This window comes from Pseudorhodoferax aquiterrae, assembly GCF_014652235.1.
Classification (GTDB): domain Bacteria; phylum Pseudomonadota; class Gammaproteobacteria; order Burkholderiales; family Burkholderiaceae_C; genus Pseudorhodoferax; species Pseudorhodoferax aquiterrae.
In genome coordinates this window covers 112,820-159,381 of the sequence record NZ_BMYK01000013.1, presented here as the reverse complement: position 1 = coordinate 159,381, position 46,562 = coordinate 112,820, and the positions used below count along the sequence as shown (strand labels likewise).

The 46,562-nt window shown below is 70.9% G+C and carries 46 protein-coding genes (1 of these 46 cut by a window edge); 27 read left to right on the top strand and 19 right to left on the bottom strand.

The genetic code is table 11. The features are described from left to right. Positions 1–60: 60 nt before the first annotated feature. Complete coding sequence (locus IE209_RS19785) at positions 61–414, bottom strand: hydroxyisourate hydrolase (protein ID WP_189688629.1); 354 nt, start codon at positions 412–414, stop codon at positions 61–63. Positions 415–444: 30 nt separating this feature from the next. Next, on the bottom strand, positions 445–1,347 hold the full coding sequence (locus IE209_RS19780) for a LysR substrate-binding domain-containing protein (RefSeq protein ID WP_189688628.1): 903 nt from the start codon (positions 1,345–1,347) through the stop codon (positions 445–447). A 115-nt stretch (positions 1,348–1,462) separates the two neighbouring features. Between IE209_RS19780 and IE209_RS19775 the strand changes: the two genes are divergently transcribed. Further along, positions 1,463–2,083 (top strand): glutathione S-transferase family protein, encoded by a 621-nt coding sequence (locus tag IE209_RS19775; RefSeq protein ID WP_189688635.1) that lies wholly within the window; start codon positions 1,463–1,465, stop codon positions 2,081–2,083. Between the two features lie 7 nt (positions 2,084–2,090). Here the strand turns inward: IE209_RS19775 and IE209_RS19770 are convergent, their stop codons facing one another. The 5 genes from IE209_RS19770 to IE209_RS19750 all read right to left on the bottom strand — a co-directional run bounded on the left by IE209_RS19770 (position 2,091) and on the right by IE209_RS19750 (position 6,173). Beyond that, on the bottom strand, positions 2,091–2,573 hold the full coding sequence (locus IE209_RS19770) for a RidA family protein (protein WP_189688627.1): 483 nt from the start codon (positions 2,571–2,573) through the stop codon (positions 2,091–2,093). Continuing rightward, positions 2,570–3,463 (bottom strand): PhzF family phenazine biosynthesis protein, encoded by an 894-nt coding sequence (locus tag IE209_RS19765; protein ID WP_229882947.1) that lies wholly within the window; start codon positions 3,461–3,463, stop codon positions 2,570–2,572. Before IE209_RS19765 ends, IE209_RS19770 begins: the two co-directional genes overlap by 4 nt. Next, positions 3,460–4,437 carry a Bug family tripartite tricarboxylate transporter substrate binding protein gene (locus IE209_RS19760; protein WP_189688626.1) on the bottom strand — a complete coding sequence of 326 codons (978 nt, stop codon included), beginning with the start codon at positions 4,435–4,437 and terminating at the stop codon, positions 3,460–3,462. Before IE209_RS19760 ends, IE209_RS19765 begins: the two co-directional genes overlap by 4 nt. 98 nt (positions 4,438–4,535) lie before the next feature. Then, on the bottom strand, positions 4,536–5,300 hold the full coding sequence (locus tag IE209_RS19755) for a helix-turn-helix domain-containing protein (protein ID WP_189688625.1): 765 nt from the start codon (positions 5,298–5,300) through the stop codon (positions 4,536–4,538). Positions 5,301–5,384: 84 nt separating this feature from the next. After that, the gene (locus IE209_RS19750; protein WP_189688624.1) at positions 5,385–6,173 is read right to left on the bottom strand and encodes an IclR family transcriptional regulator; all 789 of its coding nucleotides are present in this window, start codon (positions 6,171–6,173) and stop codon (positions 5,385–5,387) included. Between the two features lie 114 nt (positions 6,174–6,287). Here IE209_RS19750 and IE209_RS19745 point away from each other — a divergent pair, with 114 nt between their 5' ends. The 12 genes from IE209_RS19745 to rbsD all read left to right on the top strand — a co-directional run bounded on the left by IE209_RS19745 (position 6,288) and on the right by rbsD (position 18,657). Further along, the gene (locus IE209_RS19745) at positions 6,288–7,247 is read left to right on the top strand and encodes an MBL fold metallo-hydrolase (RefSeq protein ID WP_189688623.1); all 960 of its coding nucleotides are present in this window, start codon (positions 6,288–6,290) and stop codon (positions 7,245–7,247) included. Between the two features lie 23 nt (positions 7,248–7,270). Beyond that, positions 7,271–8,923: an FAD-dependent oxidoreductase gene (locus tag IE209_RS19740; protein ID WP_189688622.1), complete on the top strand. Its 1,653-nt coding sequence runs from the start codon at positions 7,271–7,273 to the stop codon at positions 8,921–8,923. An 11-nt stretch (positions 8,924–8,934) separates the two neighbouring features. Continuing rightward, positions 8,935–9,132 carry a DUF2783 domain-containing protein gene (locus IE209_RS19735; protein ID WP_189688621.1) on the top strand — a complete coding sequence of 66 codons (198 nt, stop codon included), beginning with the start codon at positions 8,935–8,937 and terminating at the stop codon, positions 9,130–9,132. 27 nt (positions 9,133–9,159) lie between these two features. Continuing rightward, on the top strand, positions 9,160–10,116 hold the full coding sequence (locus IE209_RS19730; protein WP_189688620.1) for a Bug family tripartite tricarboxylate transporter substrate binding protein: 957 nt from the start codon (positions 9,160–9,162) through the stop codon (positions 10,114–10,116). A gap of 10 nt (positions 10,117–10,126) precedes the next feature. Continuing rightward, positions 10,127–11,422: a homogentisate 1,2-dioxygenase gene (hmgA, locus tag IE209_RS19725; protein WP_189688619.1), complete on the top strand. Its 1,296-nt coding sequence runs from the start codon at positions 10,127–10,129 to the stop codon at positions 11,420–11,422. After that, the gene (gene fahA, locus IE209_RS19720) at positions 11,419–12,687 is read left to right on the top strand and encodes a fumarylacetoacetase (RefSeq protein ID WP_189688618.1); all 1,269 of its coding nucleotides are present in this window, start codon (positions 11,419–11,421) and stop codon (positions 12,685–12,687) included. The genes hmgA and fahA overlap by 4 nt, the downstream gene beginning before the upstream one ends. Before the next feature lie 162 nt (positions 12,688–12,849). Beyond that, positions 12,850–13,797: a sugar ABC transporter substrate-binding protein gene (locus IE209_RS19715; RefSeq protein WP_189688617.1), complete on the top strand. Its 948-nt coding sequence runs from the start codon at positions 12,850–12,852 to the stop codon at positions 13,795–13,797. A gap of 2 nt (positions 13,798–13,799) precedes the next feature. Then, the gene (locus IE209_RS19710; RefSeq protein ID WP_189688616.1) at positions 13,800–15,332 is read left to right on the top strand and encodes a sugar ABC transporter ATP-binding protein; all 1,533 of its coding nucleotides are present in this window, start codon (positions 13,800–13,802) and stop codon (positions 15,330–15,332) included. Further along, on the top strand, positions 15,329–16,315 hold the full coding sequence (locus tag IE209_RS19705; protein WP_189688615.1) for an ABC transporter permease: 987 nt from the start codon (positions 15,329–15,331) through the stop codon (positions 16,313–16,315). The genes IE209_RS19710 and IE209_RS19705 overlap by 4 nt, the downstream gene beginning before the upstream one ends. A 4-nt stretch (positions 16,316–16,319) precedes the next feature. Further along, complete coding sequence (locus tag IE209_RS19700) at positions 16,320–17,330, top strand: LacI family DNA-binding transcriptional regulator (protein ID WP_189688614.1); 1,011 nt, start codon at positions 16,320–16,322, stop codon at positions 17,328–17,330. Next, positions 17,327–18,268, top strand: a complete 942-nt coding sequence (gene rbsK / locus IE209_RS19695; protein WP_189688613.1) for a ribokinase — start codon at positions 17,327–17,329, stop codon at positions 18,266–18,268. The genes IE209_RS19700 and rbsK overlap by 4 nt, the downstream gene beginning before the upstream one ends. Continuing rightward, entirely contained in the window at positions 18,265–18,657 is a 393-nt protein-coding gene (gene rbsD / locus IE209_RS19690) for a D-ribose pyranase (RefSeq protein WP_189688612.1), read from the top strand. The genes rbsK and rbsD overlap by 4 nt, the downstream gene beginning before the upstream one ends. A 33-nt stretch (positions 18,658–18,690) precedes the next feature. Here rbsD and IE209_RS19685 read toward each other — a convergent pair whose 3' ends face one another. From IE209_RS19685 to pdxH, 3 genes are all read right to left on the bottom strand, one after another. Further along, positions 18,691–19,812: a nucleoside hydrolase gene (locus IE209_RS19685; RefSeq protein WP_189688611.1), complete on the bottom strand. Its 1,122-nt coding sequence runs from the start codon at positions 19,810–19,812 to the stop codon at positions 18,691–18,693. An 11-nt stretch (positions 19,813–19,823) separates the two neighbouring features. After that, on the bottom strand, positions 19,824–20,771 hold the full coding sequence (locus tag IE209_RS19680; RefSeq protein WP_189688610.1) for a sugar ABC transporter substrate-binding protein: 948 nt from the start codon (positions 20,769–20,771) through the stop codon (positions 19,824–19,826). Positions 20,772–20,893: 122 nt separating this feature from the next. Beyond that, entirely contained in the window at positions 20,894–21,541 is a 648-nt protein-coding gene (gene pdxH, locus IE209_RS19675) for a pyridoxamine 5'-phosphate oxidase (protein WP_189688609.1), read from the bottom strand. A 64-nt stretch (positions 21,542–21,605) separates the two neighbouring features. Between pdxH and IE209_RS19670 the strand changes: the two genes are divergently transcribed. The 5 genes from IE209_RS19670 (at position 21,606) to IE209_RS19650 (ending at position 26,496) form a co-directional block, all read left to right on the top strand. Next, positions 21,606–22,517: a bestrophin family protein gene (locus tag IE209_RS19670; RefSeq protein WP_189688608.1), complete on the top strand. Its 912-nt coding sequence runs from the start codon at positions 21,606–21,608 to the stop codon at positions 22,515–22,517. 37 nt (positions 22,518–22,554) lie between these two features. Further along, positions 22,555–23,127: a TetR/AcrR family transcriptional regulator gene (locus IE209_RS19665; protein WP_189688607.1), complete on the top strand. Its 573-nt coding sequence runs from the start codon at positions 22,555–22,557 to the stop codon at positions 23,125–23,127. Between the two features lie 84 nt (positions 23,128–23,211). Further along, on the top strand, positions 23,212–23,670 hold the full coding sequence (locus IE209_RS19660) for a (2Fe-2S)-binding protein (protein WP_189688606.1): 459 nt from the start codon (positions 23,212–23,214) through the stop codon (positions 23,668–23,670). A gap of 52 nt (positions 23,671–23,722) precedes the next feature. Beyond that, the gene (locus IE209_RS19655) at positions 23,723–25,939 is read left to right on the top strand and encodes a xanthine dehydrogenase family protein molybdopterin-binding subunit (protein WP_229882950.1); all 2,217 of its coding nucleotides are present in this window, start codon (positions 23,723–23,725) and stop codon (positions 25,937–25,939) included. Then, positions 25,936–26,496 carry a nucleotidyltransferase family protein gene (locus tag IE209_RS19650; protein ID WP_189688633.1) on the top strand — a complete coding sequence of 187 codons (561 nt, stop codon included), beginning with the start codon at positions 25,936–25,938 and terminating at the stop codon, positions 26,494–26,496. The genes IE209_RS19655 and IE209_RS19650 overlap by 4 nt, the downstream gene beginning before the upstream one ends. On the opposite strand, the gene IE209_RS19645 is transcribed toward IE209_RS19650, so the two are convergent. Beyond that, positions 26,480–27,025 (bottom strand): gamma-glutamylcyclotransferase, encoded by a 546-nt coding sequence (locus IE209_RS19645; protein ID WP_189688604.1) that lies wholly within the window; start codon positions 27,023–27,025, stop codon positions 26,480–26,482. The genes IE209_RS19650 and IE209_RS19645 overlap by 17 nt on opposite strands. A gap of 197 nt (positions 27,026–27,222) precedes the next feature. Here IE209_RS19645 and edd point away from each other — a divergent pair, with 197 nt between their 5' ends. Both edd and IE209_RS19635 read left to right on the top strand, forming a co-directional pair. Then, positions 27,223–29,067 (top strand): phosphogluconate dehydratase, encoded by a 1,845-nt coding sequence (gene edd / locus IE209_RS19640; RefSeq protein WP_189688603.1) that lies wholly within the window; start codon positions 27,223–27,225, stop codon positions 29,065–29,067. Beyond that, positions 29,058–29,699: a bifunctional 4-hydroxy-2-oxoglutarate aldolase/2-dehydro-3-deoxy-phosphogluconate aldolase gene (locus IE209_RS19635; protein WP_189688602.1), complete on the top strand. Its 642-nt coding sequence runs from the start codon at positions 29,058–29,060 to the stop codon at positions 29,697–29,699. Before edd ends, IE209_RS19635 begins: the two co-directional genes overlap by 10 nt. A gap of 3 nt (positions 29,700–29,702) precedes the next feature. Here IE209_RS19635 and IE209_RS19630 read toward each other — a convergent pair whose 3' ends face one another. Beyond that, positions 29,703–30,608 (bottom strand): LysR family transcriptional regulator, encoded by a 906-nt coding sequence (locus tag IE209_RS19630; RefSeq protein WP_189688601.1) that lies wholly within the window; start codon positions 30,606–30,608, stop codon positions 29,703–29,705. Positions 30,609–30,749: 141 nt separating this feature from the next. Here IE209_RS19630 and IE209_RS19625 point away from each other — a divergent pair, with 141 nt between their 5' ends. Genes IE209_RS19625 through IE209_RS19615 form a run of 3 tightly spaced genes read left to right on the top strand, consistent with a single transcriptional unit; the run spans position 30,750 to position 33,979 of the window. Continuing rightward, on the top strand, positions 30,750–31,727 hold the full coding sequence (locus IE209_RS19625) for a tripartite tricarboxylate transporter substrate binding protein (protein ID WP_189688600.1): 978 nt from the start codon (positions 30,750–30,752) through the stop codon (positions 31,725–31,727). A 22-nt stretch (positions 31,728–31,749) separates the two neighbouring features. Next, positions 31,750–32,931 carry a CaiB/BaiF CoA transferase family protein gene (locus IE209_RS19620; RefSeq protein ID WP_189688599.1) on the top strand — a complete coding sequence of 394 codons (1,182 nt, stop codon included), beginning with the start codon at positions 31,750–31,752 and terminating at the stop codon, positions 32,929–32,931. 52 nt (positions 32,932–32,983) lie between these two features. Beyond that, positions 32,984–33,979, top strand: coding sequence for a tripartite tricarboxylate transporter substrate-binding protein (locus IE209_RS19615; protein WP_189688598.1), 996 nt, complete (start codon positions 32,984–32,986; stop codon positions 33,977–33,979). 27 nt (positions 33,980–34,006) lie between these two features. Here IE209_RS19615 and gloA read toward each other — a convergent pair whose 3' ends face one another. Together gloA and IE209_RS19605 are read right to left on the bottom strand one after the other, a co-directional pair. Beyond that, on the bottom strand, positions 34,007–34,417 hold the full coding sequence (gene gloA, locus IE209_RS19610; protein ID WP_189688597.1) for a lactoylglutathione lyase: 411 nt from the start codon (positions 34,415–34,417) through the stop codon (positions 34,007–34,009). Between the two features lie 27 nt (positions 34,418–34,444). Beyond that, entirely contained in the window at positions 34,445–34,987 is a 543-nt protein-coding gene (locus IE209_RS19605) for a PaaI family thioesterase (RefSeq protein ID WP_189688596.1), read from the bottom strand. Between the two features lie 48 nt (positions 34,988–35,035). On the opposite strand from IE209_RS19605, the gene IE209_RS19600 reads away from it, so the two are divergent. Both IE209_RS19600 and IE209_RS19595 read left to right on the top strand, forming a co-directional pair. Next, positions 35,036–35,509: a MarR family winged helix-turn-helix transcriptional regulator gene (locus IE209_RS19600; protein ID WP_189688595.1), complete on the top strand. Its 474-nt coding sequence runs from the start codon at positions 35,036–35,038 to the stop codon at positions 35,507–35,509. A 164-nt stretch (positions 35,510–35,673) separates the two neighbouring features. Continuing rightward, positions 35,674–39,390 (top strand): EAL domain-containing protein, encoded by a 3,717-nt coding sequence (locus tag IE209_RS19595; RefSeq protein ID WP_189688594.1) that lies wholly within the window; start codon positions 35,674–35,676, stop codon positions 39,388–39,390. Positions 39,391–39,396: 6 nt separating this feature from the next. Here IE209_RS19595 and IE209_RS19590 read toward each other — a convergent pair whose 3' ends face one another. Continuing rightward, the gene (locus IE209_RS19590) at positions 39,397–40,035 is read right to left on the bottom strand and encodes a 2-dehydro-3-deoxy-6-phosphogalactonate aldolase (protein WP_189688593.1); all 639 of its coding nucleotides are present in this window, start codon (positions 40,033–40,035) and stop codon (positions 39,397–39,399) included. A gap of 2 nt (positions 40,036–40,037) precedes the next feature. Next, complete coding sequence (locus tag IE209_RS19585; protein ID WP_189688592.1) at positions 40,038–40,934, bottom strand: 2-dehydro-3-deoxygalactonokinase; 897 nt, start codon at positions 40,932–40,934, stop codon at positions 40,038–40,040. A 51-nt stretch (positions 40,935–40,985) separates the two neighbouring features. Between IE209_RS19585 and IE209_RS19580 the strand changes: the two genes are divergently transcribed. Further along, positions 40,986–41,369: a cupin domain-containing protein gene (locus IE209_RS19580; RefSeq protein WP_189688591.1), complete on the top strand. Its 384-nt coding sequence runs from the start codon at positions 40,986–40,988 to the stop codon at positions 41,367–41,369. Between the two features lie 5 nt (positions 41,370–41,374). Here IE209_RS19580 and IE209_RS19575 read toward each other — a convergent pair whose 3' ends face one another. Further along, a complete protein-coding gene (locus IE209_RS19575) occupies positions 41,375–43,066 on the bottom strand; it encodes a DEAD/DEAH box helicase (RefSeq protein WP_189688590.1) in 1,692 nt (563 codons plus the stop codon). Between the two features lie 260 nt (positions 43,067–43,326). Between IE209_RS19575 and ettA the strand changes: the two genes are divergently transcribed. Beyond that, a complete protein-coding gene (gene ettA / locus IE209_RS19570; protein ID WP_189688589.1) occupies positions 43,327–44,988 on the top strand; it encodes an energy-dependent translational throttle protein EttA in 1,662 nt (553 codons plus the stop codon). A gap of 1 nt (position 44,989) precedes the next feature. Here ettA and IE209_RS19565 read toward each other — a convergent pair whose 3' ends face one another. Next, positions 44,990–46,342, bottom strand: a complete 1,353-nt coding sequence (locus IE209_RS19565; protein WP_189688588.1) for a TAXI family TRAP transporter solute-binding subunit — start codon at positions 46,340–46,342, stop codon at positions 44,990–44,992. Further along, positions 46,339–46,562, bottom strand: partial view of a P1 family peptidase gene (locus IE209_RS19560; RefSeq protein WP_189688587.1) — the 3' portion only. It continues 787 nt past the right edge of the window; 224 of the gene's 1,011 nt are visible here — the last part of the coding sequence; its start codon lies beyond the right edge, outside the window — the gene reads right to left on this strand; its stop codon occupies positions 46,339–46,341. Before IE209_RS19560 ends, IE209_RS19565 begins: the two co-directional genes overlap by 4 nt.

Sequence of the window (46,562 nt, the reverse complement as noted above, 5' to 3'; positions counted from 1 at the left end):
GCGGCAGGCTCCAGTTCGCCCGCTTGCTGGACGGCTTTCACGGTAACGGGGCGGTCCACCTCATGCGCCCCGGAAGCAGGACATGCCCCAGGGCGTCAGCTTGACGGGCAGGTGGTAGTGCCGCGTGGTGTCGGCGACCGCGAAGCGGAACACCTGCACGTCCATGAAGGCCGGCTCGGGGAGCTGGGTGCCGCGCGCGCGGTAGTAGTCGGCCACGTGCAGGCGCAGCTCGTACTGGCCGGCCCCCATGGGCTCGGCCACGCCTTCGATGGCGGAGACCAGGCCATTGCCGCCCACGGTGCCCGACACCACCTCGCGCCACTGTCCTCCTGTGTGGAACAGCACGTCCACGCGCATGTTGCGCGCGACCAGGCCATTGGCGACATCGACGACGTGGACGGAAATGGTTTGCATGGCAGGCGCGGAAAGTGAAGGCGCCGCATCCTACCGTGCCGATGGCAGCGCCTGACCTTGCCCGGCCGCGTAGCACCGTGCCTCCGCCCGCAGCCAGTCGATGAAGTCCAGCGGCGGCGCGGCGGCCTGCGGCCAGACCAGCCAATACGGATAGGCATAGGGCGCGCGCAGCGCGGTCAGCGCCACCAGTTCGCCGCTGCGCAGCAGGCCGTCGACCAGGCTCAGCCGTTCCAGCGCCACGCCCAGCCCCAGGCGCACGGCCTGCAGCGACAGGTTGGAGTCGTTGATCCACAGCCCACCCTCGGGCGAGGGCTCGGGCAGGCCGGCCAGCTGGCACCATGGCGCCCAGGATTCGGCCGATCGGACCAGCGGGCATTGCAACACCTCGGCCGGCGTGCGCGGCAGCGCGCCGCCGTTCAGGCCGGGCGCGGCGACCATGACCAGCGCGTCCGTGAACAGCTGCTCCTGCACCATGCCGTCCCAGGGCCCCTGGCCCATGCGGATGGCCAGCTGCGCGCCGGCCTGGCGCAGGTCCTGCAGGTCCAGGCTGGCCTGCAGGCGCACGCGCCGGCCCGGGTGCGCTGCCAGGTAGCGCGGCAAGCGCGGCAGCAGCCAGTGCTGGCCGAAGGAGGGAATCAGCGCCACCACGAGTTCGCCCGCGCGTGGGCGGATGCGCAGCGCGCGCGTGGCATCGCCGATGCCCTGCAGCGCCTCGCGCACCTGCAGCGCGTAGAGCCGGCCGTTTTCTGCCAGGCGCACGCCGCGGCCCTCGCGTTCGAACAGCGCCAGGCCCAGCAGGCCCTCCAGCTGGCGCAGCTGCTGGCTCACGGCGGAGTGCGTGACATGCAGCTCCTCGGCCGCGCGGCCCACGCTGCCGAGCCGCGCGACGGCCTCGAAGCAGCGCAGGGCGTTCATGGGAGGCAGATCGTTCATGTCAGTTTTTCTAACGGATTCGACAACAAGATGTCGATGGTAGAAGAGCTTCTTCTTCGATAAATTCCTGGTTCGCCCGCACAAGGTCGCGGGGCGATGAAGGAGAACTGAAATGATGCAGCTGGTCGGCATGCTCGACTCGCCTTATGTGCGCCGCGTGGCCGTGAGCCTGGAACTGCTGGGCCTGCCGTTCGAATCGCGGCCGATCTCGGTGTTCCGGCAGATGGACGCCTTTCGCGCGATCAATCCCGTCATCAAGGCGCCCACGCTGGTGACGGCCGAGGGCACGGTGTTGATGGACTCCAGCCTGATCCTGGACTGGGCCGAACACCTGGCCGGCCCGGCGCGCAGTCTGTGGCCGGCCGCACCGGCCGAGCGCCTGCGCGCGCTGCGCCTCACGGGCCTGGCGCTGGCCGCCTGCGAGAAGGCCGTGCAGATCGTCTACGAGCAGCAGGTGCGCCCGCCCGAGAAGCAGCACCAGCCCTGGCTGGACCGCGTCCATGCCCAGATGCTGGCCGGTTTCGGCGCGCTGGAGGATGAACTGCGGCGCGGTCCGCCGCCGGCGCCGGCGGGTGGCCAGCCGGTCGGGCAGGCCGAACTCACGCTGGCCGTGGTCTGGCATTTCGCGCGGCAGCTTGTGCCGGAGCACCTGCCGCAGGCGCCGTTCCCGCTGCAGCGCACGGCCTCCGAGCGGGCCGAAGCGCTGGCCGCCTTCGCGGCCTGGCCGCACGGCTGAGGTCGCTTCACACCGCGGCCAGGGCCTCCAGCTCGATCTCGATCCAGGCCGCGTCGGGCAGGCTGGCCACGCCGACCGCCGTGCGCGCGGGCGGCGGCTGGTCCGGGAAGGCCAGGGCCAGCACGCGCGAGGCGCCGTCGAGCACGGCCGCATGGCGACCGAAATCCGGCACCGCGCGCACATAGCCGCGCAGCCGCACGATTTGCCGCACCTGCGCGAGTCCGCCCGCGGCCGCGTGCAGGGCCGCCAGCGCGTTCAGCACGGCGATTTCGGCGGCCCGCGCGGCCGGCGCCAGATCGGCGTCGCCGCGGCACAGGCCGGCCAGCGCCACGCCCTCGACCCGGCAGGTCTGGCCCGCCACATGCACCCAGGCATGGCCTGCACCCAGGGGCATGCGGCAGGCGGGGGCGTACAGCCCGCGCGGCTGCGGCGGCGCCGGCAGTGGGTGGCCCGCAGCCTGCAGCCGTGCCAGCACGCTGTCGGCGCTCACAGCGCGCTCCAGACCACGCGGCCGCCCAGCCAGCAGCCCACCGGTCGGCCGTCCGCGCCGAAGCGGGCCCGCAATGCGATGGCCGAGGGGCAGCCCATGGCCACACCCTGCAGCACCGTGGTGGTGGCGGCTTGGTCCGGCGTGCCCAGCGGCACGGCTCCGGTGCTGGCCAGATGGCCCCAGAGCGCGGCCGCCGCGATGCCGGTGGCCGCATCCTCCGGGTAGCCGGAGGCGCGTGGGAACTGGCGCGCGGCCACCGCCGGGGCACCATCCTGCGGGGCGGCCAGGGCATAGGGGTACAGGCCGGTCGAGTCGGCCGCGGCGCAGCAGGACTCGATCTGCTCCAGGCTGGGCACCAGCGCGTCGAGTTCGGCCACCGAGCCGACACGCGCAAGCGTCTTGGTGCGGCTGGTGCGCGCGTTGACGACGGCGCCGTGCCAGTGCGCGCGCTGGTGCGGGTCCAGCACGTCGCGCACGCGCGCGGCCAGGGCCGGGGCCAGCACCGACTGTTCCACCAGCGGCTGCGACACCCAGACCTGCTGGCGCGCGGCATCCCAGAGCGCGTCGACCAGGCCGCTGCGCGTCTGCACGCGCGCGGTCGGCGCCGTCCACTCGCCCCAGGCGCGCAGCGCCCACAGGGCGCCGACCGTGGCATGTCCGCACATCTCCATCTCGTGCCGCGGCACGAAGAAGCGCAGCGCCCAGTCGGCCTCGGGCGTGTCGCTCGCGAACACGAAGGCCGATTCGTGGCCGTACCGGCTGGCCACGGCCTGCATGTCCTGTGCCGACATGCCGGCCGCATGGCGCACCAGCGGCACCGGGTTGCCGCCGTTCGGGCCGTCCACGAACACGCGCAGGCCGACCACTTCGCCCATGGCGGGCGCCTTCATTGCGGCGCCACTCCGGCCGCGCGGGCGATGGCGCCCCAAAACGGGGTGTCGCGCGCCACGGCCTGCTGCATGGCCTGCGGCGTGCCCGGCGCGGCGTTGATGCCCCTGGCCGCCAGGTCCGCGGCCAGCGCGCGGTCTGTCAGCACCCGGTTCAGGGCCTGGTTGAAGCGCGCGACGATGGGCTCCGGCGTGCCCTTGGGAAAGGCAAAGCCATACCACAGCGACTGGTCGAAGCCCGCCATGCCAGCCTCGGCGAAGGTCGGCACGCCAGCCAGCAGCGCATTGGGCGCGGTGCTGGCGATGGCGCTGAGCTTGCCGCTGCGGATGTAGGCCGCCAGGCCCACGGGGTTGTCGAACAGGAACTGCACCTGCCCGCCGATCAGGTCGGTGTAGGCCGGCGCGGCGCCGCGGTAAGGCACATGCACAGGCGCCACGCGCAGCGCGGTCTTGAACTTCTCGCCCAGCAGGTGCGAGACCGTGCCCGCGCCGACCGAGGCGAAGCTGGTGCCCTCGGGCCGGGCGTTGGCTGCCGCCAGGAAGCTCTTGAGGTCGCTGGCGCGCAGGCTCGGGTGGGCCACCAGCACGTAGGGCGAGGTCCCGATGAAACCGGCATAGGCGAAGTCCTTGAGCGGGTCGTAGGGCAGGCGTTGGTAGACCGAGGGGCTCACCGCATGCGTGCTGGTCGTGGCCACGCCCACGGTGTAGCCGTCCGGCGCGGCCTTGGCCACCGCGCCCGTGCCGATGGTGCCGCCGGCGCCGCTGCGGTTGTCGATGACCAGCGGCTGGCCGAGCGCGGCCTGCAGCGCGGGCTGCAAAGCGCGCACGGCCACGTCGGTCCCGCCGCCGGCCGGAAAGGGCACGACCACGGTGATGGGCCGGCTCGGCCAGTCCTGCGCCATGGCGGGCAGCAGCGGTGCGAGCAGGGCGGCCAGCAGCACGCGGCGGCGCTGGCGTGGGGAGGGGGATCCGGGCATGGTGCAACTCCGATGGGGGGATGCCTGCATGCTAGGAACGGCCGCCCGGGGGCGCGAACCGGCAGGCGACGCCGGCCGATCCGCAATGCGACAGACGTTCAGGGCGCGATGGCGCGCAGCAAGCGGCCGAGGTGGCCGCTGGAAGCGAAGCCCAGCGCCTGGCTGGCCTGGGCCAGCGTGCAGCCCTGCGCCATCAACGCGCGGGCGCGTGCCGCGAGCGCGCGCCGGCGCAGCGCCACGGGCGAGGCGCCGTAGGTCTGCTCGCAGGCGCGCTGCAACTGGCGCACCGACACGCCCAGGCTCTGGGCCACGGCGTCGATCTGCGGCAGGCTCTGCTCGTGGTCCAGTGCCTGGGCGAAGCGCTGCAGCATGCGCTCGGCCAGACCGGCCGGGGCCGGGGCCGCGGCCAGCGCGCGGCTGCGGCCGAAGCGGATCTGCCGCACGATGGCCTCGACCAGCGGTGCTGCACTGCGCGCATCCAGCGCCGGGGCCAGCAGCGCGTCCAGCAGTGCCTGCACCGCGCCATCGAGCTGCAGCGCGCCGAAGCGCGCCTGACGGCCCAACAACTCCGGGGCCAGATACAGCTCGCCATGCTGCAGGCGCGGCGTGCTGGCCCGTGTGTGGTGCGCCGTGGCGGCCGGCAGCAACAGGGCGCTGGCCCGCGCCAGCCGCGCGGCGCCCGGCGCAGCGCCGGCCGCGGCCTGCCAGGTTGCCTGCAGGCCGCCGGCCACGGGCCACAGCAGCATGGCGCAGTCGTGTGCATGCCAGTCGCGCGTGTAGTGCGGCTGGCCGCTGTGGTGCAGCGCGAAGCCGCTGGGCGCGGTCAGCGCCAGCTTGGGCGACAGGTGGACGGGGATGGTCACGGCGTGGTGGTCGGCGGATGCGCCGCCGGCACGCAAGTATCGAGCCGACGGCCCACGCGCGCCAGGCCGCCGGGGCGCCGCCGCTCAGCGGTAGCCGAGCTGCCGCGAGATCGCGGCCGCGGCACCGCGCACCGCCTGTGCCGCGGCCGAATTCCAGGCCGCCGGGAAATGGTCCTGGTGCCCCAGCGCCGTGATGACGATGGCGGGCTGGCCCTCGTGGTCCAGTGCCGCGGCACTGAAGGCGTTGACGCCCGGCATGGGCCGGCCGTTGGCGCGTGCCACCCCGTGGGCGCGGTGTTCGGCCACGGCCGTCTCGAGCTCGGCGCGCTGCGCGGGCGAGAGCGGCCGGCCGGCCTGGTCAGGATCGCCCAGCGGGCCGGCCAGCGTGCGTTCGATGCGCTCGACCGGCAGCACGGCGGCGAAAGCCCGGCCCGTGGCCGTGTTCAGCAGCGACATCACGGTGCCCGCGCGCATCGACACATGCAGCGGCTGGCGCGCATCGATCATGCGCACGATGGTGGCGCCGAAGTTGCCCCAGACCGCCAGCGCCACGGCATAGCCCGTGCGCCGCGCCAGTTCCTCGGCCACGGGCATGGCGGCCTTGACGGGGTCGAGCTGGTGCAGGTACGTCAGTCCCAATTGCAGCGCCGCCGGCCCCAGCGCATAGTGGCCCGTGCCGGCGTCCTGCGCGATCAGATCCAGCCGGGCGAAGCTCACGAGATAGGGATGGGCCCGTGAAGGCGGCATGTCGGCCGCGGCAGCCAGGTCCTTGAGCGACATCGGGCCAGGCTGGCCTGCCAGTGCCAGCAGCAAACGGGCGCCCACCTCGGCCGACTGCACGGCGCGCTGGCCTTTGTCCTGTGTCTTGTCCATGGCCGCGAGTTTGCAGGATGCAAATGCATTTGACAAACGCAAACAAGCGGAAATAATGCGAACCAGTTTGTCAATGACAAATCTCAAGCCCCACGCATCCGCAGGAGACACCCGATGAGCCAGCAGAAGAAGTTCGCGTCCCAGGCCGACCTCGAGGAGAAGAAGGTCACCTTCAGCCAGATTTCCGAGCACGCTTGGGCCTATACGGCCGAAGGCGACCCCAACACCGGCATCGTGATCGGTGACGACGCCGTGCTCGTGGCCGACACCCAGGCCACGCCCGCGATGGCGGCCGACGTGATCCGCCGCATCCGCGAGGTGACGGACAAGCCGATCAAGTACGTGGTGCTGACCCACTACCACGCCGTGCGCGTGCTGGGCGCGAGCGCCTACCAGCCCGAGCAGATCCTGGCCAGCCAGGACACCTACGATCTCATCGTCGAGCGCGGCGAGCAGGACAAGGCCAGCGAGATCGGCCGCTTTCCGCGCCTGTTCCAGAACGTGGAGACGGTGCCGCCCGGCCTGACCTGGCCGACCATGACCTTCACGGGCAAGATGACCGTCTGGCTCGGCAAGCTCGAGGTGCAGCTGCTGCAGCTGGGGCGCGGCCACACCAAGGGCGACACCGTGGTCTGGCTGCCGGGCGAGAAGACGCTGCTGTCGGGTGACCTCGTGGAGTTCGGCGCCACGCCGTACGCGGGCGATGCCTACTTCAAGGACTGGCCGCAGACGCTGGAGAACCTGGCCGCGCTGGGCCCCAAGGCGCTGGTGCCGGGCCGCGGCGCCGCGCTGACCACGCCCGAAGACGTGGCCCGGGGCCTGCGCGAGACGCGCGAGTTCATCGCCGACGTCTACGCCAACGTGCAAAGGGGCGTGGCGGCCGGCAAGGACCTCAACGCCGTCTACAAGGACACCTTCGCCGCGCTGAAGCCCAAGTACGGCCGCTGGGTCATCTTCGACCACTGCATGCCCTTCGACGTGACGCGCTGCTTCGACGAGGCCACGCAATACGCCGATCCGCGCATCTGGACCGCCGAGCGCGACGTCCAGATGTGGAAGGCGCTCGAAGGTTGAGCGGCCCGCGGAGGAGACAAGACATGAAGCTCCAAGAGCTCGCCACCGCCCCCCGACCCATCGACTACCAGAAGCTGGTGTTCGACTACCAGCCCCATCCCGACCAGCGCGCGGCCACGCCTGCGCGCCACCCGGTCGTCGTGGTCGGCGCCGGCCCGGTCGGCCTGGCCCTGGCCATCGACCTGGCCCAGCAGCAGGTGCCCGTCGTGCTGCTGGACAACGACCACAAGCTCTCCACCGGCTCGCGCGCGATCTGTTTTTCCAAGCGCTCGCTGGAGATCTTCGACCGCCTGGGCTGCGGCGAGGCCATGGCCGCCAAGGGCGTGTCCTGGAAGGTCGGCCGCGTGTTCCTGCGCGGCGAGGAGGTCTACCGCTTCGACCTGCTGCCCGAGGACGGCCACGCCCGCCCAGCCTTCGTGAACCTGCAGCAGTACTACGTCGAGGGCTTCCTGGCCGAGCGTGCCGCGCAATTGCCGCTGATCGACCTGCGCTGGCAGAACAAGGTCACGGGCGTGGAGCAGCTTGGCGACCACGCGCTGCTGACCGTCGAGACGCCCGACGGCTCCTACCAGTTGCAGGCCGACTGGGTCGCCGCTTGCGATGGCTCGCGCTCGGCCGTGCGCCAGCTGCTGGGGCAGGAAAGCCATGGCCGCCAGTTCCGCGACCGCTTCCTGATCGCCGACGTGAAGATGAAGGTCGACTTTCCGGCCGAGCGCTGGTTCTGGTTCGACCCGGACTTCCACCGCAACCAGAGCGTGCTCTTGCACATGCAGCCCGATGGCGTCTGGCGCATCGACTTCCAGCTCGGCTGGGACGCCGACCCCGAGGTCGAGAAGCGGCCCGAGAACATCATGCCGCGCGTGCGCGCGCTGCTGGAGGCCTCGCCGTTCAAGGGCGCCGAGGTGGAGCTCGAATGGGCCAGCGTCTACACCTTCGCGTGCCAGCGCATGGACGCCTTCCGCCATGGCCGCGTGCTGTTCGCGGGCGACGCAGCGCACGGCGTCTCGCCGTTCGGCGCGCGTGGCGCCAATTCGGGCCTGCAGGACGCCGAGAACCTGGCCTGGAAGCTGGCCGCCGTGCTGCGCGCGCAGGCGCCCGATGCGCTGCTGGACAGCTACGCCCGCGAGCGCGAGATGGCGGCCGACGAGAACATCCAGAACTCCACGCGCGCCACCGACTTCATCACGCCCAAAAGCGAGATCAGCCGCTTGTTCCGCGACGCCGTGCTGCAGCTCGCGCGCCGGCACGAGTTCGCGCGGCGCATGGTCAACAGCGGGCGGCTCTCGGTCCCGGCCACCTTGCACGGCTCGGCGCTCAATACCGAAGACGCCGACGCGTTCGCGGGCCGCATGGTGCCCGGCGCCGTGGCGGCCGATGCGCCCGTGGCCGGCGGCTGGCTGCTGCAGCGCCTGGCCGGCACACGCTTCGCGGCGCTGGTGTTCGGCGAAGGCGAGGGTGCCCAGGCCAGCCTGCGTGCACTGGCCGCGACCGAATTGCCGCTGCAGATCGAGCGTGTGCCGCTGGACGCAGCCCATGCGCTGGCCGCCGAACGGTACGACGCGCAGGACGGCACCACCTACCTGCTGCGCCCGGACCAGCATGTCTGTGCGCGCTGGCGCCGGCCCACGGCCGCCGCGCTGCGCGCCGCCCACGACCGCGCCCTGGCCAGGGCCTGAAGGACACCGCGATGACACCGGAACACCTGGACACCCGCGCGCGCCTGACCGCGCCCGACGATTTCTACGAAGCCCTGATCGACGCCCACCAAGGCCTGTCGACCGACGAGAGCCATGCGCTCAATGCGCGCCTGGTGCTGCTGCTGGCCAACCAGGTCGGCAGCCTGCCCGTGCTGCGCGAAGCGCTGGCCGCGGCCCGCGAGGCCTGACGATTTCACAACCCCTGGAGACAAACCATGATGCGCTTTCTGACCACCGGCCTCGTTGCCGCCACACTGGCTTTCACGGCGTCGGCCCAGTCCGGCAAACCCATCGAATGGGTGGTCGGCTACGCGGCCGGCGGCGGCTCCGACGCCGTGGCGCGCGCCACGGCCGAGGCCATGACCAAGACGCTGGGCGCGCCCGTGATCGTCAACAACAAGCCCGGCGCGGCCACCAACATCGCGGCCGAGTACGCCGTGCGTGCCAAGGACCTGGAAAACACGGTCTTCACGGCCGACTTCGCCACGCTGGCCGTCAACCCCTTCCTGTTTCCCAAGCTGCCCTACAGCGCCGAGAAGGACTTGAAGCCCGTGGGCCTGCTGGCGCGCTTTCCGCTCGTGCTGGTGGTCGGCCCGCAGGTGCCGGCCAGCAACTGGAAGGAATTCGCGGCCTGGGCCAAGGCGCAGAACGGCGCCGTGAACTACGCCTCGGCCGGCGTCGGCAGCCCCCACCACCTGGCCACCGAGCTGCTGGCCGAGCAGGGCGGCCTGAAGCTCACGCACGTGGCCTACAAGGGCGCGGCGCCCGCGGTGGCCGACGTGCTGGGCGGTCAGGTGCCGTTCATGCTCGTGGACACCGCCAGCGGCAACCAGTTCGTGCTGTCGGGCAAGCTCAAGGCCATCGGCGTGGCCAGCGCCCAGCGCATCGCCAGCCTGCCCAACGTGCCCACGCTGGCCGAGCAGGGCCTGGCGGGCTACGAGGCCTATGCCTGGCAGGGCCTGACCGTGCCGGCCGGCGCGACCGATGCCACCGTCGCCCGCTACAGCAAGGCGTTGCAGGAAGCCCTGGCCTCGCCGACCGTGAAGGCGCGCTACGACGCCCTGGGCGTGGAAGGCCTGCCGGGCACGCCCGAGCAAATGGCCGCCTACGTGAAGCAGGAACGCGAGCGCTGGGGCCGCGTGATCCGCACCAACAACATCAAGATCGACTGAAAGGAACACCATGGCCCAGGACCCGCTGCGTTACCAGAGCGGCTTCGGCAACGAGTACGCCACCGAGGCCGTCCCCGGCAGCCTGCCGCGAGGGCGGAACAGCCCGCAGCGCGCGCCGCACGACCTGTATCCCGAGCTGATCTCGGGCACGGCGTTCACGGCGCCGCGGCACGAACAGCGGCGCAGCTGGATGTACCGGCGCCAGCCCTCGGTGGTCGCGGGCCGCTACCAGCCTTACGCGCAGCCGCTGTGGACCACGGGCGGCGACGCCGGCACGGCGCTGCCGCCCGAGCCGCTGCGCTGGCATCCGGTGCCGCTGGATGGCGCCGAGTTCGACTTCGTCGACGGCATGCGCACGCTGGCTGGCAACGGCGACGCCGACGCGCAGACCGGCGTGGGTTCGCTGGTCTACGTGGCCGGCCAATCCATGGGCCGGCGCGCCTTCGTCAACGCCGACGGCGAGCTGCTGGTCGTGCCGCAACAGGGCCGGCTCGTGATCACGACAGAACTCGGCATGCTGGAGGTGGCGCCCGGCGAGATCGCGCTGCTGCCGCGCGGCCTGGCCTTCAAGGTCGCGCTGCCCGACGGTGTGTCGCGCGGCTATGTCTGCGAGAACTACGGTGCGCAGTTCCGCCTGCCCGAGCTGGGGCCGATCGGCTCCAACGGACTGGCCAACGCACGCGATTTCCTGGCGCCCGTGGCGGCCTACGAAGACGCCGCCGGCCCCTACGAGCTCATCAAGAAATTCGGCGGCCGCTTCTGGCGCGCGCCGGCCAAGGGCACGCCGTTCAACGTCGTGGCCTGGCACGGCAATCTCGCGCCCGTGAAGTACGACACCAAGAACTTCATGACCATCGGCTCGATCAGCTTCGACCACCCGGACCCGTCGATCTTCACGGTGCTGACCTCGCCCAGCGACACGCCGGGCACGGCCAATTGCGACTTCGTGATCTTCCCGCCGCGCTGGCTGGTCATGGAGGACACCTTCCGCCCGCCCTGGTACCACCGCAACCTCATGAGCGAGTTCATGGGCCTGGTCTATGGCGAATACGACGCCAAGCCCGGCGGCTTCAAGCCCGGCGGCGCGAGCCTGCACAATGCCATGGTGCCGCACGGCCCCGACGAGGAGGCCTTCGAGAAGGCTTCTTCGGTGGACCTGAAACCGCAGAAGCTGGACAACACCTTGGCCTTCATGTTCGAGAGCCGCTACCGCTTCATCCCGACCGCCTGGGCTTTGAGCACCGCGCCGCTGGACCACGACTACGCCGACTGCTGGGCCGGCCTGAAAGACAACTTCCGACCATGATCTCTGTGAACGCCACCCACGATCCCCAGCTGCGCAGCTGGGTCGCCTCCGCCCGCGTGGCGGGCTGCGATTTCCCGATCCAGAACCTGCCGTTCGGCCGCTTTCGCCCGACCGGCAGCACCGAGCCCTTCCGCATCGGTGTGGCCATCGGCGACCAGGTGCTGGACCTGAAGGCCGCGGGCCTGGTCGACCATGCCGACATGAACGCGCTGATGGCCGCTGCGCCGGCCGCGCGCCAGGCCCTTCGCGCGCGCCTGTCCGCCGGCCTTGCCGAAGGCAGCGCCGACCAGGCCGCCTGGGCGCGGGCCCTGGTGCCGCAGGCGCAGTGCGAATACACGGTGCCCTGCGAGGTGCGCGACTACACGGACTTCTACACCAGCGTGCACCACGCCACCACCATCGGCAAGCAGTTCCGGCCCGACAACCCGCTGCTGCCCAACTACAAGTGGGTGCCGATCGGCTACCACGGCCGTGCCAGTTCCATCGTGGTCAGCGGTACGTCGTTCAAGCGCCCGCACGGCCAGACCAAGGCGGCGGACGCAGCGGTGCCCACGTTCGGCCCCTGCAAGCGCCTGGACTACGAGCTGGAGCTGGCCTACTTCGTCGGCCAGGGCAATGCGCTGGGCGAGCCGGTCGGCATCGCCACGGCAGAGGACCATCTGTTCGGCGTGGGCCTGTTCAACGACTGGTCGGCGCGCGACCTGCAGGCCTGGGAGTACCAGCCGCTGGGCCCGTTCCTGTCCAAGAACTTCGCCTCCACGGTCTCGCCCTGGATCGTGACCATGGAAGCGCTGGCGCCGTTCCGCGCCCCGTTCACGCGGCCGGCGGACGACCCGCAGCCGCTGCCCTACCTGGACAGCGCGGCCAACCGTGCCCAGGGCGCGCTCGACATCACGCTGGAAGTCTGGCTGCAGACCGCCAGGATGCGCGCGGCCGGCGAGGAGGGCGTGCGCCTCACGCGCGGCAACACCACGCAAGCGGCCTACTGGACGGCGGCGCAGCTCATCGCGCACCACACAGTGAACGGCTGCAACTTGAACCCGGGCGACCTGCTGGGCTCGGGCACGCTGTCGGGCCCGACGCCGGGCGAGGCCGGTTCGCTGCTGGAGCTGTCCCAGGGCGGCAAGCAGCCCGTGGCGTTGCCCAACGGCGAGACGCGCAGCTTCCTCGAAGACGGCGATACGCTCATCCTGCGCGGCTGGTGCGAACGCGCCGGCGCCGTGCGCATCGGACTCGGCGAGGCGCGCGGCACGGTGGTGGCCTGAGGCCCTGCGACAGGCGTGATGGAGGCTTCTGGCCGGGCCTCCACGCCGCAGGACCGGTGTGACGCGACATGCGGGTAAGTCCTCAATAGCAAACGTTTGCGCAAACGTTTTCGTCTCCTATACTTCGCACCCCTTCTCAGTGCGCATCCATAAGGAGACACCATGCGTTCGACCCGCCGCACCCTTTCCACCGCGCTGGCCCTGGCCGGCGTTCTGGCCGCTGTGCCAGCCCTGGCGCAGACCCCGCCCAAGGTGGCCCTGGTCATGAAGTCGCTGGCCAACGAGTTCTTCCTGACCATGGAAGAAGGCGCCAAGGCCCACCAGAAGGCCAACGCCAAGCAGTACCAGCTGCTGGCCAACGGCATCAAGGACGAGACCGATGCGGCCGCGCAGATCCGCATCGTCGAGCAGATGGTGGCGCAGAAGGTCGACGCCCTGGTCATCGCCCCGGCCGATTCCAAGGCCCTGGTGCCGGCCGTCAAGGCCGCGGCCGACAAGGGCGTGCTGATCGTGAACATCGACAACCGGCTCGACGCGGCCGCGCTCAAGGAAAAGGGCTTGTCCGTGCCCTTCGTGGGCCCGGACAACCGCGCCGGCGCCAAGCTGGTGGGCGATGCGCTGGCCAAGACGCTCAAGGCGGGCGACAAGGTGGGCATCATCGAAGGCGTGTCCACCACCTTCAATGCACAGCAGCGCACGCTGGGCTACCAGGACGCGATGAAGGCCGCCGGCATCACGGTGGTGGGCGTGCAGTCGGGCCAGTGGGAGATCGACAAGGGCAACCAGGTGGCCTCCAGCATGCTGCGCGAGCACCCGGACTTGAAGGCCCTGCTGGCCGGCAACGACTCCATGGCACTCGGCGCGGTGGCGGCCGTGAAGGCGGCCGGCAAGACCGGCAAGGTGGCCGTGGTGGGCTACGACAACATCAGCGCGATCAAGCCCATGCTGCAGGACGGGCGCGTGCTGGCCACGGCCGACCAGTTCGCGGCCAAGCAGGCGGTGTTCGGCATCGAGACGGCGCTCAAGGCGCTGGCGGCCAAGACGCCCCAGTCGGCCATGCCCGCGGAGATCAAGACCGACGTGGTGCTCGTCACCAAGGACAGCAAGTAAGCATGGCCGGCCAGCCGCCGCCGGTCCTCGCGCTGCAGGGCATCGGCAAGGACTATGCCGCCACCGTGCTGGACGGCGTCGGCCTGGAACTGCACGCCGGCCAGGTGCTGGCGCTGACGGGCGAGAACGGCGCTGGCAAGAGCACGCTGTCCAAGATCGTCTGCGGCCTCATCGTGCCCACGCGCGGCAGCATGCGGCTCGACGGGCAAGCGTTCGCGCCGCGCTCGCGGCGCGAGGCGGAGGCGCGCGGCGTGCGCATGGTCATGCAGGAGCTGGGCCTGGTGCCCACGCTCACCGTGGCCGAGAACCTGCTGCTGGGCCGACTGCCGCACCGTGCCGGCTGGGTGGACCGCCGCCGCCTGCGCCGCCTGGCCGAGGCACAGCTCGCGCGCATCGGCTTGGCGGACGTGGACCCCGACACACCGGTGGCGCGCCTGGGCATCGGCCACCAGCAGATGGTGGAGATCGCACGCAACCTGCAGGACGACACGCGCGTGCTGATCCTGGACGAGCCCACCGCCATGCTCACTGCGCGCGAGTCCGAGCGGCTGTTCGCGCAGATCGCCCAGCTCTCGGCGGCCGGCGTGGCGCTGGTCTATGTTTCGCACCGGCTCGAGGAACTGCGGCGCATCTGCGACCAGGTGGCCGTGCTGCGCGACGGCCGCCTCGTCGACGCCCGGCCCATGGCCGGTGTGCGCGAGGAGGACCTGGTCCAGCGCATGATCGGCCGCGCGCTCGCGTCCGACGAAGCGCGTGCGCGCCGACCGGCCGGGCCCGTCAAGCTGCGCGTGCGCGGCCTCACGCGCGGCCATGCCGTGCGCGACGTGAGCCTGGATCTGCACGCCGGGGAGGTCTTCGGCATCGCCGGGCTCGTGGGTTCCGGCCGCACCGAGCTGCTGCGCCTGATCTATGGCGCCGACCGCGCCGACCGCGGCAGCGTCGATCTGCTGGCCGAGGGCCAGCCCGTGCCGCGCTGGAACAACCCCGTGCAGGCCGTGCGCCGGCGCATCGGTCTGGTCAGCGAGGACCGCAAGTCCGAAGGCCTGCTGCTGCCGCAGTCGATCCGCGTCAACACCACGCTGAGCGACCTGCCCGCCGTTGCGCGGGCCGGCTGGCTGCAGCCCGGCCGGGAGCGCAGCACGGTGCAGGCGCTCGTGCGCAAGCTGCGCGTGCGCTGCCGCGACGAAGAGCAACCGGTGGCGGCGCTGTCCGGCGGCAACCAGCAGAAGGTGGTGTTCGCGCGCTGGCTGCACCGCGACTGCGAGGTGCTGCTGCTGGACGAGCCCACGCGCGGTGTCGACGTCGGCGCCCGTGCCGACCTCTACGCCGAGCTCGACCGCATGGCCGCCGACGGCCGTGCCCTGCTGGTGGTCTCCAGCGACCTGCGCGAACTCACCGGCCTGTGCGACCGCATCGGCGTGATGAGCGGAGGGCGGCTGGTGCAGGTCTTCGAGCGCGGCGCCTGGACCGAGCAATCCCTTCTGGCGGCCGCGTTCAGCGGTGTCGCCGAACCCCGCAATGAGGAAACGGCATGAGTGCTGCCACCAATCCCCCCTCGGCCCCGACAGCGCGCGCCGGCCTGAACGCCCAGCTCGGCACCTATCTGGGCCTGGCCGTCGTGCTGCTCGGCATGGTCGCGCTGTTCAGCAGCCTGAGCGAATACTTCTTCACGGCCGACACCTTCGTCGCCATCGTCAACGAGATCCCGGCCCTGGCCGTGATGGCCGTGGGCATGACCTTCGTGCTGATCATCGCCGGCATCGACCTGTCGGTCGGCTCGGTGCTGGCGCTGAGCGCCGCGCTCTCGGCCATGGCCGTGCTGCAATGGGGCTGGACGCCGCTGGCCGCGGCGCTGCTGGGCCTGGCGGCCGGTGCGCTGTGCGGCCTGGTGCTGGGTTCGGTTTCGGTGGCCTGGCGGCTGCCGTCCTTCATCGTCTCGCTGGGCATGCTGGAGGTGGTGCGCGGTTCGGCCTACCTGGTCACGGGCTCGCGCACACAGTACGTGGGCGAGCGCATCGCCGGCCTGGCCGCACCGCTGCTCGGCGGCGTGTCGGTGGCCTTCCTGATCGCCGTGCTGCTGGTCGTCGTCGGCCAGCTGGTGCTCACGCGCACCGTGTTCGGCCGCAGCGTGGTCGGCATCGGCACCAACGAGGAGGCCATGCGCCTGGCCGGCGTGGACCCGCGACCCGTGCGCATCGCCGTGTTCACGCTCACCGGCCTGCTGGCCGGCCTGGCCGGCCTCATGCAGGCCGCGCGCATGGAAGCGGCCGATCCCAACGCCGGGCAGGGGATGGAGCTGCGCGTGATCGCCGCCGTGGTGATCGGCGGCACCAGCCTCATGGGCGGGCGCGGCTCGGTGGTCAACACCTTCATCGGCGTGCTCATCATCGCGGTGCTGGAGGCCGGCCTGGCCCAGGTCGGGGCCAGCGAGCCGAGCAAACGCATCATCACGGGCTGCGTGATCGTGGTGGCGGTGATCGTCGACACGCTGCGCCAGCGCCGCGCCGCCAGGGGCTGAGGGCATGGCCACCATCAAGGACGTGGCCCGCGCGGCCCGGGTCTCGGTGACCACCGTCTCGCACGTGGTCAACAAGACCCGCTTCGTCAGCGAGGAGGGGCGCACCCGCGTAGAGCAGGCCATCCGCGAGCTGGGCTACGTGCCCAGTGCCGTGGCGCGCAGCCTGCAGCGCAGCGCCACCAACACGCTGGGCATGCTGATCCCCAACAGCTCGAACCCGTACTTCGCCGAGATCGTGCGCGGCATCGAGGACCGCTGCTTCGGCGCGGGCTACAACCTGGTGCTGTGCAACACCGACGACGAGCCGCGCCGCCAGGGCATGGTGCTGCAGGTGCTGGCCGAGCGGCGCGTGGACGGCCTCATCGTGGTGTCCTCCGGCGAAGACCCGGCCCTGCCCGGGCTGCTGGCCGGCCTGCGCATGCCCACCGTCATGGTCGACCGCGAGATCGACACCTTGCCCTGCGATCTGGTGGAGACGGCGCACATGCAGGGCGCGCTGCTGGCCGTGCAGCACCTGGCCACGCTGGGCCACCGCCGCATCGCCTGCATCGGCGGCCCGGCCGGCGTGGCCACGGCCGACCAGCGCGCCGAGGGATGGCGCATGGCGCTGGCCACGCTCGGCCTGCCCAGTGCGGGCCTGTTGCACGCGGGCGACTTCACGAGCGAGGGCGGCTATGCCGCCATGCACGCCATCCTGCGGCAGACGCCGCGGCCCAGCGCCGTCTTCGTCGCCAACGACCTGATGGCCATCGGCGCGTTGTGCGCCGCGCACGAGTGCGGGGTGGCCGTGCCCGACGCGCTCTCGGTGGTCGGCTTCGACGACATCGAGCTGGCCCGCTTCGCTTGCCCGCCCTTGACCACCGTGGCCCAGCCCAAGCAGCGGATCGCCGCGATGGCGGTGGACATGCTGCTCGAGCGCATCGAAGGCCGCAGGCAGGATGCGCGCAAGGTGGTGCTGCAGCCCGAGCTGCGCGTGCGTGCCTCGACCGCGCCCTACCAGGAAATGACGCCATGAACGACGCACCGCAGATCCTGGTGCTGGGCAGCCTCAACATGGACCTGCTGCTGCGCGTGCCGCGCGCACCGCAGGCCGGCGAGACGCTGATCGGCCATTCGCTGGCCTTGCTGCCCGGCGGCAAGGGGGGCAACCAGGCCGTCAGCTGCGCGCGCCAGGGCGCCAGCGTGCGCTTGCTGGCGCGCATCGGTGACGACGCCGACGGCCGCGCGCTGCGCGATGCGCTGGCCCGGGACGGCATCGTGCTCGATGCGCTGCAGGTCGATCCGCAGGAGCCGACCGGCCGCGCGCTCGTGATGCTGGAGGATTCGGCGCAGAACCGCATCGTCGTGCTGCCCGGCGCCAATGCCGCGCTGCAAGCGGACGAGGCCGCGCTCGCGCAGCAGCTGCAGGGCGCGCAGTTCTTCGTCACGCAGCTCGAATCACCGCTGCCCGTGGTGCTGGCGGCCGTGGCCGCGGCGCACCGCGCAGGCTGCCCGGTGCTGCTCAATCCCTCGCCCATGCAGCCGCTGCCCGACAGCCTGTGGCCGCAGCTGGACACGCTGGTGGTCAACGAGGTGGAGGCCGCAGCCTATGCCGGCTGCGCGGTGACGACACCCGAAGAGGCTGCTGCCGCCGGCCAGGTGCTGCGCGCGCGCGGCGTCGCGCGCGTGGTCGTGACCCTGGGGGCGCAGGGTGCCGTCACGGTGGAGCAGGGCGGCTGCCGCTGGCAGCCCGCACCGCAAGTGCATGCCGTCGACACCACGGCCGCGGGCGACACCTTTGCGGGCGCGCTGGCGGTGGCGCTGGCTGCAGGCCAGAGCCTGGCCGAGGCCACCGCGCGCGGCGTGCGTGCGGCCGCCGTGTGCGTCACGCGCGTGGGCGCGCAGGTGTCGATTCCGACGGCGGCTGAGATCGATGCGCAGGCCCAGCTGCCCGCGGTGAAGGAACTGCCATGAAGCGAACCACCTTGCTGCACGCCGAACTCTCGCGGGTGATCGCCGGCATGGGCCATGGCGACCTGCTCGTCATCGGCGATGCCGGCCTGCCGATCCCGGCCGGGCCCTTGCGCATCGACCTGGCGGTCGCCCGCGGCGTGCCGGGCTTCGGCGAGGTGCTGGCCGCGGTGCTCAGCGAACTGCAGGTCGAGCGCGCCGTCATCGCGCAGGAGGCCTGCGGCCCGGATGGCTTGCAGCGCCCGGCCTGGAGCGCGGCGCTGCCGGTGGTGCCCGAGCAGGTGTCGCACGACCAGTTCAAGCAGCTGTGCCGCGGTGCCAAGGCCATGGTGCGCACTGGCGAGTGCACGCCGTACGCGAACGTGCTGCTCTACGCCGGCGTGGCGTTCTGAGCGGCGCCGCGCCCGCGCGCGGCGCCATCGGCCTCAGGGAATCGGCACCGGCCGCGTGAGCAGGTCCACATAGAACTCGAAGAAGCGCGCGTTGTCGAACTTCTTCACCACCTTCATCTTCTGCAGCGTCGGGCCGGCCGGCTGCGTGGCGTAGCCGATGGACTGGCCGTTGTTGGCCTGGCCGGGCGCGTTGACCACGTCCACGTATTCCTCGCTGACCTCGGTCGCGTAGGCGGGGTCGATCAGGTAGGCGATGGTCAGCGTGTCCCAGACGTCCAGCTCGTAGTTCGGGTCGCCCTCGAAACCGACGCCGTTGAAGCCGGGCCCCATCACCTTCTTGAACTGCTTCGTGACGGCGGTCTCGCGCGCGCCATGCGCGATGCGGTTGTAGATCGGCGTGGTCAGCTGCACGGTGTCGGTCACGTCCAGCGGCACCACCACCTGCGGCACCGGCTGGCGCACCACGTACTGCGCGGCCTCGGGGTCGAACCACCAGTTGAACTCGGCCAGCTTGGTGGTGTTGCCCGGCACGTGCACGGCCCCGCCCATGTAGATGATCTGCTTGATCAGCGGCACGATCTCGGGCGCCTTGCGCATGGCCTTGGCGATGTTGGTCAGCGGGCCGATGGCCAGGATGGTGACCTCGCGCGGGTTGGCCTTGATGCTGTCGATCAGGAAGTCGACGGCATGCTGGGGCTGCAGCGCCGTGTTGGTCGCGAAACCGTCCGACGGCGCGACCAGTTCGGCGGCGGTCGGGGCCGTCTTCTGCACGCTCCAGGCGCCGTAGTAGCCGTCGTTGACGGCGCCGGCGGCCAGTTCCTGCTCGATCGTGGCCCAGTCGTGCGAGAGCGCGTAGTTCTCGCCCGCGTACACCGGGATGCGCTGGCCCATGCCCAGCCTTTCCATGGACTTGAGCGCCTCGACCACGCCCTGGTCCAGCCACTTGTTGCCCGAGACCACGGTGATGCCCAGCACCTGCAGCTTGCCTTCGGCTTGCAGCTGTGCGGCCATCACGCCGAGCTGGCCATCGTCGCTCATGGTGTTGTAGTCGCTGTCGATGATGATCTTGGGCGGGGCGTCGTCGTCGCCACCGCCACAAGCGCCCAGCCCCAGCGCGATGCCGGCGACAAGAACTCCGAAAGATCGTCTTTGCATGCCGTGCTCCTTCACTTGGAGTCGCGGGTGACCAGCACCACGTCGGTCTTGATCTCCGCGGGCATGGCCGACTGGGGCGTCTTGGCCGCCAGCGCCTTGAGCGCCGTCTCGATGCCGAACACCGCCTGCTTGGCCGCGAACTGGTCGGCCGTGGCCAGCACGCGCCCGTCCTGCAGCATGGGCTTGATCGCGCTGATGTTGTCGTAGCCCACCACGGCCACCTTGCCGGTCTTGCCCGCGGCCTTCACGGCTGCCACCGCGCCCAGCGCCATGGAGTCGTTGCCCGCCAGCAGGGCCTTGAGGTCCGGGTGCTCGCGCAGCATGCTGGAGGCCACCTGGTTGCCCTTGTCGATCTCCCACTGGCCCGACTGCACGCCCACCACCGTGATGCCAGCGGCCTTCATCGCGTCCTGGTAGCCCAGCGTGCGCTGCTGTGCATTGAAGGTGGTGGACACGCCTTCGATGATGCCCACCTTGTCGCCCGCCTTGAGCGTCTTGGCCAGCGCATCGCCCACCAGCTTGGCGCCGGCGCGGTTGTCCGGGCCGACGAAGGGCACGGACAGGCCCTTTTCCTTGAGCGCGGCCGCGTCGAGCCGGTTGTCGATGTTGACGATCAGCACGCCCTTGTCGGCGGCGGCCTTGATGGCCGGCACCAGAGCCTTGGAGTCGGCCGGGGCGATGACCAGGGCGTCGACCTTCTGGGCCACCATCTGCTCGACGATGCGGATCTGTGCGGCCGCATCGGTCTCGTCCTTGATGCCGTTGGCCAGCAGCTGGTACTGCTTGGCGTTGGCCTTCTGGTGGGCCTTGGCGCCTTCTTCCATGGTCAGGAAGAACTCGTTGGCCAGCGACTTCATGACCAGGGCCACCTTGGGCGGGGTCTGCGCCAGGGCTGGCACGGCGGCCAGGACGCCGGCCAGGGCCAGCGCGGTGGAAAGGGTGCGGCGGGTCGAACGCATCGGTATCTCCTGTTCTTGCTGCGTTTCGGGAAGCAGGCAATATAGGGATGCCAAAACGTTTGCGCAAACGTTTGCTCTCGGTGGTTTCCCGCGAGATGGTTACAAGAAGTGAGAGCGCTGCCTCAGGGCGCGAGGCGTTCGCGCACCCAGCCGGTGCCGTCCCGGCGGTACTGCAGCCGGTCGTGCAGCCGGCTCCTGCGGCCCTGCCAGAACTGCCATGCGGTGGGCACCAGGCGGTAGCCGCCCCAGTGCGGCGGCCGCGGCGGCTTGAGCAGGAACTGCGCGCCGTACTTCGCGGCGTTGGCCACCAGCACGCCACGGCCGGAAATCACCTGGCTCTGCGGGCTGGCCCAGGCGCCGATGCGCGAGTCCAGCGGGCGGCTGTCGTAGTAGGCGTCGCTTTCCTCGGCGCTGGTCTTCTCCACCACACCTTCGATGCGCACCACGCGCTCGAGCTCGACCCAGTGGAACTGCAGCGCCGCATACGGATTGCCGGCCAGCTCCTGGCCCTTGCGGCTCTCGTAGTTGGTGTAGAAGACCAGGCCGCGCGCGTCATAGCCCTTGATCAGCACGATGCGCGTGGACGGGCGCAGGTCGCTGCCGACGGTGGCCAGCGTCATCGCATTGGGTTCGGGCACCTGGGCCGCGATGGCCTCGTTCAGCCATTGGTCGAACTGCTGCAGCGGGTCGGCATGCGAGGCCGATTCGTCGAGTTCGGCCCGTTCGTAGCTCTTGCGCAGCGCGGCGATGGAGGTCTGGAGTTCGCTCATGGACCCGGATTGTGCAGCGCCCGGCGCGTACCATGCCGGCCCTGCGCCTTCCGTTGTCCCTGCGATGATCGTACGCCCCCGTCCCCACTGGCTGCACCTGCTGTTCGTGCGGCACGGCTCCATCCTGCACCTGATCCTGCCGCAGCTGCTGTGCGCGCTGGCCTTCGCCATCGGCGTGACCGTGCTGCACGGCCAGGTGCTGCAGTGGAAGATCCCGCTCAACTTCGTGCCGTTCTCGCTGATCGGGCTGACGCTGGCGATCTTCCTGGGCTTTCGCAACGGCACCAGCTACAGCCGCTGGTGGGAGGCGCGCGTGCTGTGGGGCACGCTGCTGGTCGAGTGCCGCGCCGCCATGCGCCACGCGCTGACCCTGGTCGATGGCCCCGAACATGCGGCCGTGCTGGCGCGCCGGCTCATCGCACTCGCCCATGCGCTGCGCCATCAGTTGCGCCGCAGCGATGCCAGCGCCGATCTGGCGCGGCTGCTGCCGCCCGAAGAGGCCGCGCGCGTGGGGGCCGCGCGCTTTCCGGCCGCGATGCTCCTGCAGATGGCCGGCGAGTGGCTGGGCGAGATGCGTGCGCAGGGCAGGGTGGCCGCGCCGCTGGTGCCGGTGCTGGAGGCGCCGCTGGCGCAACTCGGCAGTGCGCTGGGCGGCTGCGAGCGCATCGCGAGCACGCCCATCCCGTTCACCTACAGCGTGATCATCCACCGCACCATCTATTGCTACGTGCTGCTGCTGCCGTTCGGCCTGGTCGACGCGATCGGTCCGATGACGCCGGTGATCGTGGCCTTCATCGCCTACACCTTCTTCGCGCTGGAGGCGCTGGGCTCGGAACTCGAGGAGCCTTTCGGCCTGGCCGCCAACGACCTCGCGCTGGACAGCCTGTGCTGGACCATCGAGACCGCGGTGCTCGAAAGCCTGGGCCGCAGCGACGGCCCGCCGCAGCCGCAAGCGCGCAATTTCCAGCTGACCTGATTGACGACTGAATATTCATTCATCTAAGATCGGCGGCGTGAAACCCAAGGACGAAGACAAGCAGCAGGCCATCGCGGACGCGACCTTCGCGCTCGTGGCGCAGGTCGGCCTGTCGGGCCTGACCATGGCCGCGATCGCGCGCGAGGCCGGCATCGCCACGGGCACGCTCTACGTCTACTACAAGTCCAAGGAAGAACTGCTCAACGCGCTGTACGAGCAGGTCAAGGGCGCGCTGGCGCGGCTGATCACCGAGGATGCCGGCCGGGCCATGCCGTTCCGTGCGCGCTTCCAGCGCAACTGGCTGCTGCTGCTCCGGCATCGCCAGGCCCATTACGCCGAGACGGTGTTCATGGAGCAGTACTACAACTCGCCCTGGTTCAGCGAGGCCTCGCGCCAGTTCTCGGCCCGCTTCACAGGCGAGTGCCTGGGCTTCTTCGACGAGGCACGGGCGCAGCAGATCGTCAAGGACGTGCCCACCATGCTGCTGGCGGCGAGCTTTTTCGGCTCGGTCCGCGAAACCGCCAATCTGCTGCGCAGCGGCGACCTGCCCGACACCGAGGCGGCGCTGGCGCAGGCTTTCGCGATCTTCTGGGACGGCATCAAGGCCTGAATGCCAGTCCCTCGGCTTGTGAACATTGACACATAAAAGAATGAACATTCATTCGCTCAACCACCCCACCCACGAAAGGTCCCCATGGCGACGCTGAACATCAACGGCAAGGACGTCCAGGTCGATGCCGACGACTCCACCCCCATCCTCTGGGCGCTGCGCGACACGCTCGGCATGACCGGCACCAAGTTCGGCTGCGGCATGGCCATGTGCGGTGCCTGCACCGTGCACCTGAACGGCGCGGCCATCCGCTCCTGCGTCACGCCGATCTCGGCCGCGGCCGGCCAGAAGATCACCACGATCGAGGCGATTCCGACGGACCGCATCGGCAAGGCCGTGTCGGCCGCTTGGGTCAAGATCGACGTGGCGCAGTGCGGCTACTGCCAGAGCGGGCAGATCATGAGCGCCACCGCGCTGCTGCAGGCCAACCCCAAGCCCTCCGACGCCGACATCGACGCCGCCATGGCCGGCAACATCTGCCGCTGCGGCACTTATGCGCGCGTGCGCGCCGCCATCCACGAAGCCGCCGCGGCGCTGGCTTGAACCGGAGACCACCATGCTCATGCACGACATCCCGGCCGACCAGATCCGCGCCATGCTGCCGCCCCAGCTGGCCCGCCGCCTCGGCGATGGCGACCAGGCCGACGGCCTGCCGCGCCGCAGTTTCCTCAAGCTGGCCACCGCCGGCGGCTTCGCGCTGGGGCTGTTCCCCATGCTGGCCGAGGCCCAGGACGCGGCCGCGCCGGCGCTCAAGCCGGGCCAGCAGCCCGCCGCCTTCGTCAACATCGGGCGCGATGGCACGGTCACCGTGACCGTCAACCGCCTGGAGTTCGGCCAGGGCACGCACACGGGCCTGGCCATGGTGCTGGCCGAGGAGCTGGACGCCGACTGGAGCCGCGTGCGCGCGGTGCACGGAACCCAGGCCGTCGCCTACGCCGACCCGGCTTTCGGCATGCACCTGACGGGCGGCTCCACGGCCATCAAGAACTCCTATGTGCAGTACCGCGAACTCGGTGCGCGCACCCGGGCCATGCTGGTGCAGGCCGCGGCGACGCAGTGGAATGTTCCGGCAGCGTCGCTCGCGACCGAGCGCGGCGTGGTGATCGGCCCCGGTGGCAAGCGCGCGGACTACGGCCAGCTGGCCGAGGCCGCCATGCAGCTGCCCGTGCCGACCCAGGTCACGCTCAAGGACCCGAAGAACTTCAAGCTGATCGGCCAGCCCACGGGCCGGCTCGACGCGCCGGCCAAGTCCAGCGGCCAGCAGTCCTTCGGCATCGACGTGCGCGTGCCCGGCATGCTGACGGCCGTGTGCCAGCGCCCGCCCGTGTTCGGCGCCAGGCTCGCATCGGTCGACGATGCGGCGGCGCGCGCCGTGCCCGGCGTCAAGGCCGTGCTGCGCGTGCCGCTGCACGACGGCGGCGAGGGCGTGGCCGTGGTGGCCACGGGCTACTGGGCCGCCAAGCAGGGCCGCGACGCGCTCAAGCTGCAGTGGAACGACGCGGACCGTGAGAAGGTCGACAGCGCGGCCCAGCTGGCCAGCTACCGCACGCTGGCGGCCAAGCCCGGCCACGTGAAGTACCAGGCCGACTTGGCGCCGCTGGCCGGCGCGCCGCACAAGATCAGCGCCGAATTCCAGTTCCCCTACCTGGCCCACGCCGCCATGGAGCCGCTGAACTGCACGGTGCAGCTGGACGGCAGCGGGGCCGGCGCCAAGGCCACGGTCTGGACCGGCACCCAGATGCCCGGCCTGGACGCCGCGGCCGCCGCGCGCGTGCTCGGCATCCAGCCCGAGAACCTCACGCTGCACGTGCAGATGGCCGGCGGCGGCTTCGGACGGCGCGGCCTGCCGACCAGCGACTTCGTGGTCGAGGCCTGCACCATCGCCAAGGCCGCGCAGGCGGCCGGCATCGCCGCGCCGATCCGTACCCTGTGGAGCCGCGAGGACGACATGCGCGGCGGCTACTACCGCCCCATGCACGTGCACCGCGCCGAGATCGGCTTCGACGCCAAGGGCAAGGTGCTGGCCTGGGACCATGTGATCGTGGGCCAGTCCATCATCTCGGGCACCTTCTTCGAGTCGGCCATGGTCAAGGACGGCGTGGACACGACGATGGTCGAAGGCATGCCTGAGCCCTATACGCTGCCCATGCGCCTGTCGGTCCACCATCCCAAGCTGAACGTGCCGGTGCTGTGGTGGCGCAGCGTGGGTTCCACGCACACGGCCTATGTCATGGAGACGCTGATCGATGAGATCGCGCGCACGACGGGCCAGGATCCGGTCGCCTACCGCATGGGTCTCATGGGCGAGAAGAGCGCGCGCCACCGCGCGGCGCTGCAGCTGGCCGTGGACCGCTCGGGCTACGGCCGTCGCCAGCTGCCGGCCGGCCGGGCCTGGGGCGTTGCCGTGCACGAGTCCTTCGACTCGGTCGTGGCCTATGTGGTCGAGGCCTCAGTGGAGGGCGGCCAGCCCAAGCTGCACCGGGTGACGGCCGGCGTGCACTGCAACCTCGCGGTCAATCCCAGGAGCGTGGAGGCGCAGATCCAGGGCGCCGCGCTGATGGGCCTGTCCATGTGCCTGCCGGGTGCGGCCATCACGCTCAGGGACGGCGTGGTCGAGCAGAGCAACTTCGGCGATTTCGTGGTGCCGCGCATCACCGACATGCCGGTCGTCAACGTGCACATCGTGCCCAGCGCCGACGCGCCGACCGGCATGGGCGAGCCCGGCCTGCCGCCGCTGGCGCCGGCCTTCGCCAACGCCGTCGCGCGGCTGACCGGCAAGCCGCTGCGCGAATTGCCGTTCAAGCTGGCCTGAGCGTGTCCACTGCGCCGCCTGTCGTCCTGGTGCTGGCCTCCGGCCGCGGCGAGCGCTTCCGTGCCTCGGGCGGCCAGGTGCACAAGCTGCAGGCCTTGCTGGCCGGAAAGCCGGTGCTGCAGCACACGCTGGACGCCGTGCGCGCCAGCGGGCTGGCCTGGCACCTGGAAGACGCGGGCCATCCAGGCATGGGCGACTCGATCGCCGCGGCCGTGCGCGCCACCCAGGGGGCAGGGGGCTGGCTCGTGCTGCCGGGCGACCTGCCGCTGATCGAGCCGTCCGCGCTGCAGCGCGTGGCCGCGGCACTGGCCCAGGCCGCGGTGGTGCTGCCGCAGCACGGCGGTGTGCGGGGCCACCCGGTCGGCTTCTCCAACGGCTGCCGCGACGAACTGCTGGCCCTGTCCGGCGAGGCCGGCGCGGCCGCGATCGTGCAGGCGCGCAAGCGCTCTGGGCAGGTGCTGGAACTCGTGCTCGACGGCCCCGGCTGCGTGACCGACATCGACACGCTGGACGATCTCGCGCGTGCCGAGCGCTGGTTGCTCAGCCCGCCAGCCTGAGCAGCTTCTCCAGCGCCTTGTCGCGGATCTGGTGGCGCTTGAGGCTCTCGAAGGTCTCGCGCGCATAGTCCAGCGTGGTGCCGAAGCGCCCGCAGGACTGCGTGAACACGCGCCGGTAGTCCTCGTCCGTCAGCGTGCGCGTGAAGCTCGGGCTCTTGCGCGACAGCGTGAAGGCCAGTGCCTTGACCGGCCCTTCGGGCGTGGTGCAGTGCAGCCAGCGTGGGTCGTACACGCCCATCAGCATCTCGCGTGCCCACAGCCGCTCCAGCACCGCGTCGCCGTCGCGCTGGGGAATGCGGAACACCACGCCCTGGCAGCTGCCGCCGGTCAGCAGCGCGAACACCAGGCCCGGGCATTCGGGTGTGCCGCGGTTGACGCGGCTCCACATCTTGAGCGCGCGGTGCCAGCCGTGCACGCGCGCGAGCCGGTGCTCCACATGCTCGAACTCGGGCCGCCAGATCAGCGAGCCGTAGCCGAACACCCAGTAGTCCTCCTGGCCACCCCATTCGCGCCGGGTGCGCTCGAGCATGGGCAGGGGATCGCGCAACGGAGCAGGGTGGGGATGCGGTGTCACGGCCGCCACTCTAGCAAGCCGCCGTGCGCCACGTCAGCCCCGCGCTTTGGTAACCCACTGGTAACCCCCTGCAGCCGGTGCGGGGATCATCGGGGGTAGGATCACCGCGCCCCCTTTCTTCATGCGCGCCGCGCCCGCCGCGGCCCAGAACGATGAACACCCACACCACCGTCGCCGCCGTCACCGACCGCATCCGCGCGCGCAGTGCGCCCGCGCGCGCCGCCTACCTCGAACGCCTGGCCGCCATGGCGGCGCGCACGCGCGGCTCCGACCGCATGGGCTGCGCCAACGTGGCCCACGCGGTCGCGGCCATGCCGTCCAGCGACAAGTTCAAGGTCGTGGCCGAGCGCGCGCCCAACATCGGCATCGTCAACGCCTACAACGACATGCTGTCGGCGCACCAGCCGCTGCAGCACTACCCCGACCTCGTGAAGGACGAGGCGCGGCACTTCGGTGCCACGGCCCAGGTGGCCGGCGGCGTGCCGGCCATGTGCGACGGCGTTACCCAGGGCCTGCCCGGCATGGAGCTCTCGCTGTTCAGCCGCGACGTGATCGCCATGGCCACGGCCGTGGCGCTCACCCACGACATGTTCGATGCTGCCTTGATGCTGGGCGTGTGCGACAAGATCGTGCCGGGCCTGCTGATCGGCGCGCTGCACTTCGGCCACCTGCCCACGGTGTTCGTGCCGGCCGGGCCCATGCCCTCGGGCCTGTCCAACAACGCCAAGGCCAAGGTGCGCGAGCAGGCCGCGCAAGGCCTGGTCGGCCGCAGGGAGCTGCTGGAGGCCGAATCCGCCGCCTACCACGCGGCCGGCACCTGCACCTTCTACGGCACGGCCAACAGCAACCAGATGCTGCTCGAAGCCATGGGCCTGCACGTGCCCAGCACGGCCTTCGTGGCGCCGGGCGGGCCGCTGCGCGAGGCGCTCACGCGCGAGGCCGCGCGCACGGTTCTGGGATATGGCACGGCCCTGGACGGCCAGGCCGCCAAGGCGCGCGGCGTGGTGCCGCCCATCGGCCGGCTGGTCGACGAGCGTGCCATCGTCAACGCCATGGTGGCGCTGCTGGCGACGGGTGGCTCGACCAACCACCTGATCCACTGGGTGGCGGTCGCGCGGTCCGCCGGCATCACGATCGACTGGGACGACTTCGCCGCGCTCTCGCACGTGGTGCCGCTGCTGGCCCGCGTCTACCCCAACGGCAGCGCCGACGTGAACCAGTTCCAGGCCGCGGGCGGCACGGGCTACGTGCTGCGTGAACTGCTGGATGCCGGCCTCATGCACGAAGACGTGCTGACCGTGCGCGCCGGCGGCATCCGCGAGTACACGCACGAACCGCGGATGGTGGACGCCCAACTCGCCTGGCAGGCCACGGGTGCCAGCAAGGACGAGGCCATCGTGCGTCCCGCCACGGCACCGTTCAGCCCCACGGGCGGCCTGCAGCTGCTGCAGGGGCCGCTGGGCCGCAGCGTGATCAAGGTCTCCTCGGTCCCCGACGACCGCCATGTGGTCGAGGCCCCGGCCCGCATCTTCGATTCGCAGGAAGACCTGCAAAAGGCCTTCGCGGCCGGCGAGCTCGAGCGCGACCTGGTCTGCGTGGTGCGCTGGCAGGGGCCGCAGGCCAACGGCATGCCCGAGCTGCACAAGCTCACGCCGCCGCTGGCGGTGCTGCAGGGCAAGGGCTTCAAGGTGGCCCTGGTGACCGACGGCCGCATGAGCGGCGCCTCGGGCAAGGTGCCGGCCGCCATCCACCTCACGCCCGAGGCGGCGGCCGGCGGCCCGCTGGCCAAGCTGCGCGACGGCGACGTGGTGCGGCTGGACGCGCCGGCCGGCCGGCTCGACGTGCTGGTGCCCGAAGCCGAATGGGCCGCGCGTCCGCTGGCCACCATGCCCGAGGCGCTGCGCGCGGCCAACGGCCTGGGCCTGGGCCGAGATTTGTTCGCCGGCATGCGCCGCAATGCCGCCACCGCAGAAGAAGGAGCGCCGACATGGCTTTGAACACCCCGCTGACCGCCCGCGACGTGATGCGCGACGCGCCGGTCATCCCCGTCATCGTGCTGCACGACGTGGCCCATGCCGTACCGCTGGCGCGCGCGCTGTTGGCCGGCGGCATCCGCATGCTGGAGGTCACGCTGCGCACGCCGCAGGCGCTGGCCGCGATGGAGGCCATCGCCAGGGACGTGCCCGAAGCCGTGGTCGGCGCCGGCACCATCCGCACGCCGGCCGACGTGAAGGCCTCGGTGCAGGCCGGTGCGCGCTTCGGCGTGAGCCCGGGCTACACGTCCAAGGTCGGCCAGGCGTGCCGCGATGCCGGACTGCCGCTCCTGCCCGGCGTGGCCACGGGCAGCGAGATCATGATGGCGCAGGAGGACGGCTTCACCGAACTCAAGTTCTTCCCGGCGCTGCAGGCCGGCGGCATTCCCATGCTCAAGGCCTGGCAGGGTCCGTTCGGCGAAGTGAAGTTCTGCCCCACGGGCGGGGTCAGCGCGGCCAATGCGGGCGAGTTCCTGGCGCTGTCCAACGTGGCCTGCGTGGGCGGCTCCTGGATCGTGCCCAACGACGCGATCGCCGCGGGCGACTGGGGCCGCATCGAGCAGCTGGCACGCGCCGCGCGCGCGCTGCCGCGCTAGACCTCAGGCGCTGCCGGGCGGGCCTGGCGGCGCGCACAGCGCATCGACCAGCGCACGGGCGTACTGCGGCAGCGTGGCGCGGTCGCGCATGAGCAGGTGGCGCTCGCGCACGCACCAGTCGTCGCGCAGCCGCACCAGCGCCAGGCGCATGGCGTCGCGGTTGCGCAGCGCGGCCGACTCCGGCACCACGCCGATGCCCACGCCGCTGCCGATCATGCGGCACATGGCGTCGAAGCTGCCGAGTTGGATGCGCAGCTTCTGCTTGGCGCCCAGGCGCTCCGTGATCTGGTGCAAAAAGGCCTGCAGCGTACTGCCCGGCTGCATGCCGATCGCGTCCTCGCCCAGGGTTTCCGCGAACGCGATGCTGCGCCGACGCGCGAAGCGGTGGCTGCGCGCGGTCACGAGCACGAGCCGGTCGGTGCTGAAGTGGATGCTTTGCAGGCCCAGCGTGTCCACCTGTCCGGCGACGATGCCCAGGTCGGCGCGGCCATCCAGCACGCCACGCGGGATCAGCGCATTGGGCTGCTCCAGCAGCTCCACGTTCACGCGCGGATGCTGCTTGAGGAAGACCGGCAGCAGGGCCGGCAGGATGTCGGTCACGGCCGTGGTGTTCGCGAACACGCGCAGGTGGCCTTGCAGGCCGCCCTGGTAGGCCTGCAGGTCCGTGCGCAGCTGCCCGGCTTGGTGCAGCATGAGCCGCGCATGGTGCAGGAAGGCCTCGCCCGGGGGCAGCAGGCGCAGGCCGCGGGCCTCGCGCGAGAACAATGGCAGGCCGGCCTGCTGCTCCAGCGCCTTGATGCGCGCGCTGGTCGCTGCCAGCGACAGGTGCTGGCGCTCGGCCGCGCGCGTGAGGCTGCCCAGCTCCGCGGCGGCCACGAACAGGCGCAGGTCCGACAGTTCGAATTGCATCGGCCAAGACTACCAGCCTTCGGCGCCGCAGAAGGCTGGATTCCGAAATCCCAGATTGCCGCAGCCGCGCTGGCGCGGCGATGATCCGCGTCTTTCACATGACATGGCGGCGCGCGCGATGCGCCGCCCGGAGACCGGCCCATGCCTTCCCACCGTCTTTCCCGCCGCACGCTGCTGGCCCTGGCCGCCGCCAGCGCATGGCCGGCCTTTGCCCAATCCGGCTATCCCGCGCGCCCCATCGTGCTGGTCGTGCCCCAGGCCGCCGGCGGCACCAACGACATCGTGGGCCGTGTCGTCGGCCACAAGCTCGGCGAGGTGCTGGGCGGCAGCGCCGTGGTGGAGAACCGCCCCGGTGCGGGCGGCAACATCGGCACGCAGTACGTGGCGCGCGGCCCCAAGGACGGCCACACCCTGTTGATGACCATCAGCAGCAGCCAGGCCATCAACCCTTCGCTCTACAAGAACCCGGGCTTCGACCCGGTCAAGGACTTCGTGCCGCTGGGCCTGGTCGGCGCCGTGCCCAATGTGCTGCTCGTCAATCCCGGCTTTCCCGCGCAGAACCTGACGGAGTTCCTGGCGCTGGCGCGCAAGAGCGGCGACAGCTTGCAATACGCCTCGGCCGGCAACGGCACGCTGAACCACCTGCTGGGCGAGATGCTCAACAGCATGGCCGGCATCAAGCTGCAGCACGTGCCTTACAAGGGCGTGGCGCCCGCGCTCAACGACGTGCTGGGCGGCCAGTTGCCCATGCTGTTCGCGAGCCTGCCCTCGGCGCTCGCGCACATCCAGGCGGGCAAGCTGCGCGCCATCGCGGTCAGCGGTGCCAAGCGCTCGCCGACCCTGCCCAACGTGCCGGCCATCGCCGAGGCCGTGCCCGGCTACGACGGTCAACTCTGGATCGGGCTGTTCGCGCCGAGCGGCCTGCCGGCGCCGGTGCAGTCCCAGCTCGAAGAGGCCATGCGCAAGACCATGGCCGCCAAGGACCTGCGCGACAAGCTCGAGCAGCAGGGCGTGGAGATCGCAGCGCCGACCACGCCCGCGCAATTCGCGGCCTTGCTGCAGGACGACCTGGCCAAGTGGGCCCGCATCGTCAAGTCCTCCGGCGCTTCCGTCGACTGATTTCCGGCTCCCTGCACACACCATGACCCTCCCGCTCCAAGGCATCACCGTCGTCTCGCTCGAGCACGCCATCGCCGCCCCGTTCTGCACCCGCCAGCTGGCCGACCTGGGCGCCCGCGTGATCAAGGTCGAGCGGCCCGAGGTGGGCGACTTCGCGCGCGCCTACGACCAGCGCGTCAAGGGCCTGTCCTCGCACTTCGTCTGGACCAACCGTTCCAAGGAAAGCCTCACGCTAGACTTGAAGAACCCCGATGCCATGGCCGCGCTCAAGAAGCTGCTGGCCGGCGCGGACGTGCTGGTGCAGAACCTTGCGCCGGGTGCCACGGCGCGCATGGGCCTGGACTACCAGAGCCTGAAGGCCACGCACCCGCGGCTGGTGGTCTGCGACATCACGGGCTATGGCGAGGACGGCCCCTACCGCGACAAGAAGGCCTACGACCTGCTGATCCAGAGCGAGGCCGGCTTCCTGTCGGTCACGGGCACGCCCGAGATACCGAGCAAGGCCGGCAACTCGATCGCCGACATTGCCGCCGGCATGTACGCCTACACCAACATCCTGGCCGCGTTGCTGCGCCGCGCCAGCACGGGCGAGGGTGCGCACATCGACGTGTCCATGCTGGAGTCGCTGGCCGAGTGGATGGGCTTTCCGATGTACTACGCGTTCGAGGGCGCGACACCGCCGCCGCGCAACGCCGCATCGCATGCCACGATCTACCCCTACGGCCCGTTCCAGGCCGGCGATGGCGGCACCGTCATGCTGGGCCTGCAGAACGAGCGCGAATGGAAGGTCTTCTGCGAGGTCGTGCTGCGCGAGGCCGCGCTCGCCACCGACCCGCGCTTTGCCAGCAATGCGCAGCGCAATGCCAACCGCGCCGCGCTGGCCGCGCGCATCGGCGAGACCTTCAGCACCTTGTCGGCCGACCAGGTGCTCGCGCGGCTGGACGAAGCGCAGATCGCCAACGCGCGCATGAACGACATGGCCGGCCTGTGGGCGCACCCGCAACTCGCGGCGCGCGGGCGCTGGCAGACCATCGGCTCGCCGGCCGGCCAACTGCCCGCGCTGCTGCCACCGGGCCGCAGCAACCGCTGGCAAGCCCGCATGGACGCGGTGCCGGCCGTCGGCGAGCATACCGAGGCGCTGCTGCGCGAAGTCGGCCTGGATGCGGCTGCCATCGACGCGCTGCGTGCAGCCGGGGCCATCTAGAGCGCACCCGGCCTGCCCGTCCGTCCACCACCCTTCGACCCGAGGAGACTTCATGACATCGCGCACTTCCACGGCCATCCGCTCCTGCGCGGCGCTGGCCGCCGCCTGGCTGCTGCAGGGCGCGGCCTGGGCCCAGTCCGCCTGGCCCGAGCGGCCCGTGACCATGGTCGTGCCGTACTCGGCCGGCGGGCCGACGGACGTGGTGGCGCGCATGCTGGCCATTCCCATGGCCAAATCGCTGGGCCAGCCAGTTGTGGTGGAGAACACCGTGGGCGCCGGCGGCACCATCGGCCCGGCCCGCGTGGCCAAGGCGCCGGCCAACGGCTACATGGTGCTGATCCACCACATGGGCATGGCGACCGCGCCCGCCCTGTACAAGAAGCTGCCCTACGACCCGCTCAAGGACTTCGAGTACATCGGCCAGGTCATGGACGTGCCCATGACGCTGCTCTCGCGCAAGGACTTCCCGGCCAACACCTTTCCCGAGCTGCTGGCCTACGTCAAGCAGCACAGGGACAAGGTCACGCTGGCCAATGCCGGCATCGGCGCGGTCTCGCAGCTGTGCGGCATGCTGCTGGCGCACCAGATCGGCGTGGACCTGACCACGGTGCCCTACAAGGGCGCGGGCCCGGCGCTGGCCGACATCATGAGCGGCCAGGTCGATCTGATCTGCGACCAGACCACGCAGACCGTGCCTGTCATCAAGGACGGCCAGCGCGTCAAGGTGTTCGGCGTGACCACGCCCAAGCGCCTGGCCAGCCTGCCCGACGTGAAGACGCTGGACGAGCAGGGCCTCAGGGGCTTCGACGTGAAGGTCTGGCATGGCGTGTACGCACCCAAGGGCACGCCGCCCGAGGTGCTGGCCAAGCTCAACCAGGCGCTGCGCACCGCGCTGCAGGACGAGGGCGTCAAGCAGCGCCTGGCGGACCTCAGTTCGGAGATCGTGCCCATGGACAAGGTCACGCCCGAGGGCCTGCGCAGCCACCTCGTGGCCGAGACCGAGAAGTGGGGCAAGGTGATCAAGGCGGCCGGCGTCACGGCGGAGTGAGGCCGAACAGAGCCGCCGCCGGGGCGGTCAGCGCAGGCCGCTGCCGCCGGCCTCGTCCGCGCGCTGGATCAACTCCACCTTATACCCATCGGGATCGGTGACGAAGGCGATCACCGTGGTGCCGCCCTTGACCGGGCCGGCCTCGCGCGTGACCTGGCCGCCGGCGGCCTTGATGCGCTCGCAGGCCGCATAGGCGTCGGGCACGCCCAGCGCGATGTGGCCGTAGGCCGTGCCGAGCTCGTAGCTTTCCACGCCCCAGTTGTAAGTGAGCTCCAGCTCGGCATGCTCGGGGTTGCTGCCGTAGCCCACGAAGGCCAGCGAGTACTTGTACTCGGGGTTCTCCGAGGTGCGCAGCAGCTTCATGCCGAGCACCTGGGTGTAGAAATCAATCGAGCGCTGGAGGTTGCCAACGCGCAGCATCGTGTGGAGTAGTCGCATGCGGCCTATTTTGCCGCGCCACCACAGTCAGCGCGCTTCGAACACCAGGCAGGTGGTCGTCGCGTGGGCGTACAGCTTGTCGTCCGGCCCCACGATGCGGGCTTCGGCCGTGGCCAACTGGCGGCCGCTGTGGATCACCTTGCCGATGGCGCGCAGCGGGCCGGTCTTGACGGTGGCGGCGCGCACGATGTTCACGCCCAGCTCGGCCGTGGTGTAGCCGCGGCCGGCCGGCAAGGTGGTGTGCACGGCGCAGCCCAGGGCCGAATCCAGCAGCGTGGCGAACCAGCCGCCGTGCACGCTGCCCAGCGGGTTGTAGTGCTTGAGTTGCGGCGTGCCCTGGAACACGGCGAGGCCGTAGCCGACCTCGACCAGGCCGAAGTCCAGCGTGTCGGCGATGTGGGGGTAGGGGAGCTCGCCGGCCAGCATGGCCTGCATGGTTTGCAGGCCGGTCTTGCCGGCGACCTGCTCGGGCCGGGCCAGGCCGGCCTGGCCGCCGCCGGTGCGCATGCGCAAAAGGGCGGCCTCCATTTCCTGTTCCCAGCGGACACGGGTTTCTTCTTCTGTGCTCATGTCTTCTCCGTCGATTGCAGCTGCAACTATTGCAGCTACAATCATTCTATGGGAACCGCGCTCCATGCCAAGGCCGCGCCACAGGGCTGCACCCACCTGCAGCTGCGCCAGCTCATGCGCCGCGTGGCGCGGCTGTACGACGCCGAACTCGCCCAGGCCGGGCTCAAGACCACGCAGTTCTCGCTGCTGACGGCACTGGACAGGCTCGGCCCGGCCCAGCCCGGCCAGCTGGCGCGCCAGCTGCGCCTGCAGCCGTCCACGCTCACGCGCAACCTGCAGCCACTGGTGGCGGCCGGCTGGGTGGTCCAGGGCCCCGGCAGCGACGGCCGCAGCCGCCTGGTGCAGCTGACCGAGGCCGGCCGCGCCAAGCGCGCCGAGGCGCGCCAGCGCTGGAAGAGCGCGCAGTTGGAGCTCAACCGCCTGCTGGGCGATGCCCGCGTGGCGGCGCTGCATGCGCTGCTGCAGGAATCGCTGGCGCTGCTCGCGCCGGAACCGCCGGAGGCCGCCGAAGACCTGGTTTGAGGCAGCCGGACGGCCGGCCGGGCCCGACACGCGGCGCCCCGGGATCCGGGCCCTGGCGCGGCGCTGTGCCAGCATGTTCTACTGTGAACATGCCCCCGCCCGACATCCCGCCCGACAGTGTCCGGCCGCCGCCGGCGGGGCCGCCGGACCCGGAATTCGACTGGATGCTGGCTCCCCTCTTGCACGCGCTCGGCGTGCAGGCCGAGCAGGAGCCGCTGCGCAGCGCGGTGGCCCAGAGCCAGCAGCGCTACCTGGAGATGGCCGGCCGCACCGACCTGACGGCCCATACCCGCGCCAAGCAGGAAAGCCGGCGCGATGCACAGGACCGCATCCGCATCGCCCAGCTGCAGCAGGAGTTCGCCGCGCTCGACGCGCCGCTGCAGTCGCTGATGGACCGTGCCGTGCAGCGCACGCAGGAGCTGCTGAACGCCGACGGCATGTCGCTGGAGCTGGTCGATGACGAGGGCGTGCTCGTGATCGCTGCCGGCTGCGGCCTGCTGGGCGCGCAGGTCGGCCGCCGCTCCAACATGGACATCAGCCTGTCGGCCAAGGCGCTGGCCCAGGGCCGCGTGATGATCAGCGACGACACCTTGTTCGACGACCGGCTGGACCGCGCGCGGGCCCGGGCCGATGGCGTGCGCTCCATGATCGTGGCGCCGCTGCGCTCGGGCGAGACCATGATCGGCGTGCTGTTGGCGGCCTATGCCGAGCCCCAGGCCTTCTACGACCGCGACATCGGCAACCTGCAGATCCTGGGCGAGACGCTGGGCGTGACCATCGACCGCCACCGCCTGCACGCGCAACTGCGCGAGGTCGCCGAGAAGTACCGTGCGCTGTTCGACCTCAACCCGCAGCCCATGTTCGTGACCGAGCTGCAGACGCTGCGCGTGCTGGCCGTGAACCGCAGTGCCGCGCAGATGTACGGCTACGACCCACAGGACCTGCTCGGCAAGCCCATGACCGACCTGCGCGCGCCGGGCGAAACGGCGCCGCGCGTGGCCATGCCGGGCGAATCGTTTGCGAACCTGCGGCTGCGCCACCGCCGCCAGGACGGCAGCGAATTCGACGTCGAGGTTTCGGGCACGACGATCGATTTCGCCGGCCGGCCGGCCCGGCTGGTGCGCAGCCTGGACGTCAGCGCACGCCTGCGCGCCGAGGCCGCGCTGGCCCGCGTGAGCCGGGCCCAGCGCATGCTGTCGGCCTGCAACGAGAGCCTGGTCCGCGCGAGCTCCGAGCAGGCCCTGCTGGAGGAGCTGTGCCGCATCACAGTGGACATCGGCGGTTATGCCATGGCCTGGGTCGGCTTCGCGCGCGACGATGCCGGGCGCAGCGTCGAGCCTGCCGCCAAGGTGGGCGACGACGGCGGCTACATCGGCAGCTTCCCGATGAGCTGGTCCGCCGACACGCCGGCCGGCCAGGGCCCCGTGGGACTGACCATCCGCACGGGCCAGCTCATCATCGTTCCCGACGTGGAGCACGATCCACGCTGCACGCACTGGGCGGCCAATGCGCTGGCGCACGGCTACCGTGGGCTGGTCTGCCTGCCGCTGCGCGATGGGGCGCGCACCTTCGGCCTGTTCTACCTGTACTCGGGCGAGGTGGCGACACCGACCGAGGACGAGGTCAATTTGCTGCAGGCACTGGCCGAGGACCTGGCGTTCGGTCTCGTGACGCTGCGCGCGCGCGAGCAGCAGCGGCTCACGCAGGAGGCCCAGCAACGCGTGCAGACGGCCATGCTCAAGGTCGCGGCCGCGGTCTCGGCCAGCACCGGCACGGAGTTCTTCGAGCAGCTGGCGCGGAACATGGCCGATGCGCTGGGCGCGCAGGCCAGCTTCATCGCCACGCTGGAGCCGGAATCGATGGTGGCGCGCACGCTGGGTGTGGTGGTGCATGGGCAGGTGCGGCGCAATTTCGACGCGCCGCTGGCCGGCAGCCGGTTGGCCGGCCTGCTGGGCCATGGAGCGTTCGTGGTCAGCGACGGCGTGGCCGAGGCCTTCGCGCCGTATCCGCTGCTGGCCTCCATCGGTGGCCAGGCCTACGCCGGACACAGCCTGTTCGACGCACACCAGCGCGTGAGCGGACTGGTGCTGGTGGTGTTCTCCGAGCCGCTGCGCCACCAGGAATTCCTGGCCTCCACGCTGCGCATTTTCTCGGTGCGCGTGGCCGCCGAACTCGACCGCCGCCAGGCCGACGAGCACATCCGCCACCAGGCCTCGCTGCTGGACAAGGCGCGCGACGCCATCGTCGTGGCCGACACCGAAGGCTGCGTGCAGTACTGGAACAAGAGCGCGGAGCGGCTCTACGGATGGCGCGCCGACGAGGCCATGGGCCAGTCGGTGGCCAGGCTGCTGTTCGAGGACGAGACCATGGGCGGCCACGCCCACGACGAACTCATGGCCAGCGGCGAGTGGAACGGCGAGGTGGCACGGCGGCGCAAGCTGGGCCAGGCCGTGCAGGTGGAGGCGCGCTGGACGCTGGTGCGCGACGAGCAGGGCGTGCCGCGCTCCGTGCTCATGATCGACACCGACATCACGCAGCGCAAGCAGGCCGAGGCCAAGATCCAGAAGCTGGCCTTCTACGACGGCCTGACGAGCCTGCCCAACCGCCAGCTGCTGCAGGACCGGCTGCACAAGGCGCTGGCCAGCTGCGTGCGCCACCGCACCGGCGGCGCGCTGCTGTGCATGGACCTGGACAACTTCAAGACCCTCAACGACACGCTGGGCCACGACAAGGGCGACATGCTGCTGCAGCAGGTGGCGATGCGCCTGGTGTCCTGCGTGCGCGAGGTCGACACGGTGGCGCGGTTGGGCGGCGACGAGTTCGTGATCGTGCTCGAGGAGCTCAGCGCCGTGCCGCAGGACATCGCCGTGCAGGCCCGCCGCGTGGGCGAGAAGATCCTGGCCGCGCTGGCCCAGCCCTACCGCCTGGAAGGTTACGAACACCAGAGCACGGCCAGCATCGGCGTGGCCAGCTTCAGCGCGGGCACCGAGAGCGCGGGCGACCTGCTCAAGCAGGCCGACATCGCGATGTACCAGGCCAAGGCCGCCGGCAAGCACACGCTGCGCTTCTTCGATCCGGGCCTGGAGGCCGCCGTGACGGCACGCGCGGCACTGGAGGGCGATCTGCGCCAGGCCTTCGTGCAGCGCGAGTTCTTCCTGCAGTACCAGCCGCAGGTCGATGGCGCGGGCCGCATCACGGGCGTGGAGGCGCTGGTGCGCTGGCGCCACGCGGCGCGCGGCCTGGTCTCGCCGGCCGAGTTCATCCCGCTCGCCGAGGAGACCGGCATGATCCTGCTGCTGGGCCACCGCGTGCTGGAGATCGCCTGCACGCAGCTGGCCGAGTGGGGCCGGCAGCCGGCACTGGCCGGGCTGACCATGGCCGTCAATGTCAGCGCGCGGCAGTTCCGGCACAACGAGTTCGTGCGCCAGGTGCGCTCGGTGCTCGAGCAGACCGGTGCCGACCCGCAGCGCCTCAAACTGGAATTGACCGAGAGCGTGCTGGTCGACGACATGCAATCCATCGTCTCCAAGATGGATGCGCTGAAGGACCTGGGCGTGCGCTTCGCGCTCGACGACTTCGGCACCGGGTACTCCTCGCTGACCTACCTCAAGAAGCTGCCGCTGGACCAGCTCAAGATCGACCAGTCCTTCGTGCGCGACGTGCTCGTCGATGCCAACGATTCGGCGATCGCGCGCACCGTGATCCGGCTCGCGCAGAGCCTGGGACTGAACGTGATCGCCGAAGGCGTGGAAACGGCCGCCCAGCGCGACTTCCTGGCCAGCGAGGGCTGCCAGGCCTTCCAGGGCTACTTCTTCAGCCGCCCGCTGGCGGCCGATGCGCTGGACCGGCTGTTGCGCGAGCAGGGCGTGGCCGGCCCCTGACCGGCTTCAAGCCGCCTGCGTGCCGTGCCAGGCCGCCGCGAAGGCGCGGGCGTCCTGCGCCACGGCGGCGGCGCTCTTGCCGGGCTTGTACAGAGCCGAGCCGATGCCGCAGCCGGCCGCGCCCGCGGCGCGCCAGTCGGCGATGTTGGCCACCGAGACGCCGCCCACGGGCAGCAGCGGCGTGCCGGCCGGCAGCACGGCCAGCAGGGCCTTGACCACCGCCGGCGAGCCCATTTCGGCCGGGAACAGCTTGAGCCCGTTCGCGCCGGCCGCGAGCGCACCGAAGGCCTCGGTCGGCGTCAGGATGCCGGGCAGGCAGACCATGCCCAGGCGCACGGCCTCGCGCACGACCTCGGCGTCGAAGTTGGGCGCGACGACGAGGCGGCCACCGGCCGCGTGGACCTCACGCACCTGGCCCGCCGTCAGCACTGTGCCGGCACCGACGAGCTTGGCCGGATGGCGCGCCGCCAGCAGCGCGATGCTGTCCAGCGGCTGCGGCGAGTTCAGCGGCACCTCCAGCATGGCGAAGCCCGCGGCGTCCAGCGCCTCGCCGATGGCGGGGGCCTCGGCCGGCGTGAGGCCGCGCAGGATCGCGACCAGGGGCAGGGCGCGCATGGCGGCGCTCAGGAGATCGTGGGTGGGCATGGTCAATCCAGGGTGCGGGCCAGGGCATGGAGCCCCGCCCAGGTGGCCTCTGCGCCGAGGCGGCGGCTCGCGACGCCGTGGACGTCGAGCGCGCGCGCATAGCGCGCGGTGAGCGTGTCGGACCCGATCAGCACCACGGGCGCGTCGGGCCGGGGTGCGGCGCCGTGCAGCTCGGCACCGATCACGAGGCCGGAGAGGTAGCTCGCCATGCGGTTGGCATCGAGCCGGCCGAACAGCGTCAGCGCCCGCGCGCCGAAGGCATGGTGCAGCAAGCCGCCCGCATCGCGCGCGCGGGTCACGCCCTGCACGAAGGCGGCCTCGTCGAACGGCGCGTCGGCGTTGAGCGTGCGCGCCAGGATGGAATGCTGGCTCAGCAGCGCATAGAGCTCGCCGGTCATGAAGCTGCGAAAGCCGTGCACGCGGCCAGCCTCGGCCGTGGCCCACTTGCTGTGCGTGCCGGGCAGCACGAACAGCCCGTCGGACAGCCCGCTCCATTGCATGGCGCCGAAGATCTGCACCTCCTCACCGCGCATCACGTCGGGCAGGCCGCCCCGGTCCGTGGACAGGCCGGGCACGATGGCGACGGGGCTGCGCGCCTGCGGAACCCAGGCCAGTTGCGCCGCCAGTTCGGCGAAGCCGGCCGGGCAGGGGCAGTAAGGCGCCTCGATCCAGCCCTGGCGGCTGCCGGCCATGCCGGAGACCAGGCACAGTGCGCTCTGCGCGCGCCAATCGCCGAAGGCCTCGTCGAGCGCGGCCTCGAAACCGCCGGCCGGCACGCTCAGGATGCCGCGGGCCAGGCTGCGCTGCTCGAGCACCTGGCCGTCGGCGGCGATTCGTGCGCCGCGCAGCGAACTCGTGCCCCAGTCGATGGCGAGCAAAGGGAAGGAAGGCGATGGCATGGGCGGCGTTTATACCGCGCGACAATGCGCGGCTTTCCGAGGACCCGCCGCATGCCCACTTTCCGCAAGACGATTCTGTTCACCGACACCGATGGCCGCGCCCGCTTCAAGGAGGAAGACCTGGCGCTGGACGAAGGCACGCCGCAGTCCGCGTTGTCGGCGCTGCTGCCCAGCGGCGGCTACCAGCTGCGCGAAAGCCCCGTGGGCTTTCGCAGCCAGTTCCATGTGACGCTCACGCCGCAGTGGGTGGTGATCCTGTCAGGGCAGATGGAGATCGGTCTGCAGGATGGCAGCTCGCGCGTGTTCGGGCCCGGCGAGCATTTCTACTCCGCCGACGTGCTGCCGGCGGATGCCCAGTTCGACGCCAGCGTGCACGGGCATTGGAGCCGCCAGGTCGGCGACCAGCCCCTGCGCACGCTGTTCGTGAGGGACTGAGGGGCTCAGCGGCCGTAGCCGCCGCCACCGCCGAAGCCACCGCGGCCACCACCGCCGTGGCCACCGCCCCGGCCGCCGCGGCCACCGCCGCCGCCGAAGCCGCGGTTGCGGCCACCGCCGCCCATGCTGTCCACGCTGGTGCGCATCGGGTCGGGCTGGCCGCCTGCGTTGCCGCGCTGCGCCGGCTTGGCACGGCCGCCCAGCGTCGAGGTGCGCAGCGGATCGGGCTGGCCATGGCCGCCGCCGAAGCCGCCACCGCCGTGGTGGCGCGGGCCGTTGTGGCCACCGGCCGGACGGCTGCCGCCACCGCCGTTGCCACCGCCTTGGGGCGCACGCTGTTGCGCGCCCTGCGCGGAGCGCCCGCCGCCATTGCCGCCACCCTGGCCGCGGCCGCCACCGCCGCCGTTCTGGCCCTTGTTCTCGCGGATGCGCTGCATCATCTCGCTGCGCGCGGCCTTGGCCGCGGCGGCCATGACCTCGCGGCTCGGCGGCTTGCCGGCGCCGCCCCACAGGGTCTGGCGGCCCATGGCGATGGGCTCGGCCTTCTCGCCGGGCTCGGGGCCGAAGCCCTCGAGCACCTGCACCGGGATGCGCTGCTTGGTGAAGTCCTCGATGTCCTGCATGAAGCCTTCCTCGTCCATGCAGACCAGGTTCACGGCCTCACCGCTGGCACCGGCGCGGCCCGTGCGGCCGATGCGGTGCACGTAGTCTTCGCTGATGTTGGGGATTTCGTAGTTCACGACGTGCGGCAGCTCGTCGATGTCGATGCCGCGGGCCGCGATGTCGGTGGCCACGAGCGCGCGCACCTCGCCGCTCTTGAAGCCGGCCAGCGCCTGGGTGCGGGCACCCTGGCTCTTGTTGCCGTGCAGGGCCATGGCCGTGACGCCGTTCTTGGACAGGAACTCGGCCACGTGGTTGGCGCCGAACTTGGTGCGCGTGAACACCAGCACCTGGCTCCAGTTGTGCTGCTGGATGATGTGCAGCAGCGCGGCCTTCTTTTTGTTGCGGCCGACCGGGTGGATCACCTGGGTGATGCGCTGCACCGTGGTGTTGCGCGGCGTGACCTGGATGTGCTGGGGCTCGCGCAGCAGCGAGGAGGCCAGTTCGCGGATCTCGTCGCTGAAGGTGGCCGAGAACAGCAGGCTCTGCTTGTCCTTGGGCACCAGGGCCAGCACCTTCTTCACGTCGTGGATGAAGCCCATGTCCAGCATGCGGTCGGCTTCGTCGAGCACGAGCATCTGCACCTGGCCCAGGTCCAGCGCGCCCTGCTGCTGCAGGTCGAGCAGGCGGCCCGGCGTGGCGACCAGCACGTCGACGCCCTTGCGCAGGCGGTCGATCTGCGGGTTCATGCCGACACCGCCGAAGATCACGGTGGAGTTCAGGTCCAGGTGCTTGCCATAGGTCTGCACCGATTCCTCGACCTGGGCGGCGAGCTCGCGGGTGGGCGTCAGCACCAGGGCGCGGATGCCCTTGCCGCCGAACTTGCTGCGCGGGGCCTGGCCCTGCGAGAGGCGCTGCAGCATGGGCAGCGTGAAGGCGGCGGTCTTGCCGGTGCCGGTCTGGGCGCCGCCCAGCAGGTCGCGGCCCTCGAGGATGACCGGGATGGCCTGGGCCTGGATCGCGGTGGGAGTGTCGTAGCCCTGCTCGCGCACGGCTTGCAGGATGGCCGGAGCCAGGTTCAGTTCGTCAAATGTCATGAACAGCAATGAGGCGCCCTTCCAGGGCGCTAGGGGATCGGCCTGTCGCGATGGAAAGCCATCGCACCAGTCTTAGGCAGACGTATGGGAGGGAAGCAGGGTGCCGGCTGCGGTGGCCGAGCGCGGAACCCCCCAGCGGAGCGCTGGTGTGATGGCCAACTGGAAGGCCATCGACGGCGCATTGTCGCACGCAGACGATAATCCCCCATTCGGCCGGTCTCTACGGCCCTTCTTTTTTTGCACTGTCCAGGACCTTCTGCATGGCCCAGTACGTCTACACCATGAACCGCGTCTCCAAGACCGTGCCGCCCAAGCGGCAGATCTTGAAAGACATTTCGCTGTCCTTCTTCCCCGGCGCCAAGATCGGCGTGCTGGGCCTGAACGGCTCCGGCAAGTCCTCGCTGCTCAAGATCATGGCCGGCGTGGACAAGGAGATCGAGGGCGAGGCGATCCCGATGCAGGGCCTGTCCATCGGCTACCTGGAGCAGGAACCCAAGCTGGACAACGAGCACACGGTGCGCGAGGCCATCGAGGAGGCCATGGGCGAGGTCAATGCCGCCAAGAAGCGCCTGGAAGAGGTCTACACGGCCTACGCCGAGCCCGATGCCGACTTCGACAAGCTGGCCGCCGAGCAGGCCGAGCTGGAAGCCATCATCGCGACCGCCGGCACCGACTCGGAGCACCAGATCGAGATCGCGGCCGACGCGCTGCGCCTGCCGCCGTGGGACGCCAAGATCGGCCTGCTGTCCGGCGGCGAGAAGCGCCGCGTGGCGCTGTGCAAGCTCCTGCTGTCCAAGCCGGACATGCTGCTGCTCGACGAACCCACCAACCACTTGGACGCCGAGTCGGTCGAGTGGCTGGAGATCTTCCTGCAGCGCTTCACGGGCACCGTGGTGGCCATCACCCACGACCGCTACTTCCTGGACAATGCGGCCGAGTGGATCCTGGAACTGGACCGCGGCCGCGGCATTCCCTACAAGGGCAACTACAGCGAGTGGCTGCTGCAGAAGCAGAACCGCCTGGAGGCCGAACAAAAGGGCGAGGAAGCCCGCGCCAAGGCCCTGAAGAAGGAACTCGAGTGGGTGCGCCAGAACGCCAAGGGCCGCCAGGCCAAGAGCAAGGCGCGCATCGCCCGCTTCGAGGAACTGTCCGACTTCGAATACCAAAAGCGCAACGAGACCCAGGAAATCTTCATTCCGGTGGCCGACCGCCTGGGCAGCCAGGTCATCGAGTTCAAGAACGTCAGCAAGAGCTTCGGCGACCGCGTGCTGATCGACAACCTGTCGTTCAACATCCCGGCCGGCGCCATCGTCGGCATCATCGGCCCGAACGGCGCCGGCAAGTCCACGCTGTTCAAGCTCATCGCCGGCCGCGAGCAGCCCGACTCGGGCGAGGTCGTGATCGGCCAGACCGTCAAGATGGCCTATGTGGACCAGTCGCGCGATGCGCTGGCCAACGACAAGACTGTCTGGGAAGACATCTCGGGCGGCCTGGACATCATCAACGTCGGCAAGTTCCAGATGGCCAGCCGCGCCTATGCGGGCCGCTTCAACTTCAACGGGCAGGACCAGCAGAAGAAGGTCGGCAACCTGTCGGGCGGTGAACGCGGGCGGCTGCACCTGGCCAAGACGCTGATCCAGGGCGGCAACGTGCTGCTGCTGGACGAACCGTCCAACGACCTGGACGTGGAAACCCTGCGCGCGCTGGAAGACGCGCTGCTGGAGTACGCAGGCACCGTGCTGGTCATCAGCCACGACCGCTGGTTCCTGGACCGCATCGCCACGCACATCCTGGCCGCCGAAGGCGACTCGCAATGGGTGTTTTTCGACGGCAACTACCAGGAGTACGAGGCCGACAAGAAGAAGCGCCTGGGCGAGGAGGGTGCCAAGCCCAAGCGCGTGCGCTTCAAGGCGCTCAAGTAAATCAGTCGCCCGGGTCCAATCGGCGCGCGAGCACACGCTTGCGCGCCGCATGGATGTTGTGCCGCAGTGCGTACAGCTCGTCCGCGTAGGACAGCGGCACCGCCACCTTGTCGACCACGCGGTCGAGGTGGTCCAGCTCTTCGAGCAGGCGTTCGGGCGATGCGTCCGCATCGTTGGTGCGGGCCTCGATCTCGCGCAGCCGCGCGTACCAGCGGAACACGCGCCGGCGCACGCGGAAGGTGTAGAGCGGCGGCACCACGCGCGACAGCGGCAGCAGCAGCACCAGCAGGCCGCCCAGCACCAGCCACATGCGCTCGACCAGGTTGCTGGCCCAGAACGGCAGGTAGCGCTGCCAGAAGGGCGGCTGGCCGTTAATGGCGCGGTCGCCCTCGCTGCTGACGGGCAGTTCGCTGGTGCGCGTGTTCGGGAAGTCGCGCACGCGGTTGAACCAGCCGGCCCCGCCGTGGATGCCCTGGGCGGCCTGCGCCAGCAGCTGGCGCAGCGCCGGGTGGGTCTGCTCGCGCACCAGCAGCGAGGTGGTGGCGGCCAGCATGGCCACGTCCTCGGACGGCTGGTCGCGGGCCAGGTCGACGATGCCGCGCGGCAGGCGCACGGAGGAGAGGAACGGGAACAGCCGCGTGTAGGCGTCGCTCTGGCGCAGGTCCATCAGCGCGATGCCCGGCGCGCGCAGCAGCCGCTGCACGAGCGGCGACTCGGGCGCCGAGGCCAGCACCACCACGTCGAGCAGGCCGCCTGCCAGCGCCTCGGTGGCTGGGCTCTGCGCCAGGTGCGAGATCTGCATGGCGGCCGGGTCGAGCCGGTTGGCGCGCAGCATGCGCTCCAGGATGTCGGGCACGCCGCTGCCGGCCTTGTCCACGTTCACGCGCAGTGGCTGCAAGGCGGCCAGCGACTGCAGCGGCCCGGCACGGCGCTGGGCCGGGCGCAGCGCGTCGGGCCGGTAGAAGATCCAGAGCGGCTCGTAGAACAGCGCGCCCAGCGACTGCAGGCCGGCCTCCTCGTCGGCCACCGGGTCGGCGCTGCCGCCGCGCACGAAGGCCGCGTCGGCCCCGCCCTGGCGCAGCAGCGCGAGATTGTCGAGCGAGCCGTCGGTGGGCACGAGTTCCACCGTGATGCCGTGGCTGCGCAGCGCCTCGGCATAGCGCTGGCCGAAGGTGGCATAGGCGCTGCCGGCCGGGCCGGTGGCCAGCCGCAGGCTGGTCGGCGGCTGTGGCTGCAGGTACCAGTAGGCGGCGGCCAGGATCGCGATGGGCAGCAGCACCAGCGGGCCGGCGGAAACCAGCAGGTCGCGCAGGCCCAGCAGCGCGAGCCGCAGCGTGCGGGGCAGGGCTTTCATGGGCGGGCGAAATCGCGGGCCGCGGGCAGCCGCAGATCGCCAGCGCTGACCGCCTCGGCTGCCCACACGGCCTGCAGCACGGCGCGCGCCACGGCCTCGGCCGCCATCGTCGCCAGCACCATCATGCCGGGCGCGGGCGCCTGGGCCAGGCCCGTGGCCAGCGCGAACACGGTGTCGCCGTCCGACATGGTGTGCACCGGGTTGATGGTGCGGGCCAGGC

What these genes read in the sequence shown, in the direction of transcription:
- fahA (WP_189688618.1), top strand. Translation starts at nt 11,419, where the DNA reads ATGATCTCTGTGAACGCCACCCACGATCCCCAGCTGCGCAGCTGGGTC.
- IE209_RS19740 (WP_189688622.1), top strand. Translation starts at nt 7,271, where the DNA reads ATGAAGCTCCAAGAGCTCGCCACCGCCCCCCGACCCATCGACTACCAG.
- IE209_RS19645 (WP_189688604.1), bottom strand. Translation starts at nt 27,025, where the DNA reads ATGCTCGAGCGCACCCGGCGCGAATGGGGTGGCCAGGAGGACTACTGG.
- IE209_RS19715 (WP_189688617.1), top strand. Translation starts at nt 12,850, where the DNA reads ATGCGTTCGACCCGCCGCACCCTTTCCACCGCGCTGGCCCTGGCCGGC.
- IE209_RS19670 (WP_189688608.1), top strand. Translation starts at nt 21,606, where the DNA reads ATGATCGTACGCCCCCGTCCCCACTGGCTGCACCTGCTGTTCGTGCGG.
- pdxH (WP_189688609.1), bottom strand. Translation starts at nt 21,541, where the DNA reads ATGAGCGAACTCCAGACCTCCATCGCCGCGCTGCGCAAGAGCTACGAA.
- IE209_RS19700 (WP_189688614.1), top strand. Translation starts at nt 16,320, where the DNA reads ATGGCCACCATCAAGGACGTGGCCCGCGCGGCCCGGGTCTCGGTGACC.
- IE209_RS19590 (WP_189688593.1), bottom strand. Translation starts at nt 40,035, where the DNA reads ATGCCCACCCACGATCTCCTGAGCGCCGCCATGCGCGCCCTGCCCCTG.
- rbsD (WP_189688612.1), top strand. Translation starts at nt 18,265, where the DNA reads ATGAAGCGAACCACCTTGCTGCACGCCGAACTCTCGCGGGTGATCGCC.
- ettA (WP_189688589.1), top strand. Translation starts at nt 43,327, where the DNA reads ATGGCCCAGTACGTCTACACCATGAACCGCGTCTCCAAGACCGTGCCG.
- IE209_RS19585 (WP_189688592.1), bottom strand. Translation starts at nt 40,934, where the DNA reads ATGCCATCGCCTTCCTTCCCTTTGCTCGCCATCGACTGGGGCACGAGT.
- IE209_RS19575 (WP_189688590.1), bottom strand. Translation starts at nt 43,066, where the DNA reads ATGACATTTGACGAACTGAACCTGGCTCCGGCCATCCTGCAAGCCGTG.
- IE209_RS19760 (WP_189688626.1), bottom strand. Translation starts at nt 4,437, where the DNA reads ATGCCCGGATCCCCCTCCCCACGCCAGCGCCGCCGCGTGCTGCTGGCC.
- IE209_RS19635 (WP_189688602.1), top strand. Translation starts at nt 29,058, where the DNA reads ATGGCTTTGAACACCCCGCTGACCGCCCGCGACGTGATGCGCGACGCG.
- IE209_RS19625 (WP_189688600.1), top strand. Translation starts at nt 30,750, where the DNA reads ATGCCTTCCCACCGTCTTTCCCGCCGCACGCTGCTGGCCCTGGCCGCC.
- IE209_RS19765 (WP_229882947.1), bottom strand. Translation starts at nt 3,463, where the DNA reads ATGAAGGCGCCCGCCATGGGCGAAGTGGTCGGCCTGCGCGTGTTCGTG.
- IE209_RS19660 (WP_189688606.1), top strand. Translation starts at nt 23,212, where the DNA reads ATGGCGACGCTGAACATCAACGGCAAGGACGTCCAGGTCGATGCCGAC.
- hmgA (WP_189688619.1), top strand. Translation starts at nt 10,127, where the DNA reads ATGGCCCAGGACCCGCTGCGTTACCAGAGCGGCTTCGGCAACGAGTAC.
- IE209_RS19730 (WP_189688620.1), top strand. Translation starts at nt 9,160, where the DNA reads ATGATGCGCTTTCTGACCACCGGCCTCGTTGCCGCCACACTGGCTTTC.
- edd (WP_189688603.1), top strand. Translation starts at nt 27,223, where the DNA reads ATGAACACCCACACCACCGTCGCCGCCGTCACCGACCGCATCCGCGCG.
- IE209_RS19780 (WP_189688628.1), bottom strand. Translation starts at nt 1,347, where the DNA reads ATGAACGATCTGCCTCCCATGAACGCCCTGCGCTGCTTCGAGGCCGTC.
- IE209_RS19750 (WP_189688624.1), bottom strand. Translation starts at nt 6,173, where the DNA reads ATGGACAAGACACAGGACAAAGGCCAGCGCGCCGTGCAGTCGGCCGAG.
- IE209_RS19735 (WP_189688621.1), top strand. Translation starts at nt 8,935, where the DNA reads ATGACACCGGAACACCTGGACACCCGCGCGCGCCTGACCGCGCCCGAC.
- IE209_RS19785 (WP_189688629.1), bottom strand. Translation starts at nt 414, where the DNA reads ATGCAAACCATTTCCGTCCACGTCGTCGATGTCGCCAATGGCCTGGTC.
- rbsK (WP_189688613.1), top strand. Translation starts at nt 17,327, where the DNA reads ATGAACGACGCACCGCAGATCCTGGTGCTGGGCAGCCTCAACATGGAC.
- IE209_RS19605 (WP_189688596.1), bottom strand. Translation starts at nt 34,987, where the DNA reads ATGAGCACAGAAGAAGAAACCCGTGTCCGCTGGGAACAGGAAATGGAG.
- IE209_RS19685 (WP_189688611.1), bottom strand. Translation starts at nt 19,812, where the DNA reads ATGCAAAGACGATCTTTCGGAGTTCTTGTCGCCGGCATCGCGCTGGGG.
- gloA (WP_189688597.1), bottom strand. Translation starts at nt 34,417, where the DNA reads ATGCGACTACTCCACACGATGCTGCGCGTTGGCAACCTCCAGCGCTCG.
- IE209_RS19620 (WP_189688599.1), top strand. Translation starts at nt 31,750, where the DNA reads ATGACCCTCCCGCTCCAAGGCATCACCGTCGTCTCGCTCGAGCACGCC.
- IE209_RS19775 (WP_189688635.1), top strand. Translation starts at nt 1,463, where the DNA reads ATGCAGCTGGTCGGCATGCTCGACTCGCCTTATGTGCGCCGCGTGGCC.
- IE209_RS19680 (WP_189688610.1), bottom strand. Translation starts at nt 20,771, where the DNA reads ATGCGTTCGACCCGCCGCACCCTTTCCACCGCGCTGGCCCTGGCCGGC.
- IE209_RS19655 (WP_229882950.1), top strand. Translation starts at nt 23,723, where the DNA reads ATGCTGCCGCCCCAGCTGGCCCGCCGCCTCGGCGATGGCGACCAGGCC.
- IE209_RS19580 (WP_189688591.1), top strand. Translation starts at nt 40,986, where the DNA reads ATGCCCACTTTCCGCAAGACGATTCTGTTCACCGACACCGATGGCCGC.
- IE209_RS19630 (WP_189688601.1), bottom strand. Translation starts at nt 30,608, where the DNA reads ATGCAATTCGAACTGTCGGACCTGCGCCTGTTCGTGGCCGCCGCGGAG.
- IE209_RS19600 (WP_189688595.1), top strand. Translation starts at nt 35,036, where the DNA reads ATGGGAACCGCGCTCCATGCCAAGGCCGCGCCACAGGGCTGCACCCAC.
- IE209_RS19710 (WP_189688616.1), top strand. Translation starts at nt 13,800, where the DNA reads ATGGCCGGCCAGCCGCCGCCGGTCCTCGCGCTGCAGGGCATCGGCAAG.
- IE209_RS19565 (WP_189688588.1), bottom strand. Translation starts at nt 46,342, where the DNA reads ATGAAAGCCCTGCCCCGCACGCTGCGGCTCGCGCTGCTGGGCCTGCGC.
- IE209_RS19615 (WP_189688598.1), top strand. Translation starts at nt 32,984, where the DNA reads ATGACATCGCGCACTTCCACGGCCATCCGCTCCTGCGCGGCGCTGGCC.
- IE209_RS19745 (WP_189688623.1), top strand. Translation starts at nt 6,288, where the DNA reads ATGAGCCAGCAGAAGAAGTTCGCGTCCCAGGCCGACCTCGAGGAGAAG.
- IE209_RS19705 (WP_189688615.1), top strand. Translation starts at nt 15,329, where the DNA reads ATGAGTGCTGCCACCAATCCCCCCTCGGCCCCGACAGCGCGCGCCGGC.
- IE209_RS19595 (WP_189688594.1), top strand. Translation starts at nt 35,674, where the DNA reads ATGCTGGCTCCCCTCTTGCACGCGCTCGGCGTGCAGGCCGAGCAGGAG.